Here is a 56,081-nt window from a genome sequence, read left to right as displayed (position 1 = left end):
CGCTGGATGCTGTGGCCGCACTCGGGGCAGACCCAGGAGTCGTCGTGCCAGCGCTGGCCGGCGCTGAACCAGGTGACGTGCGGCGCCCGCATGCCCCGGGCCGGGTCGGCCGGCGGGGTGGCCGCCCACACCACCATGGGGTCGTCGGCGTTGGCCACCACCCGTACGTCGGGATGGTCGACCAGCGCGGCGCGCCAGAGCTGCGCCATCATGGCGACCTCCTTGGCCCGGTCGAGCTGGTCGCGCGAGAGGTTCAGCAGCGCCACCACGTGCGGCTCGGTGGCCCGCAGGACCTGTGCCAGGTAGTGCTCGTCGACCTCCAGCACCGCGTACGGGGTACTGCCGGCCTTGGCCAGCGCCGAGGTGTGGCCGGTGGGCATGTTCGCGCCGAACGAGTTGGTGGCCACCCGGCCCAGGACGCCGACGGCGGCCGCCGCCAGCCGGGTCGTGGTGGTCTTGCCGTTGGTGCCGGAGACGAGCGCGATGGCGCGTCCGGCCGAGAGGTGGGCCAGCAGGTCGGGGTCGATCTTCAGCCCGATCCACCCGCCGATCACCGATCCGTCGCCGCGGCCCGCGGCTCGCGACAGCGCCGCAGCGGTCCGCGACACGGAGCTGGCCACCTTCGCCCGCAGGGGCATCTTCGCGTCCGTCACCCGAGCGAGGTTACCGGACCGCCGCCCCCGCCAGATCGCCGCCGACGGCGAACCGTTCGGCCGGTGGCCTCCGGCGGACGGTCGGGGGGATCCCCGCGGACGGTCGGGGGGATCCCGGCGGACGGCCGGGGGGCTCCCCGCGGACGGGCGGAGGCTCGACGCGGACGGTCAGCGGGCGCTCGGCCGGATGGTGTCGATCTATGTCGGGTAGCGGACGTGGTGGGGGGGCCGTGTCGGCCCTCCACTCCGCCCCACCCCTTCTGACGTGCGGTTTTGCGCGCGGAAAGGGCGCGCCGCGCGGGCGATTCTGGTTGCAGGTGGAGGGAAGTGGAGTAGAGTGGGGCGCGATGGTGGGGCCGGGAGGGTCCACCGGCCCGGGGGGAGGCGGCGCCGCGAACGCCGCTGAAAGGGCGAGGGGGTTGGGCCGATGTTTCTCGGCACCCACACCCCGCGCCTGGACGACAAGGGCCGGTTGATCCTGCCGGCGAAGTTCCGGGATGAGCTGGCGGGGGGTGTCGTGATCACGAAAGGGCAGGATCGCTGCCTCTACGTCTTTCCGATGCCCGAGTTCCAGCGCATCGCCGACCAGTTGCGCGCGCAGCCGATGACGCACAAGGCGGCCCGGGCCTACAGCCGGGTCTTCTTCGCCAGCGCGCACGACGAGGTCCCGGACAAGCAGGGCCGGGTCACCATCCCGGCCCACCTGCGGGGCTACGCCGGGCTCGACCGGGACCTGGTGGTGATCGGGGCGAGCACGCGGGTGGAGATCTGGGACAAGGCGGCCTGGGAGGCCTACCTCGCCGAGAGCGAAGACGACTTCGCCGACATCGAGGAGGGGGTGCTGCCCGGCGGTCTGTAGGGCGTGACGACGTCCGACGTACTGCGAGATCTCCAGCCGCTTTCGAGCTCCTGGCACCCCTTCCCCGGTGTCAGGCGCACGATCTGATCGGAGGGCCGCGGCCTCCGGCGGGCGGGAGCGGATGGGGATCTGGCGGTACGACGGAGGCGTCGTCCGGCGGCAGGCGCGGCGAGAGAACGGACGGTTCAATCCAGTGGGGGTCGACATGGGGGAGCTTCGCGGCACGCACGTGCCGGTGCTGCTCGAGCGGTGTCTCGAGTTGCTGGCCCCCGCGCTGGGTAGGGGTGACCGGACGATCCACGTCGACGCCACGCTGGGCCTGGGCGGTCACGCCGAGGCGGTGTTGGAGGCGCACCCGCACACGATCCTGATCGGCTTGGACCGGGACACCGAGGCCCTCGCCCACGCGCGGGTCCGGCTGGCCCGGTTCGCCGACCGGATCCACCTCGAGCACGCCGTCTACGACGAGCTGCCCGAGGTGCTCGCCCGGCTGGGCTACCCGGCGGTCGACGGGGTCCTGTTCGACCTGGGCGTCTCCTCGCTCCAGCTCGACGCGCCCGACCGCGGCTTCGCCTACTCACAGGACACCGCGCTGGACATGCGGATGGACCAGACCCGGGGGGTGACCGCCGAGGAGGTGGTGAACACCTACCCCCATCCGGACCTGGCCCGGGTGCTGCGGGTGTACGGCGAGGAGAAGTTCGCGATCAGGATCGCCTCGGCGATCGTCCGGGAGCGCGAGCGAGCCCGGATCACCTCGTCGGCGCGGCTCGCCGAGCTGGTCGTGGAGAACATTCCGGCACCAGCCCGTCGAACCGGGGGACACCCGGCGAAGAGAACGTTTCAGGCTTTACGGATCGAGGTAAACAGGGAGCTGGCGGCGCTGGAGACGGCGCTGCCGGCCGCTCTCGACAAGCTCACCTTGGGTGGCCGCATGGTGGTCCTGTCCTACCACTCGCTGGAGGACCGGCTCACCAAGGCGGCCCTCGCCGACCGGGTCCGCAGCAAGGGCCCGGTCGACCTCCCGGTCGAACTGCCCGGGTCGGGCCCGACGTTCCGGCTGCTCAGCCGGGGCGCCGAGCTTCCCGGGGAGGCGGAGGTCGCCGTGAACCCGCGCGCCGCCTCGGTGCGCCTGCGGGCCGCGGAACGGATCGACCCGGAGGCCGAGCGGCGGCGGACCGACCGCGAACGGTACCGCCGCCGGGTCAAGGCGATGCACCAACCGGGGACGGGGTCGGCTCGGCCGACTCCGGTGGACGGGGCAGGGACGGACGAAGAGGGGGAGGGGACATGAACGTCAACAAGCGCGGCGTCCGGGACACCGGCGTCGGGCAGCGCGCACCGCGGTCGGGGGGCCGGACCGCGGCGCAGCGGACCACGCGGGCCGGGCTTCCGGTACCCGGGACCGGCCGGCTCGACCGGCAGGCGGAGACTCGCGCCGGGGGGCCGCGCGAGTTCCCGCTCAACGGCAGCACCGCCCTGCGTCCGGCCGAGCGTTCCCGCCCGGCGGCGACCCCGTCGCCGCGCCTGCGGGTGGCGCCGCCGCCGCCGGTGTCGGTGCCGCGGGCGCCGTTCGTGGCGCTGATCCTGGTGCTCGTGGTCGGCGGGGTGCTGGGCATCCTGCTGGTCAACACCAAGATCAACGAGAACTCGTTCCGACTGGAGAAGCTCCAGCAGCAGCAGGCCAAGCTCGACGTGGACCAGCAGCAGCTGGAGAAGGACATCGCCGAGGCGGAGGCGCCGGGCAACCTCACCGCCGCCGCCAAGCGGCTGGGCATGGTCGAGGCGGAGGAGCCGGCGTACATCCGGCTGCCGGACGGGCGCGTGATCGGGGTGCCGCAGCCGGCCAACGGCAAGCCCTCGGTCACCAGCCAGCAGGGCACGGGAGGCTGACCGCAGTGCCACCGAGGTCGGAGGAACCGCGCCGGGACGCCAACACGGGCTCCCGGCGCGGTTCGTCACGCGCCGCCGGGCGGGGCGAGCCGCACTCCGGCGAGCCGGGCGTCGGGGGCATCTCCGGCGCGCGGGCGTACACCCCTCGGGGGCGCACGATCCGCGAGCAGGGCGCGGCCGGCCGGTCGGGGTCCGGCGCCGCCGAGCAGCGGCGTACCCCGCGCAGCAGCCGGTCCGGCGACCCGTTCCGGCCGGCGTTGCAGGTGCTCGACGGCGGCCGGGCCGGCACCGCGCGCGCCGGCCGCCGGGGGACCGCCCCGGGCGGCCGGTCAGGGGTGGTCCGGACGATCCAGCCCCGACCGGGCGGCGCCTGGACGGACGAGGACGACGAGCCGGCGCCGCCGCGCCGCCGGCCGGGCCCGCGCCGCGCGGACCGGCCCACCCCCGGGCGGTCCCCGCGTAAACCGCGCAAGCCGCCCCGGCTGGCCGACCCCCGCCGCCGCCTGCGCCTGGGCACCCTGGTCGTGCTGGCGCTGTTCGCCACCATCGGCATCCGGCTGGTCTTCCTCCAGGCGGTCGACACCCCCGCGTACGCCGAGGCGGGCCTGCCCGACCGGCTGACCCGGGTCGACCTGCCCGCCCCGCGCGGCGCCATCTACGACCGCACCGGCGCCCCGCTGGCCCACAGCATCGAGGCCCGGTACGTCTTCGCCGACCCCACCCTGGTCAAGGACCGCACGGCGACCGCCCGGGCGCTGTCCCCGCTGCTCGGCCTGCCGGTGTCGGAGCTGGCCGAGCGGATGAAGCCGCGCACCCTGGAGAGCGGCGTGGCCTCCCGGTTCGAGTACCTCGCCCGGGGCGTGGAGATCCCCACCGCCAAGCGGATCATGGACCTGGACCTGGACGGCATCGGCGTGCACCGCGACGAGCGGCGCGAGGTGCCCGGCGGTGACCTGGGCGCCAACCTGCTGGGCTTCACGAGCCAGGACATGATCGGCCTGGAGGGGCTGGAGGCCCGCTACGACGACCTGCTGCGCGGCGAGATCGGCCGCCGGGTGTACGAGGCCGGCCAGGGCGACCTGGGCGCTCCCATCCCCGGCGGCTACAGCCGCACCACCCCGGCCAAGCCGGGCAGCTCCCTGACGCTGACCATCGACCGGGACCTGCAGTTCCAGAGCCAGCGCATCCTGACCGCCCAGACGGAGCGGGTCCGGGGCAGCGTCGGGGCGGCCGTCGTGCTCGACGTGGCCACCGGGGAGGTGCTGGTCCAGGCGAGCCACCCCGGCTACAACGCGGCCAAGCCGGAGGAGAGCGAGCCGACGGCCCGGGAGGACGCCGCGACCAGCTTCGTCGTCGACCCCGGCTCGGTGCACAAGGCGATCACGTTCGGCGCGGCGCTGCAGGAGGGCGTGGTCACCCCGGACACGGCCCTGCCGGTGCCCAACTCGATCCGCAAGGGCGACACCGTCTTCCGGGACACCCACCCCGCCAACGGGCGGCGGATGAGCCTGGCCGGGATGCTCGCGTACTCGTCGAACGTGGGGACCATCGAGATCGCCGACAAGCTCGGCCCGGACCGGCTGATCGACTACCAGAAGCGGTTCGGGCTGGGCCAACCCACCGGGGAGGGCATGCCGGGGGAGGCCAGCGGCCGGCTGCTGCCCGCCGACCAGTGGAGCGAGTCGTCGCACGGGTCGGTGCCGATCGGGCACAGCGTCGACGCCACCCCGCTGCAGATGGCCGCCGCGTACGCCGCGATCGCCAACAACGGCACGTACGTCCAGCCGCACCTGGTCAAGGAGGTGATCAGCGGCACGGACGGCAGGCGGACGCCCGCCGAGCCGCCGGTCACCCGGCCGGTGCTCAGCCCGCAGAACGCCGCCGCGCTGCGCACCATGCTGGAGGCCGTCACCACCGTCGAGGGGGCCACCGGGCGCGCCGCCGCGGTGCCCGGCTACCGGGTGGCCGGCAAGACCGGCACGGGCCTGCGCTACGTCGACGGCAAACAGCAGCCCGGCGAGGTCGGCTCGTTCATCGGTATGGCCCCGGCGGAGAACCCCCGCTACGTGGTCGCGGTCTTCGTGTGGAGCCCCGGCGGCGGGGGCGGGGCGGTCGCCGCGCCGGCCTTCCGGCAGATCATGGGCTTCACCCTGAGCCACTACCGCGTGCCGCCGTCCACGGACGGCAAAACCCCGAAGTTCGAGGTCTTTCCGCGCTGACCAGGCACGGAGGGACATCATCGGTGAGTGGGGACGAACCACCGGGGCGGCTGTGCGGTCGGGACCGGGCGACCGGGTAGGGTCTGACGCCGTGCCAGGGAATCTCCGTCCCCGTACCGTGACAGGAATCCGGCTCGGCGACCTCGCCGGCCGGCTCGCCGTCGAGGCCCCGCCCGGGGCCGCCGACATCCCGGTGACCGGCGTGACCCACGCCAGCCAGGAGGTCCACCCCGGCGACCTGTACGCCGCCCTGCCCGGCGCCCGCCGGCACGGCGCGGAGTTCGCCGCCGCCGCGCGGGCCGCCGGCGCGGTGGCCGCGCTCACCGACCCCGCAGGCGCGCCGGCCGTGGCCGAGGCGGGCCTGCCGGCGCTGGTGGTGCCCGACCCGCGCGCCGTGCTCGGCACGCTCGCCGCCGCCGTCTACGGCGACCCGACCGACGGGCTCACGGTGATCGGGGTGACCGGCACGGCCGGCAAGACCTCCACCGCGTACCTGGTCGAATCGGGGCTGCGGGCCGCCGGCCACGTCACCGGGCTGATCGGCACGGTCGAGACCCGGCTGGGTGACCTGGTGGTCGACAGCGTGCGGACCACGCCGGAGGCCACCGACCTGCACGCCATGCTCGCCGCCGCCCGCGAGCGGGGGGTCACCGCCGTGGTCATGGAGGTCTCCAGCCACGCCCTGGCCCTGGGCCGGGTGGGCGGCGTCCGGTTCACCGTCGGCGGGTACACCAACTTCGGCTCCGACCACCTGGACTTCCACGCCGACGCGGACGACTACTTCGCGGCCAAGGCGCTGCTGTTCGACGGGCGCTGCGACGCCGAGGTGCTCAACGCCGACGACCCCGCGCTGCGTCCGCTGTTCACGCCGGCCACCATCAGCTACTCGGCCGCCGGCGACCCCACCGCCACCTGGTACGCGACCGACGTCGACGGCGAGGGGTACGCCCAGCGGTTCACCGCGCACGGCCCCGACGGGCTGACCGTGCGGGCCGGGGTGGCGCTGCCCGGGCGGCACAACGTCGCCAACGCCCTGCTGGCCATCGCCGCCCTGGTCGCCGCCGGGGTGGACGCCCGCACGGCCGCCGACGGCGTGGCCGCCTGCGGTGGGGTGCCCGGCCGGCTGGAGCTGGTCGCCGCCGGCCCGGTGCGCGGGGTGGTCGACTATGCGCACAAGACGGACGCGATCGTGGCCGCCCTGGCCGCGCTGCGGGAGCTGAGCGGCGGGCGGCTGATCTGCGTGCTCGGCGCCGGGGGCGACCGGGACCGGGGCAAGCGGCCGGCCATGGGCGCCGCCGCCGCCGAGGGGGCCGACGTCGTGATCGTCACCGACGACAACCCGCGCGCCGAGGACCCGGCCGCGATCCGGGCCGAGGTGCTGGCCGGGGCGTACCGGGCGGGCACGCCGGCCCGGATCGTCGAGGTCGGCGGCCGGCGGGCCGCGATCGACGAGGCGGTCCGGCTGGCCGCGCCGGGGGACGCCATCGCGCTGCTCGGCAAGGGGCACGAGCGCGGGCAGGAGGTGGCCGGCGAGGTGCTGCCGTTCGACGACCGGACGGAGTTGGCGGACGCGCTGCGCGCCCGCTTCGGCGGCGACCTGGTGGGCCTGCGGTGATCCCGCTGACCCTGGCCGAGGTGGCCGCCGCCGTCGAGGGCCGCCTGCTCGCCGCCGACCCGGCCGCCCGGGTCACCGGTTCCGTGGAGTACGACTCCCGCAAGGTCGGCCCGGGGTCGCTCTTCGTGGCGTTCCCCGGCGAGCGGGTGGACGGGCACGACTACGCCGCCGCCGCCGTCGAGGCCGGCGCGGTGGCCGCGCTCGGCACCCGGGAGGTGCCCGGGGTGCCGATGGTGCTGGTCGCCGACGCCCTCGACGCGATGGGCCGGCTGGCCCGGGCGGCGGTGCGGCGGCTGCCCGAGCTGACCGTGATCGGGCTGACCGGCTCCTCCGGCAAGACCACCACCAAGGACCTGATCGGCCAGCTCACCGCCCGGCTCGGCCCCACGGTCGCCCCGCCGGGGTCGCCCAACAACGAGCTGGGCCACCCCTGGACGGCGTTGCAGGCCGGCCCGGAGACCCGGTTCCTGGTGCTGGAGAAGGGCGCCCGGGGGGTGGGGCACATCCGCTACCTGTGCGAGGTGGTGCCGCCGCGGATCTCCGTGGTGCTCAACGTCGGGGTGGCGCACATCGGCGAGTTCGGCTCGGTGGAGAACATCGCGCTGGCCAAGGGGGAGCTGGTGGAGGCGCTGCCGGCCGACGGGCTGGCCGTGCTCAACGCCGACGACCCGCTGGTCGACGCCATGGCCGCCCGCACCTCCGCCCGCGTGGTCCGGTACGGCGAGGCGGCGCACGCCGACGTCCGGGCCGTGGACGTCGCGCCGGACGAGCGGGGGCGGCCGTCGTACACGCTGGTGACGCCGGAGGGCAGCGCGCCGGTGCGGCTGGGGCTCACCGGCCGGCACCAGGTGTCCAACTCCCTCGCCGCCGCGGCGGTGGGCCGGGAACTGGGCATGTCGCCGGCCGAGCTGGCCACCGCGCTGGGCGCGCTGGGGCTGGTCTCCACCCGGCGGATGGACGTCTTCGACCGTCCCGACGGGGTGACGGTCATCGACGACTCGTACAACGCCAACCCCGCCTCGACGGGCGTCGCGCTGCGGGCCCTCGCCGGGCTCGGCGCCGGGCGGCGTACCGTCGCAGTGCTCGGCTACATGGCTGAGCTGGGGTCGTACGAGAGGGAGGGGCACCTTGAGGTCGGCCGCCTCGCGGCCGACCTGGGCGTGGACCGGCTGCTCGTGGTGGGCGAGCCGGCGGCGCCGATCCACGAAGGCGCGACAGCGGTAGAGGACTGGGGAGGAGAGTCGGTGCTGCTCACCGATCAGGCGGCAGCCGTCGAGGTGCTGCGGAGCGAGTTACGACCGGGCGACGTCGTCCTGGTGAAGGGCTCCCGGTACCGGACCTGGGAGGTGGCCGACGCACTGCGTGCCGGGGCCGCCGGGAACGGGGCCGCCTCGTGAGGGCGGTGATCGTCGCCATCGGGGTCGCCTTCCTCGTCTCGCTCTTCTGCACCCCGATCGCGATCAAGGTGTTCACCCGGCTCAAGGCCGGCCAGCCGATCCGATCCCTCGGGCTCGCCAGCAACCAGGGCAAGAAGGGCACGCCGACGATGGGCGGCGTGGTCTTCATCCTGGCCACGGTCATCGCGTACGTCGCGGGGCACCTCGCCCTGACCACGCTGCCGGACGCCCAGATCGCCCAGGTCGAGCCGACCATCACCGCGCTGGTGCTGCTGGGGCTGATGGTGTTCTCCGGGGCGGTCGGCTTCATCGACGACTTCCTCAAGGTGCGCAAGCGGCACAGCGGCGGCCTCAACAAGCGGGGCAAGCTGGCCGGGCAGATCCTGGTCGGCGCGATCTTCGGCGTCGTGGCGCTGTACTTCCCGAGCAGCATGACCGACGCCAGCGGCACGGCGACCAACACCGAGACCGTGGGCGCGACGACGCTGAGCTTCATCCGGGACATCCCCGCGCTGGACGTCACCAAGATCGGTGCCGTGGTCATCTTCATCTTCGTGGTGATGGCGGCCACCAACGGCGTCAACCTCACCGACGGCCTCGACGGCCTGGCCACCGGGGCCTCGGTGATGGTGCTCGCGGCGTACGCGCTGATCGCGTTCTGGCAGTACCGGCACTGGTGCGCCGACCCGACGTACACCGCCAACCCGAACAACTACTGCTACACCGTTCGGGACCCGCTGGAGATCGCGCTGATCGCCGGGGCGGCGGCCGGGGCCTGCGTGGGCTTCCTCTGGTGGAACACCTCCCCGGCGCGGATCTTCATGGGCGACACCGGCGCGCTGGGCCTCGGCGGCCTGATCGCGGGCATGGCGATGTCCACCCGGACCATCCTGCTGCTGCCGATCATCGGCGGGCTGTTCGTGATCATCACGATGTCGGTGGTCATCCAGATCATCTCGTTCCGCACCACCGGCAAGCGCGTCTTCCGGATGTCGCCGTTGCAGCACCACTTCGAGCTGGCCGGCTGGAGCGAGGTCAACATCGTCGTCCGGTTCTGGATCATCGCCGGGATCGGGGTGGCCATCGCGCTCGGGCTGTTCTACAGCGACTTCCTCGCCGCCATGGCCTGACCCGGCGCGGCCACGGCCTGACCCGGCGCGGCCATGGCCTGACCGGCCGCTCTCGTCGGGCCGGCCGGGTTCGTCGGACCGGCCGGGTTCGTCGGACCGGCCGGGCTCGTCGGGGCGGCCCGGTGCCGTCCGGTGCCGCCTCCGCGTGTCGACAGGGCCCCCTGCTGGGCGAAATGCGCCGACAGGGGGTCCTTCCGTTCCGGCGACACGCCGAGACGGGGGCGTTCGACGCGAACAGGCCGTTCGCATTCGCCATGATGGGCGGGTGGGGGAGGATCGAGACGCGGGCACGACGACGACCGGCACGCCGCCGCGGCGGGCCGCGGGCGGCGGGGGGCGTACGGCCGACCCGCCGGCGCCCGCGCCGGCCTTCGGTTTGGACGCCGCCGGTGGCCTGGCGGCGCTGCGCGGCCTGCTGGCCCGGCCGCTGGCGTCCTACTACCTGCTGATCTCCAGCGCCGGCCTGCTGCTGGTGATCGGCCTGACCATGGTCTTCTCGGCCACCAGCGTGAAGAACTACGCCGAGGAGGGCAGCGCCTTCGTCGACCTGAGCCAGCAGGCGATCTTCGCGGTGATCGGCGTGGTGGCGTTCTGGGCGTGCCAGCGGCTGCCGGCCAGCACGTACCGCTCGGTCGCCCGGACGGCGCTCGGCGTCGCGGTGGCGCTGCTGCTCCTGCTGAATCTGCTGGTGGCCCTGAACTCGCTGTTCGGGATCGAGCGGGTCGGGCCGCTGGAAGCCGAGCTGCTCTGGCTGAAGGTCAGCGGCGTCCAACTGCAACCTTCGGAGCTGGCGAAGTTCGCGCTGGTGCTGTGGGGGGCCGACCTGCTGGCCCGCAAGGGTGCCCGACTGGGCTGGTGGAAGGAGCTGGCCACCCCGCTGTTCCCGGTGGTGGCGCTGCTGTTCGTCCTGGTCGGCTTCAACGACCTGGGCAGCATGCTCTGCATGCTCGCGCTCGTGGTCGGCCTGCTCTGGGCCGCCGGGGTGCGCACCCGGGTCTTCGCCGTGCTGTCGGTGGTCGGGCTGATCGGGATCGGCCTGCTGGTCGCCGCGGCCTCGCTCGGCGCCGGGTCGGGGGCGAAGGGCGAGGAGAACTACCGACTCGCCCGGCTGACCATCTTCTTCGATCCGCCCGAACCCGAGAAGTGCTTCGAGGGCTGGTGCTACCAGCTGGTCCAGGGCCGCAACGCGATCGAGCACGGCGGCTGGTTCGGGGTGGGGCTGGGCAAGAGCAGCTTCAAGTTCGGCTGGCTGCCGGAGGCGCACAACGACTTCATCTTCGCGGTGTTCGCCGAGGAGCTGGGCGTCGTCGGCTGCGTCGTGCTGATCACCCTGTTCGCGGTGCTCGGCTACACCGGGCTGCGGATCGCCCGGCGGGTGGAGGACCCGTTCCGCCGGCTCGCCGCGGCCGGCGCGACGACCTGGCTGGTCGGGCAGGCGATCATCAACATCGGCGGCGTCATCGGCCTGCTCCCGCTGACCGGCGTGCCGCTGCCGTTCATCTCCGACGGCGGCAGCGCCCTGGTGGTGACCCTGGCCGCCGTCGGGATGCTGGCGTCGTTCGCCCGGGCGGAGCCGGACGCGGCCCGAGCCCTGCATGCCCGTCCGCCGGCCCGGTGGGTCCGACTAGTGTGGGCCCCGTTGCCGCCGCTTCCCGGCCGGCGCCGCCGAGCCGCGGCGCCACCGGTCGACCGTGGGTCCGTACCCCGGTCTCGGTCGCGGCGCGAGGACGACCAGGCCGCATCCCGCGGCGCCAGGCCGAGTCGGGCCGGGCGCGGGGCGGCGAGCGAGAGGAGACGCTGATGGGTCCGCTGCGTTCGGTGGTGCTCTGCGGAGGGGGTACGGGTGGACACATCTACCCGCTGCTCGCCTTCGCCGACTGCCTGCGCCGACACGACCCCGGCGTCCGGATCACCTGCCTCGGCACACCACGCGGCCTGGAGAACGAGCTGATCCCGCCGGCCGGCTACGACCTGCGGCAGATCCCGGCGTACCAGCTGCCCCGATCGGTGAACATGAGCCTGGTCCGCACCCCGGACCGGATGTGGAAGGCCGCCCGCGCCGCGGGCAAGGTGATCGACGAGGTGCGGGCCGACGTCGTGGTCGGCTTCGGCGGGTACGTCTCGGTGCCCGGCTACCTCGCCGCGTGGCGGCGAGAGCTGCCGATCGTCATCCACGAGGTGAACGTGCCGCCGGGGGTGGCCAACCGGCTCGGGATGAAGTTCACCAAGCACGTCGCGGTCGGCTTCCCGCACCAGCCGGCGCAGGCCGAGTCGCTGCGCGACGCGCGGGTCGTCGGCGTGCCGCTGCGCCGGGGCATCGCCGGGCTGGACCGGGCCGCCAACGCCGCCGCCGCCCGGGCCCACTTCGGGCTGCGCCCCGACCTGCCGGTGCTCTTCGTGGCCGGCGGCTCGCAGGGCGCCCGGTCGATCAACCTCGCCGTCGCCGGCGCGGCCAAGGAACTGGCCCGCAACGGCGTGCAGGTGCTGCACGTGATGGGCGCCCGCAACGAGCCGGTGCCGATCCCCACCGACCTGCCCGTGCCGTACGTGACCCTGCCCTACCTGTCGCAGATGGAGATCGGCTACGCCGCTGCAGACCTGATGCTCGGCCGGGGCGGGGCGATGACCTGCGCCGAGGTCGCCGCGATCGGGCTGCCCACCATCTACGTGCCGTACCCGCACAGCAACCAGGAGCAGAAGCGAAACGCGCTGCCCGTGGTGGAGGCCGGCGGCGGGCTGCTCGTCGACGACGCCGAGCTGACCCCGGGCTGGCTGGAGCGGACGGTCGTCCCGCTGGTCCGCGACCGGCACCGGCTCGCCGCGATGGGCGCCGCCGCCGCCGCGTACGGGCGCCGCGACGGCGACGAGGCGCTGCTGAACTTCGTCTACGAGGCGGTCGCCCAATGATCGGGGCAGCCGTCGAGACCGGAAGGTACCCGTCATGAACACCGCGCAGTTCACCCCGGCCGGCACCCTGACCGCCGAGGACCTGGGCCGGATCCACCTGATCGGGGTCGGCGGCGTCGGCATGAGCGGGCTGGCCCGGCTCTTCCTCACCCGGGGCCTGCCGGTCTCCGGCAGCGAGCTGCGGGAGTGGCCGTCGCTGGCCGGCCTGCGCGCCCTGGGCGGCACCATCCACTCCAGCCACGAGGCGGCCAACCTGGACGGCGTGGACACGGTTGTCTACTCCTCGGCGATCCCGCAGGACCACCTGGAGATGGTGGAGGCCCGCCGGCGCGGGCTGCGGGTGCTGCACCGCTCCGAGGCGCTCGCCGCGGCGATGACCGGCCGCCGTACGGTGGCGGTCGCCGGCACCCACGGCAAGACCACCACCACCTCGATGGTCACCATGGTGCTCCAGCAGGCGGGGGTCGACCCGTCCTTCGTGATCGGCGGGGAGATCTCCGAGGTCGGCTCGGGGGCCCACCACGGCACCGGAGAGCACTTCGTGGTCGAGGCGGACGAGAGCGACCGCTCGTTCCTGATCTACCGCCCGTACGTCTCGATCGTCACCAACATCGAGGCCGACCACCTCAACACGTACGGCGACCTGGCCAACCTGGAGGCCGCCTTCGCCGACTTCGCCCGGCTCACCGACCCCGACGGGTACGTCATCACCTGCGCCGACGACCCGGGCGGGCGGCGGCTGGCCGCGACGCTGCGCGCCGAGGGCCGCCGGGTGCACACGTACGGCGAGTCGCCCGACGCGGACCTGCGGCTGACCGAGATGGTCTCCTCCGCGCAGGGCGTCCGCTACCTGGCCGAGATCGACGGCCGGTCGTTGGGTGAGATCCGGCTGCCGGTGCCGGGGCGGCACATGGGGCTCAACAGCGCCTCGGCGGTGCTGGCGGCGTACCTGCTCGGGCTGCCCGTGGAGGCGGCCGAGGCCGCGCTGGCGGTCTTCCCCGGCGTGCGCCGGCGCTTCGAGCGCAAGGGCGTCGCGGACGGGGTGCTGGTCTACGACGAGTACGCCTACCACCCCACCTCCATGACCCTGGCGCTGCAGACGCTGCGCGAGGTGGCCGGCGACGGGCGGCTGATCGTGGTGTTCCAGCCGTACCGGCTCTACCGCACGCGCGACCTGCAGGCGGAGATCGCCGCGGCGCTGGGCATCGCCGACGAGCTGGTGCTGCTGGAGGTCTTCGGCCCCGGCGAGCTGCGGGCACCGGGGGAGGGGTCGGCCGCGCTGGTCGAGGCCGTGCCGCTGCCGGCGGAGCGGAAGGTCTTCGTGGAGTCCTGGGAGGACGCCCCGGTCGAGGTGGCCCGCCGGGCGCGCCCCGGTGACGTGGTGGTGACCATGGGCGCCCCGCCGATCTCGCTGATGGGCGACCAGCTCCTCGACGCCCTGCTCGCCCGCACCGGGGACGCCGCCGGGGTCGGCGCCACCGGTGACGCGGAGGGCACGGCGGCCACCGCCGGATGAGCCCCGGCCCGGCGCGCGGCCGTACCGGCGGCGCGGATCCCGGCGGCCGGCGCGGGCCGGCGCGACGCTGGCAGCTGGTCCGGGCCGACAGGGACGCCGTGCCGCCGTCCACCCGCCGGTTCATGGCCCGGGCCCGGCAGCGCCGGGTGCGCGCCGCGCTGCCCTGGGCGGTGGCGGCCGGGGTGCTCGGCCTGGGCGCGCTGGTCGCCTGGACGCTGCTGGGCACCGGCCTGTTCGGGGTGCGCGAGGTGCGGGTGGAGGGCGCGGAGCTGGTCACCCCGGTCGACGTCCGGGAGGCCGCCGCGGTGCCGGACGACCACCCGCTGGCCCGGGTGGACCTGGCCGCCACCGCGCGGCGCATCGGCCGGCTCGCCCCCGTGGAGCGGGTCACCGTGTCCCGGGACTGGCCCGGCGCCCTGGTGGTACGGGTGGTGGAGCGCACGCCGGTGGCGGTGGTGCCGCAGGGCGACCGGTTCGCCGTGGTGGACCGGTCCGGGGTGGTCTTCCGGACGGTGCCGGAGCCGCCGGACGGCCTGCCGGTGGTGCGGGTGGCCAGGCCGGGCCCGAAGGACCCGGGCACCCGGGCGGGGCTGGAGGTGCTGGCCGCGCTCACCCCGCAGCTGCGCGACCGACTGGTCGAGGTCACCGTGGAGGGGCTGGCCCGGATCAGCCTGCGGCTGCAGGGCGGCCGGACCGTGGTCTGGGGCGACGCCACCCGGGGCGCGGACAAGGCGCGGGTGGCCACCGTCCTGCTTGGTCGGAATGCCGACACGATCGACGTCAGCGCCCCGGACGTGGTCACGTTCAAGTGATCCGCGGATCAGCGGACACTCGGGTGTGGGCGGTGCGCCGACTGGGAAATGAGGCGTGGCCCTCTCCGGCGGCGACACGCCGGGCGGGTCCTTGGCTCCGGGCGTGGGGCCGCTTACGTTGCCCCGAAGAGGACCAGTGGTTGACATAACTGTAAGCCTCTAGTAGAGGGTGAGGGTTCAGCTCTCGGCCTCATTGGAGGAACTGCGGCCGGCGCTGGTCTGGCCAAGCCGTGTGGGGTCGGCCCATGCCAATCTCGAAGGGAAAGGACCGGAGATGACACCTCCGCACAACTACCTGGCGGTCATCAAGGTCGTCGGCATCGGGGGCGGCGGCGTCAACGCCGTCAACCGGATGATCGAGGTTGGGCTCAAGGGCGTCGAGTTCATCGCGATCAACACCGACGCGCAGGCGTTGCTGATGAGCGACGCCGACGTGAAGCTCGACGTCGGCCGCGAGCTGACCCGCGGGCTCGGCGCGGGCGCCAACCCGGACGTGGGCAAGAACGCCGCCGAGGACCACCGCGACGAGATCGAGGAGGTGCTCAAGGGCGCCGACATGGTCTTCGTGACGTGCGGCGAGGGCGGCGGCACGGGCACCGGCGGCGCGCCGGTGGTGGCCAACATCGCCCGCAAGCTCGGCGCGCTGACCATCGGCGTGGTCACCCGGCCGTTCTCGTTCGAGGGCAAGCGCCGGCAGGTGCAGGCGGAGGCCGGGATAGACGAGCTGCGCAACCAGTGCGACACGCTCATTGTCATCCCGAACGACCGGCTGCTCGCCCTAGGCGACCGCAACATCAGCATGATGGACGCGTTCCGCACGGCCGACCAGGTGCTCCTCTCCGGTGTCCAGGGCATCACCGACCTGATCACCACCCCGGGTCTGATCAACCTGGACTTCGCCGACGTCAAGAGCGTGATGAGCGGCGCGGGCAGCGCCCTGATGGGCATCGGCAGCGCCCGGGGCGAGAACCGCGCGGTCGAGGCGGCCGAGGCGGCGATCTCCAGCCCGCTGCTGGAGCAGAGCATGGACGGCGCCCGCGGCGTGCTGCTGTCCATCGCCGGCGGCTCCGACCTCGGCCTGTTCGAGATCAACGACGCGGCCCAGCTGGTCACCGACGCGGCCCACCCGGACGCCAACATCATCTTCGGCGCGGTCATCGACGACGCCCTCGGCGACGAGGTGCGGGTCACCGTGATCGCCGCCGGCTTCGACGGCGGCGCGCCGGCGTACAAGGCGGTCGAGCCGGGCCGCAAGAGCAACCAGAACCAGCCGGCCCAGCCCACCCCGACCGTGACGCCACAGACCACCATGCCGACGCCGACGCAGTCGCCGCGCCGGGTGCTCTTCGACGACGTGGACGTGCCCGACTTCCTCAAGAACGGATCCTGACCGCACCGATGACGGACGCGCACCCGACGGTCCGCCCGGACCGCCGCGCCGAACTGGCGGCCGGGCTCGCCCGGGTCCGGGCCCGGATCGCCGACGCCTGCTCGGCCGCCGGCCGGGACCGCTCCGAGGTCGTCATGATCGCGGTGACCAAGACCTACCCGGCCTCCGACGTGCTCGCCCTGGCGGGACTCGGGGTCACCGACGTGGGGGAGAACCGCGACCAGGAGGCGGCGGGCAAGGCCGCCGAGGTGGCAGCCGCGGGGGCGACCCCGCGGTGGCACTTCATCGGCCAGTTGCAGCGCAACAAGTGCCGTTCGGTGGTCCGGTACGCCGACGTCGTCCAGTCGGTCGACAGCGTCCGCCTGGCCCGGGCGCTCGACGCTGCGGCGGTCGCCGGCCGGGACCGGCCGCTGGACGTGCTGGTCCAGGTGAGCATCGACGGCGACCCGGCCCGCGGCGGGGCGCTGCCGGACTCCGCCGACCCGGACGCCGGGCTGGGCCCGGTGGCCGAGGCGGTGGCCGGCGCCCAGCGGCTGCGGCTCGCCGGGCTGATGGCGGTGGCGCCGCTGGGCTGGGAGCCGGAGCGGGCGTTCAGCCGGCTGGCCGAGATCGCGGGCGGATTCCGCGCGGCCCATCCGGAAGCCGTGGCGCTTTCCGCCGGAATGAGTGGGGATCTGGAGACCGCCATCGCGTACGGCGCGACACATGTCCGCGTCGGCAGCGCGTTGCTCGGAATGCGTTCCACGCTGCGGTAGCCTGACCGCGAGAGAAGCAAATTACATCAGTGTTGTTTCAGGAACGGCGTCCCGACGTCAAGGGGGCGCGGCCCGCGACGCGAAACGCGGGCCGGGGATTGCCGTTCCGGTCCGGTGGGCACCAGATGTCCACTCGCGAGAAGCGACACGGCACGACGGGGGCGCGTGCCGCACGGCGGACGGGAAGGGCGCGGGGATGGGCGCACTGCGCAAGGCGGGGGTCTGGCTCGGTCTGGTCGAGGAGGACGACGAGCGGGCGTACGACGACGGTGGCTACGACAAGGGTGGCTACCGCGATTCGCGTTACCGGCAGGGCAGCCGGTACGCCGAGGAGTTCGCCGACGAGGAGGACGACGAGGCCGACGAGCCGCCGGCGCCGCGGCCTCGGGCTGGCGAGCGTGGCAGGCTGACCGAGCGCTCGGCCAGCCGCCCGCTGGACGCCGACCGGGCCGAGTCCGACCGGCCCGAGCGGCCCGAGCGGCCGGAGCGGTCGGAGCGGTCGGAGCGCTCCAGCGTCCGGTCGATCACCCGCGGCTCCGCCGGCGAGACCTCCGGCGCGCTGACCTACCACACCCGGGACAACCTCGCCCTGGCCCCGCAGGCCCAGCCCCGGGAGCGGGCGGTCGCGCCCGAGGAGGAGCAGCGTTACCAGATCACCACGCTGCACCCGACCACATATCGGGAGGCCCGCACGATCGGGGAGCACTTCCGCGACGGCGTTCCCGTGATCATCAACCTCACCGAGATGGACGAGGCGGACGCGCGCCGACTGGTCGACTTCGCCGCCGGGCTGGCCTTCGGCCTGCGGGGTACGATCGAGCGCGTGACCAACCGGGTGTTCCTGCTCTCACCGGCCAACGTCCAGGTCACCGCGGAGGACAAGGCCAAGATCGCCGAGGGCGGGTTCTTCAGCCTGAGTTAGACCCGCCCGACCGAGGGACGTCGCCTGCTGTGTTGTCGATCCTGCTGCAAGTGCTGTACCTGATTCTGTACGTCTTCCTGATCCTTCTCCTGGCCCGGTTTGTTCTCAGCGCGGTCCTCGCGTACGGTCGCCGCTGGCAGCCGGGACGGGCGGCGACGGCGGGACTGGAATCCGTGTGGAGCGTCACTGATCCGCCTCTGAAGGCGTTGAGGCGGGTGATCCCTCCACTGCGAATTGGTACCGTGAGCATCGACCTGGCCTCCCTTGTGCTCCTGGTTATTCTGTTCGTGCTGATGGAGTTCGTGTTGAAGCGGCTGATCCTGGGGTGAACACCCGCAGGTCCAGCCCGCTACGCGGCCGCAACTGACCCGAGGAGTTTCGATGCCGCTGACCCCGGCCGACGTCCACAACGTCGCCTTCAAAAAGCCGCCGATCGGCAAGCGGGGGTATGACGAGGAGGAGGTCGACGCCTTCCTGGACGAGGTCGAGCGTGAGCTTGCCCGTCTGATCGAGGAGAACAACGAGCTGCGCGCCCAGGTGGAGCGGGGTGGCCGTGGTGGCGCTCCCGCCGGCCCTGGTGGGGACGCGCGGCTCGCCGCGGAGCTCAACGACGTCAAGGCGCAGCTCGACCGGGTGCAGCGCGACAAGGCGGCGGCCGAGCAGGCCGCCCGCGCGATGCAGGCCGAGCTGGAGCAGGTCCGCGCCCAGGGCGGCCCAGCCGTCGGCGGCGACGGCGAGCAGCAGGCGCTGCGGGTGCTGATGATGGCCCAGCGCACCGCCGACGACCACGTCTCCGACGCCCGCCGTGAGGCCGACCAGCTGCTGTCCGAGGCCCGCGCGAAGGCCGAGGAGGTCACCCGCGAGGCCCGCGCCAAGGCCGACGCGCTCGAGCGCGACGCCCGGCAGCGGCACCAGGAGGCCATGGGCGGCCTGGACGCGAAGCGCACCGCGCTGCAGAAGCACATCGAGGAGCTCAAGCAGTTCGAGCGGGAGTACCGCACCCGGCTCAAGGCGTACCTGGAGAGCCAGCTGCGTGACCTCGACGGCCGGGGTCAGGGCCTCGAGGCCGAGATGACCCGGGGCGAGGGCAACCGTGCCGTGGGCGGCAGCAACGGCCTCGCCGCCGCCGGCCTCGCCAGCTCGTACGGCGGCGGCCGCTCCGGCGCGCTGGAGTCCGGCCGCTGATGCCGGGCCGGCGGCCGTTCGGCCGCTGATGCCGGCCGGGCCGGCGGCCGTCGCCCGACGGCCGCCGGCGGCGACCACCTGAATCCGACGCGGCGGGGGTGAGCCGTGATTGTTGCAAGCCTGCTGCTCATCCTCGTCGCGGTCGTGCTTCTGGTGCTCGGTCTCGCGGGCGGCTCCAGCCTCCTGCTGACGACCTCCATCGCGGCCAGCCTGCTGGCCGCTCTCGCGTTGGTGGCGGGCACCCGCCGCGGGGCCGCCAGCCGGGCGACCGCGGGCCGGTCCGACGCCGACGCCTCCCGGCTCCGCCGGCCTCCGCCCGGGTCCCGCGCCCCGACCGGGCCGGACATCCCGACGCAGCACGTTCCCGCGACGGACGGCACCGAGGACGCCGGGTGGCGGCAACCGCCCGGGTCGTCGGTCCCGACGGCCGAGGTGTCCGCGGCCACGGACGAGCCGCCCGACGAGCCGCCGGCGCTGCGGGTGTCCCCGGCCGACGCGACGCTCGTCGCCCGGCTCGACGCCGAGGTCCTGGTGGTGGACGGTCGGCCCCGCTACCACCTCGCCGACTGCCCGCACCTGTTCGGGCGGGACGCCGAGCCGCTGCCGGTGTCCGAGGCCGTGGCGCTGGGCTTCACCCCGTGCGCCCGCTGCGCCCCGGACACGGTCCTCCTGGCCGACCCCCGGCCCCACTGACCCATGGACGACACGCTCACGATCGCCGTACGGGTGAAGCCCGGCGCCGCCCGGGCCCGGGTCGGCGGCCGGCACGACGGCCCGCACGGGCCGGCCCTGGTGGTCGCCGTGACCGCACCGCCGGTCGACGGCCGGGCCACCGAGGCGGCCCGCCGGGCGCTCGCCGACGCCCTCGGCGTCCGGGCGGCGGCGGTCTCCCTGCGGGCCGGCGCGGCCAGCCGCGACAAGCTCTTCCTCGTGGAACGCCCGACGCCGGAGCTGGCCGAGGCGCTGCGCCGGCTGCGCGACGGGTCCGGCCGGTGACGGCTGCCCGCCCCGGTGCGGCGTGACCCCCGGGCTCGACGTCGCGCTACTGCTCGGCGCGGCGGTGGTGCTGGTCGCGGTCGGCGCCGTCCGGTTCTCCACCCGGCTCGGCCTGCCGAGCCTGTTGGTCTACCTCGCGCTCGGGGTGGCGCTCGGCGAGTCCGGGCTGGGCATCCGGTTCGACGACGTCGAGCTGACCCGGGCGCTGGGCTTCTGCGCGCTCATCGTGATCATCGCCGAGGGCGGGCTGACCGCCCGGTGGAGCACCCTGCGGCCGGTGCTCGGCCTGGCGGCGACGCTGTCCACGGCCGGCGTCCTGGTCAGCATCGTGGTGGTCGGCCTCGCGGTGCACCTGCTGCTCGGGCTGGACTGGCGGCTGGCCATGCTCTACGGCGCGGTGCTGTCCAGCACCGACGCCGCCGCCGTCTTCGCCACGCTGCGCCGGCTGCGGCTGCCGCCCCGGCTGGTCGCCACCCTGGAGGCCGAGTCGGGGATGAACGACGCCCCGGTGGTGCTGCTGGTGGTGCTGCTGTCCCGGTCGGGCGCGGAGGCCGCCCACCCGTGGTGGTACGAGGCGCTGGTGCTCGGCTACGAGCTGGGCGTGGGCGCCGCGGTCGGGGCGGGCGCGGGGATCGCTGGCCGGTGGGCGCTGCGCCGGGCCGCGCTACCCTCGGCGGGGCTCTACCCGATCGCGGCGGTGGGGCTGACGGTGCTCGCGTACGCCGGCGGGGCGGTGCTGCACGCCTCCGGCTTCCTGGCCGTGTACGTGGCCGGGGTGCTGCTGGGCAACGCCCGGCTGCCGCACCGGCAGGCAATCCTGGGCTTCGCCGACGGGCTGGCCTGGCTGGCCCAGATCGGGTTGTTCGTGCTGCTCGGGCTCCTGGTCTCGCCCGGCCGGCTGGACGCGGCGGTGCTGCCCGCGGTGGTGGCCGGCCTGGCCCTGGTGCTCGTCGCCCGCCCGCTGTCGGTGGCGGTGTCCGCCTGGCCGTTCCGGGTCGGGCCGCGCGAGCAGGCGTTCCTGTCCTGGGCCGGGCTGCGCGGGGCGGTGCCGATCGTGCTGGCCACGATCCCGCTCTCCGAGCGGGTGCCGGGGGCGGGCCGCCTCTTCGACGTGGTGTTCGTGCTGGTGGTGATCTTCACGCTGCTCCAGGCGGGCACGCTCGCCCCGGTCGCCCGCCGGCTCGGCGTGACCGCGCCGGCCGAGGCGGCGGAGATCCGCGTGGAGACCGCGCCGCTGGAGCGGATGCGGGCAGACCTGCTGCAGCTGGAGGTGCCCCCGGGCTCGCGGCTGGGCGGGGTGCACGTGGACGAGCTGCGGCTGCCGGTCGGCGCGTCGGTGACGCTGGTGCTGCGGGACGGGGCGGGCTTCGTGCCCGGCCCGGGCACCCGGCTCAAGGCCGGCGACAGCCTGCTCATCGTGGCCACGGCCGGGGTGCGGGACGAGGCCGAGCGCCGGCTGCGCGCGGTCAGCCGGCGGGGACGCCTGGCCAGGTGGTTTGGCGAGTACGGCGAGGATCGCGGCGACTGATCTGCTAGCGTTCCTTTTGCCCATTTGAGGGCTTTTCGGGGCTGAATAGCGGTGCGGCGGTGCGGCACGTTGTCGGACGCCTGTACGTTCCGTATTCTTGCCAATCTCCGGAGTGCGCGGCGCGTTGCCGCGCGCCCGTTTTGTTACCTGGGGGCGCCAGGCCGGTGCCCCCTGGTCCAGGGGCCGCGGCGTGCCGCGGTGCCCGCGGCGCGAGGGAGCGACGATGGCGAAGCCAGCCGAGACGAAGACCGCCGGCCGCAAGCCCGTGGTCCGGGCCACCCGCAGCGCCGCGGAGACCGAGAAGATCCGGGCCGCCCTGGCGGCCCGGCGCGACGAGTTGCGTGCCGAGTACGATCAGACGCTGAGCGAGATCACCGAGCTGCAGCGCGACCGGCTGACCGACTCGGCCGGGGACGACCAGGCCGACACCGGCACCAAGACGTTCGAGCGGGAGCAGGAGATCTCTCTCGCCAACAGCATCCGGGAACGGATCACGCAGGTCGAGCGGGCACTGGAGCGGCTCGACGAGGGCGCCTACGGCTGGTGCGAGCGGTGCGGCGACCCGATTCCGGTGGAGCGGCTCGCCGCCTTCCCGTCGGCGACCCTCTGCGTGAAGTGCAAGCAGCTGGAGGAGCGGCGCTGATCCCCGCTCCCCGGCCGGTCCGGGCGGTGAGCCATCACCGCCGAGAGCGTCGATGGGGAGCAGATGACGGCAACACCGCCCGCCGAAACCGCCACCGCTGAGCCGGGCGGCGGCAAGCCCCGGCGTCGGGCGATCGTGATCCTCGCCGGCACGGCCCTGGTCGCGTTCCTGGCCGATCTGCTCACCAAGCACCTCGCCCTGCAGACCCTCACCGACCGGGGGCCGGTGTCGCTGCTCGACGGCACGGTCTTCCTCAGCCTCACCCGCAACAGCGGCGCGGCGTGGAGCATCGGCTCGGGGCACACCTGGGTCTTTCCCCTGATCACCATCGCGGTGATCGGCTGGATCGGCTGGATGGCGCTGCGGCTGCGCTCGGTGCCGTGGGCGATCTCGCTCGGGCTGGTGCTCGGCGGGGCGCTCGGCAACCTCGCCGACCGGATCTTCCGCGCCCCGGGCCACTTCGTCGGCCACGTCGTCGACATGATCAGCCTGTTCGACCCGTACGGGCGGGTGTGGCCGGTGTTCAACCTGGCCGACAGCGCCCTGGTCTGCGGCGTGGTCCTGGCCGTGCTGCTGGAGCTCACCGGCCGCCAGCGCGACGGCTCCCGGGCCGGGGCGAGGAAGACCGCCGACGAGACGCCGGTCGAGCAGCGGGAGCGGGCGTGACCTCCGCCTTCGCCGCGGGTGGCGACCACCGCTCCCTGCCGGTGCCCGACGGCCTGGACGGCATGCGGCTGGACCAGGCCGTGGCCCGGCTGTTCGGGCTCTCCCGCACCGCCGCCGCGGCCCTGGTCGACGCGGGCGACGCGCTGGTCGACGGCGCCGCCCGGGCGAACTCGCACAAGGTGAAGGCCGGCTCCTGGCTGGAGGTGACGCTGCCGGCCCCGGCCGCCCCGCCGACCGTGGTGCCGCAGGCGGTCCCCGGGCTGCGGGTGGTCCACGCCGACGACGACATCGTGGTGGTGGACAAGCCCGTCGGCGTCGCCGCCCACCCCAGCCCCGGCTGGACCGGCCCGACCGTGATCGGCGCGCTCGCCGCGATCGGCCACCGCATCTCGACCAGCGGCGCCGCCGAGCGTCAGGGCGTGGTGCACCGGCTCGACGTGGGCACCACCGGGATCATGGTGGTGGCCAAGAGCGAGCAGGCGTACACCGTGCTGAAGCGGGCCTTCAAGTACCGCGAGGTGGAGAAGCGCTACCACGCCGTCGTGCAGGGGCACCCGGACCCGCTGCGCGGCACGATCGACGCGCCGATCGACCGGCACCCGCACCACGACTACCGCTGGGCGGTCGTCTCGGGCGGCAAGCCCAGCATCACCCACTACGACACGCTGGAGGCGTTCCCGGCGGCGAGCCTGCTCGACGTGCGGCTGGAGACCGGTCGCACCCACCAGATCCGGGTGCACTTCTCCACGCTGCGCCACCCCTGCGTGGGCGACCTCACCTACGGCGCGGATCCGACCCTCGCGGCCCGGCTCGGGCTGACCCGGCAGTGGCTGCACGCCCGGTCGCTGAGCTTCCTGCACCCGCGTACGGGCGACGAGGTGACGTTCGTCAGCGACTACCCTGACGACCTGGACCGGGCGCTGCGGAACCTCCGCGACTGACCCGGCGACCGGCCGAGACGATCTGACGAGGGGGGTCCGCCCCGGTGCGCGCTGCCGAACCGCCGTACTCCGCCGACCCGGAGCCGGGCCGGCCGCCGTCCGGCCAGCCGCGGGTCGGGGAGGCGCGTTCCGGGCGACCGGGGCCGGCGGGTGCCGGCGACCGGCCCCGACTGCGGCCCCGCTGGCTGACCTCGGCCGCGCTGCTGGCGGTGGCGGCCGTGCTGCTCACCGCGGGCTGGGCGAGCCGCCACGACCGGCCGGTGGGCGACCGTACGGTGGGCGAGGTGACCCGGGTGGGCATCGCGGCCGGCGATCCGGTCCCCGGCTACCTGGCGGACGCGCGGGCGGAGCTGGCCGGCCTGCGGGCGAGCGCGTCGGCGGCCGGGACGTACGCGCTGGTGTCGTTCTCGGCGTACCTGCCGCCGGACCGGCTGTCGGGCCTGCTCGCCGGGGTGACGGTGACGGAGGTGGTCGTCCGGGCGCCCCTGCCCGACCGGCAGACCGAGATCGTCCGCCTGCCGGCGCAGCGGCTGCCGCAGGACGTCGTCGCCGGCATGGCCGGGCTGGCCGAGCGCAAGGACCGGGAGGCCGCCGACTACGCCACCCGGGCCGCCGGGGCCGCGGGCCCCGAACTGCGTCGGCTGTACGACACCGGGGCGCAGGTCGCGGCGGGGGAGGCGGCGGCGTACCGGACGGGCTGCGCCTGCGCGTACGCGGCGCTGGTGCGGGCCGCGCCGGACGCGCTGCGGGCGCTGGCCGCCCGGCCGCAGGTCCGGGCCGTCGACCCGGCCCCCGAGCTGCTCCGGCTGGATCGTGCGGTCCTCACCCCGCCGCTGCCCGAGCAGGACGACGTGGCCCGCCCGCCGGCCGACAGCGGGCCCACCGGTGCGCCGGCCTCCCGTGGTGAAACGTCGGAAGCGGCACCGAACGTGACGCTGCGTACACCCGCGGCGGGGTCAGCGGCGCCTGGCGCGGACCCGCCCGGGGCCGCCACCTCGTCCGACGCCGTCGGAGGCTGACCGGGCGGCCATCCCGGAGTGGCGAAGACGGGCCAGGATGTGCGCGGACCGGTGTGGTCCGCATAGGGTTTCGTTCGTAGCCTGTCAGGGCGAGATCGATGGCGCTGGGGAGGGCGAGCCTTGGACGGCACGGAGACCGGCTGGGGTCGGCCGGCCGAACCAGCACCGCGGTGGCGGGCGCTGCTCGACCGGGCCCGGCACGGCGGTCGCGCGGAGCAGGCCGAGGCCGACCACCGCGGCGAGGAGCTGCCCCCGGGGCCGGCGCCGGAGCCACTGCCGCGCCGGACGCCCGGCAACGGCTACGCGGGTCGGGCGTCGGCGCTCGGGCGCTCCGCCGAGCCACCCCCGTACGGCGGGGAGTTCGGTTACCCGGGCGAGCCGGTCCAGGGCGGGTACCGCGCGGAGCCCGGCTATCCGGGTGAGCCGGCGCAGGGCGGGTACGGCGCGGCCGCGGGCCATCCGGCCGAGCCGGCCCAGCCGACCCAGGGCGGCTACCGGGCCGGGGCGAGCTACCGGGTGGACCCCGCCCATCGGGCGGACCCGGGGTACCCGGCCGAACCGGCCCACCAGCAGCCGCAGTATCCGGTCGCGCCGTCGTGGCGGGCCGCCCCGGGCCGCCCCGGGCCGGAGGCGCCGCCGCGCCGCGCCGAGCCCGGGCCGCCCATCCCGTCCCGGTACGCCCTGCTGGACAACGGCTACCGGGGGGCCGAACCGCCCCCGCCGGCCGAGTCCCGGTACGCCCTGCTCGACGGCGGCGGCTACCGCCCCCAGCCGACGTACGAGCAGCCGGAGCCCGCGTACCAGCCGTCGGCGGAGCCTGCGTACCAGCCGTCGGCGGAGCCTGCGTACCAGCCGTCGGCGGAGCCTGCGTACCAGCCGTCGGCGGAGCCCGCGTACCAGCCGCCGGCGGTGGTCGACCGGGGCTACCCGGCCCGGATCGAGTGGCGGCCGCAGAGCCCCGACACGGAGGCGGAGCGGGCCGCCGGGGTGCTCCGGCGCGAGCTGGGCAGCCCCCGGGTCATCGCCTTCGCCAACCCGAAGGGCGGCGTGCACAAGACCACCGCGACCGTGCTCGCCGCCGCCACGATCGGCGGCGTGCGGGGGCGGGGCGTACTCGCGTGGGACGACAACGAGCTGCGCGGCACCCTGGGGCTGCGGGCCGGCAGCGCCCGGCACGCCCGGACGATCCGGCACCTGATCGCCGACCTCGCCCACATCGAGATCCGCGAGGGCGAGGAGCTGCTGGCGAGCCTCGACGACTACCTGCGGCACGCCTCCGACGGCTCGTACGACGTGCTGGCCGGGGAGGAGAGCCCCCGCTTCGCCCAGCGACTGGACCAGTTCACCGTCAAGCGGGTGCTGGAGCTGCTGCGGCGCACCCACGACGTGATCTGCGTGGACACCGGCAACAACGTGGAGAGCCCGAACTGGCGTACGGTGATGCAGGCCGCCGACCAGCTCGTGGTCACCACCGTGCCCCGGGAGGACGCCGCGTTCAGCGCGGACTGGATGCTCGACCTGTTGCACGAGGTCGGCATGGGCGAGCTGGCCGACAACGCGGTCACCCTGATCTCCTGCCCGACGGCGGGCCGGTCCCCCCTCCAGGACGACCTCGAGCGGCACTTCGCCACCCGGACCCGGGCCGTCGCCGTCGTCCCGTACGACCCGGCGCTGGAGACCGGCTCCTCGATCGAGCACCACCAGCTCCAGCCGGAGACGCGGCAGGCCTGGCTGCGCGCCGCCTCGGTCATGCTCGAACCCTTCGCCCGCTGAGGGCGACCGGGCGGCACCGACGCCCCGGCCGGCCGGGGAGCCTGAGAGGATCACCGGGTGAGCCCGGACACCTCCGACCCCGACCGGCCCGAGCACCGCGCCGCCCCGGCCGACCGGCCCGACCCCGGCCGACCCGGCGCCGACGAGCCCGCCGCCCCCGCGTCCCACGGACCGGCGCCGGGGACGGAGCCCGCGCCCCGGGACTCCGGCCCGGTCCCGGAGGCGGAGTCGCCGGGGCGGCCGGGCCTGGTCCCCGTCCCGGTCCCGGAGGCGGAGTCGCCGGGGCAGCCCGGCCTGGTCCCCGTCCCCGCCCCCGGCGCGTCGGCCGGGCTGCCGGTGCCCGCCGGCACTCCCGCGCCCGCCCCCGGCGCCGATCCGTTCGCCTGGCCCGCCCCCGGCGCCCCGCCCGCCCCCGGGTCGCTCCCGCCGGCCGTGGCCGGCCCGCCCCGCCGACCCGGTCGGGCCGCCGCCGTGGCGCTCGGCGCGGCGGCGGTGCTGACCGGGCTGGGCGTGCCGCTGGGGCTGCTCTGGGCGGCGGTCGCCCCCGGCACGCCGCTGGTCAAGGCCGCCGAGGGCGCCGTCTACGCCCAGCCGCAGCCGGAGCAGCCGATCGCCGCCGACGGCTGGTTCAGCATCCTCGGGCTCGGCTTCGGCGTGCTGGCCGCAGTCACGCTGTGGCTGGTGCTGCGGCACCACCGGGGGCCGGTCGGGCTGCTCGCCGGGGCGGTCGGCGGGCTCGGCGCGGCGCTGGTGGCCTGGCAGCTCGGCCGCCGCATCGGCCTGTCGACGTACGAGCACCTGCTGGCCACCGCCCCCGAGGGGCGGGCGTTCAGCAAGCCCGCCGACCTGCGCGGTGGGGGCGTGGAACTGCTGCTCGGCGTGTTCCCCGTGCCGTACGGCAACCTGCTGCTGCCGGCGTTCGGCGCGGCGGTGACGTACACCCTGCTGGCCGGCTGGTCCCGGTGGCCGTCGCTGCGCCCGGAGCCGGAGCCCGACGCTGCCTGGCCCCCGGTCGGCGGCCCCGGCGCCGGGCCGGAGCAGGGGCCCGCCGGGGACGCCGCCCCTGGGAGCGCCGGTACGGCCGACGGGCTGGCGGTCAGTTCGGGGCCGGCGGACCCGCCAACTCCGACAGCGGCACCGGAACCGCCCGCACCTGGCGCAGCAGAGCCGCCTCGCGGTTGAGCAGCCGCAGCTCGGCGCGGAGCCGGGCGGCCGTGTCGTCGATCGCGAGCAGCCGCTGCCGGTCGTCGACGGTCAGCACGGCCGTCGCGGCGACCAGGTGGGACAGCACGGTCGGATCCTCCGGCAGCTGCTCGGAGATCTCCTGCGGGTCGGGTCGGATCAGCCCCAGGTACTGCCGGAACACCGAGATCACCCGGGCGGCGAGCAGGCCGGCGGTCTCGTCCGGCCCGCCCGGCTCGGGCAGCCACTCCACCTCGGCGGTCAGGTACGGGGCGGCCTCCTCGTCGACCCCGGTGACCCGGAACCGCCGCCGCCCCACCGTGACGATGTCGAACCCACCGTCGGGCAGTTCGGTCACCTGGCGCACCTCGGCGGTGCAGCCCACCTCGTGCAGCGTGACCGGCCCGACCCCGGGCACGGGGCGCTCGGGCGACCCGGGGGCCACCTCCCAGCCGGCCCGGATCGCCACCACCCCGAACTCGCGGGGGGTGCCCTCCGGCAGGGTCACCAGGTGGCGCACCAGCGCCCGGTAGCGCTCCTCGAATATGTGCAGCGGCAGCACCAGGCCGGGGAAGAGCACCGTTCCGAGGGGGAAAACCGGCAACCGCGCAGTCACGTCGTCGAGCCTAGTCCGCCCGCGCCGACCCGGCGTGGCTCGGCTCACCGTCCCGGCCTGCGGGCGTCGTGGGCCGGCCCGCGCCGGGCGGCCTACACTCGCAGGGGTGTTGAACCGGATCGACCTGCGCGGCGTCTCCCGTGACCCGCGCCGCCTGCTGCCCCGTGCCCAGCTCGACGTCTCCGTGGCCGTCGAGCGGATCCGTCCCCTCGTCGAGGCGGTGCGCGAGCATGGGTACGCGGCGATCCGCGACGCGAGCGAGCGGTTCGACGGTGTCTCGCCGGAGCGGCTGCGGGTCCCCGCCGAGGCGATCGCGGCGGCCGAGCGGGCGCTCGACCCGGCGGTCCGGGCGGCCCTGCTGGAGTCGATCGGCCGGGCCCGCCGGGTGCACGCCGACCAGCGCCGCGTCGACCACACCACGCAGGTGGTGCCGGGCGGCACGGTCACCGAGCGCTGGGTGCCGGTCGACCGGGTCGGGCTGTATGTCCCCGGCGGCCTGGCGATGTACCCGTCGACCGTGGTGATGAACGTCGTCCCGGCCCAGGCGGCCGGGGTCCGCTCGCTGGTCGTGGTCAGCCCGCCGCAGAAGGACAACGGCGGCCTGCCCGACGCCCGGGTCCTCGCCGCGTGCGGGCTGCTCGGCGTCGACGAGGTCTACGCCGTCGGCGGCGCGCAGGCGGTGGCCATGCTCGCGTACGGGTCGACGGTCGACCCGGCCGGCACGGAGCACTGCGAGCCCGTCGACATGATCACCGGGCCGGGCAACATCTGGGTGACCGCCGCGAAGCGGTTGCTGCGCGGGGTGGTCGGCATCGACGCCGAGGCCGGCCCGACCGAGATCGCCATCCTCGCCGACGACACGGCCGACCCGGCGCACGTCGCCGCCGACCTGATCAGCCAGGCCGAGCACGACCCCCTCGCGGCGAGCGTCCTGGTCACCCCGTCGGTCGCGCTGGCCGACGCGGTCGAGGCCGAGCTGGCCCGGCAGGTGCCCGCGACCAAGCACGCCGAGCGGGTCGCCACCGCGCTCGGCGGCGAGCAGAGCGGCGTGGTGCTGGTCGACGACCTGGCGGCCGGCCTGCGGGTGGTCGACGCGTACGCGGCCGAGCACCTGGAGATCCAGACCGAGAACGCCCGCGAGTGGGCGCTGCGGGTCCGGAACGCCGGGGCGATCTTCGTCGGCGCGTACTCGCCGGTGTCGCTCGGCGACTACTGCGCCGGCTCCAACCACGTCCTGCCCACCGGCGGCTGCGCCCGGCACTCCTCCGGGCTGTCGGTGCAGTCCTTCCTGCGCGGCATCCACCTCGTGGAGTACACCGAGGACGCGCTGCGCGAGGTCGCCCCGCACGTGGTGACCCTGGCCGGGGTGGAGGACCTGCCCGCGCACGGGCAGGCGGTCAGCGTCCGCTTCGCGGTGGGTGCCTCGTGAGCGCGAGGAGTGAGCCGGGTTTGCGAGCCCCGCAGTCGCGAACGGAAGGTGGGACCGCGTGAGCGCGAGGAGTGAGCCGGGTTTGCGAGCCCCGCAGTCGCGAACGGAAAGTGGGACCGCGTGACCACCCTCGACGACCTGCCGATCCGCGACGACCTGCGCGGGCTGTCCCCGTACGGGGCGCCGCAGCTCGACGTGCCGGTGCGGCTGAACACCAACGAGAACTCCTACCCGGTGCCGGAGCCGGTGGCGGACGCGATCGCCAAGGCCCTCACGGCCGAGCTGCGCGACCTGAATCGCTACCCGGACCGGGACGCCGTGGCGCTGCGCGCCGACCTGGCCGCGTACCTGGGCCACGGGCTCGCCGGCGAGCAGGTGTGGGCGGCCAACGGCTCCAACGAGATCCAGCAGCAGCTGCTCCAGGCGTTCGGTGGTCCGGGTCGTACGGCGCTGGGGTTCACCCCGGCGTACTCGATGCACCCGCTGCTGGCGCTGGGCACCGGCACCGGCTGGGTGCCGGCGCGGCGCGGCGCCGACTTCGGGCTGACCGCCGACGAGGCGGTGGCCCAGGTCCGCGAGCACAACCCCGACGTGGTGTTCCTCTGCTCGCCGAACAACCCGACCGGCACGGCGCTCGACCCGGCGGTGGTCGCCGCCGTGCTCGACGCAGCCCCCGGCATGGTGGTGGTCGACGAGGCGTACGCGGAGTTCGCCCGGCCCGGCACGGTCAGCGCCCTCGCGGTGCTGCCCGGCCACCCCCGGCTCGTGGTGACAAGGACGATGAGCAAGGCGTTCGGCTTCGCCGGCGGCCGGCTCGGGTACCTCGCCGCCGACCCGGCCGTGGTGGCGGCGGTGCAGCTCGTCCGGCTGCCGTACCATCTCTCGGCGCTCACCCAGGCCGCCGCCCGGGCGGCGCTGGCCCACCGTGACGCCCTGCTCGGCACCGTCGACGCGATCAAGACCCAGCGGGACCGGATCGTCGCCGAACTGCGCGCCCGGGGTCACCGGGTCGCCGACAGCGACGCCAACTTCGTGCTGTTCGCCGTCGAGGGGGACCAGGCGGCGGCCTGGCGGGCCCTGCTGGAGCGGGGCGTGCTGGTCCGCGACGTCGGCCTGCCCGGCTGGCTGCGGGTCACCGCCGGCACCCCCGCCGAGACCGACGCCTTCCTCACGGCAATGGAGAATGTCCGTGAGCGCGAGGAGTGAGCCGCTTCTGCGAGCCCCGCAGTCGCGAACGAAAGGTTGCGCAGCATGAGTCGCACCGCCCGGGTGGAGCGGATCACCAAGGAGACCAAGGTCCTCGTCGAGATCGACCTCGACGGCACCGGCCAGGCCGAGATCAGCACGGGGGTCGGCTTCTACGACCACATGCTCCACCAGATCGCCCGGCACGGCGGCTTCGACCTGACCGTGCGGACGGCCGGTGACCTGGAGATCGACGCGCACCACACCATGGAGGACACCGCGCTCGCGCTGGGCGCCGCGTTCGACCAGGCGCTGGGGGACAAGGCCGGCATCCGGCGGTACGGCTCGGCCACCGTCCCCATGGACGAGGTGCTGGTCCGGGCCGCCGTCGACCTGTCCGGCCGGCCGTACGTGGTGCACGACGAGCCGCCGCTGGCCCCGTACATCGGGCCGGTCTACCCGACCAGCATGACCCGGCACATCTGGGAGTCCTTCGGCCAGGCGGCCCGGATCACGCTGCACGTGGACGTGCTGCGGGCCGCCCGCCCCGGCGGCCACCCGGACGCCCACCACGTGGTCGAGGCGCAGTTCAAGGCGGTCTCCCGCGCGCTGCGCGAGGCCACCGCGGTCGACCCGCGCGCGGCGGGCGCGATCCCCAGCACCAAGGGCGCCCTGTGACCGGGGCGGCGAAGGAGGGAAGACGCTGATGGGCGCGGTGCTGCCGACCCTGCTGTTGATCCTGGCCGGCGTGCTCGTGGGCGGGACGTGGTCGTTGTACCGGCAGGGCGCGCCGCGGGGCGCCGTGGTGATCACGGCGCTGCTCGCGGTGCTCGCCACCGCCGGCGGGGTGCTCTGGCTGCTGCCCGGGGAGGGCTCATGAGCGAGGTGGCGGCGTGCGCGAGCGTGATGGCGTGAGCAGGCGGATCGTGGTCCTCGACTACGGCTCGGGCAACCTCCGCTCGGCCGAGCGGGCCCTGGAGCGGGCCGGCGGGGACGTCACGGTGACCGACGACCTGGCCGCCGCCGCCGAGGCCGACGGCCTGGTCGTGCCGGGCGTCGGGGCGTTCGCCGCCTGCATGGCGGGCATCGAGGCGCTGGGCGCCGGCCCGGTGATCGCCGAGCGGGTCGCCGCCGGCCGCCCGGTGCTGGGCATCTGCGTGGGCATGCAGGTGCTGTTCGAGCACGGGGACGAGCACGGCCTGGTGACCAAGGGGCTCGGGCTGCTGCCGGGCGGGGTGACGAGGCTGCCCGCCACCCGGCTGCCCCACATGGGCTGGAACACCGTGCACGCCCCCGCCTCGTCGGCGCTGTTCGCCGGCCTGCCGGCGGACAGCCGGTTCTACTTCGTCCACTCGTACGGCGCGAGCGAGCCGGCGGCGCTGGCCGCGGCGGGGGTCACGGTGACCACCGCCCACCACGAGGCGGACTTCGTCGCCGCAGTCGAGCGGGGCGCGCTGTCGGCCGTGCAGTTCCACCCGGAGAAGTCGGCCGACACCGGCGCGGCGCTGCTGCGCAACTGGCTGGCCGCGCTGTGACCGAACGGCTGACCGCGCACGGAAGACTGGGCTGGGTGAGCGCGAGGAGTGAGCTTGCGAGCCCCGCAGTCGCGAACGGAAGACTGGCCCGGTGAGCGCGAGGAGTGAGCTTGCGAGCCCCGCAGTCGCGAACGGAAGACTGGCCCGGTGAGCAAGGAACGGGCCCGCCGGCGGGCCGCCCGCGAGGCGCAGCTGGAGCGGGAGCGGGCCGTGCGCCGACGCCGGGTGGCCCGCCGGGAGCGCCGCCGCGCGGTGGTGCGCCGACTCATGCCCCGCTGGCCCCGCCGCCGCACCGGCCGGCTGGCCCGGCACACGCGGGGCGAGCGGGCCGCGATCGTCGGGCTGACCGGCGTCGCGCTGCTCGGGATCTGGGTGTTCGTCGACAGCCTCGCGCTGCGGCTGGCCCTGGTCGCGCTGTTGCTGCTGGGCCTGCCGGCGATCGTGGTGCTCGCCCTGGACCGGCGTTCCTGACGCGTCGTACGGACGGAACCGACGCGTCGTCACCGACAGTAAGGAGTCGAACTGTGAGCCTGACCCTGTTGCCCGCCGTGGACGTCGCAGACGGCCAGGCCGTCCGGCTCGTGCAGGGCGCCGCCGGCAGCGAGACCGCGTACGGGGATCCCCTCGACGCGGCGCTGGCCTGGCAGCGCGACGGCGCCGAGTGGATCCACCTGGTGGACCTGGACGCCGCGTTCGGCCGGGGCTCCAACGCCGCCCTGCTGGCCGACGTGGTGCGCCGGCTCGACGTCAGGGTGGAGCTCTCCGGCGGGATCCGGGACGACGCGTCGCTGCGCGCCGCCCTGGCCACCGGCGCGGCCCGGGTCAACATCGGCACGGCCGCGCTGGAGGACCCGCAGTGGTGCGACCGGATCTGCGGCGAGTACGGCGACCGCGTCGCCATCGGGCTGGACGTGCGGGGCCGTACCCTCGCGGCGCGGGGCTGGACCCGGGAGGGCGGTGACCTGTTCGAGGTGCTGGAGCGCCTCGACAAGGCCGGGGCCTCCCGGTACGTGGTCACCGACATCACCAAGGACGGCACCATGCGCGGGCCGAACCTGGACCTGCTGCGGGAGGTCTGCGCCCGTACCGCGGCCCCGGTGATCGCCTCCGGGGGCGTCTCGACCCTGGACGACCTGCGCGCCCTGGCGGCCCTGGAGCCGGTCGGGGTGGAGGGTGTGATCGCCGGCAAGGCGCTCTACGCGGGCGCGTTCACCGTCGCCGAGGCCCTCGCGGCACTGCGCGAGGCGGCGTGACGGCGATCGCGGGCGAGGGCCCCGTCGTCACCCGGCTCGGCTCCGGCGGCCCGTGGGAGGCCCGGTACGGCTACTGCCGGGTGGTCCGGGCCGGAAGCCTGGCGATCACCGCCGGCTGCACCTCGACGGTCGACGGCCGGGTGGTGCACGTCGGGGACCCCGCCGCGCAGACCGTTCAGGCGCTGCGGATCGGCCTGGACGCGCTCGCGGAGGTGGGCGCGGGGCCGGGCGACGTGGTCCGGACCCGGATGTACGTGACCGACCGGAGCCACGCCGACGAGGTCGGCCGGGCGCACAACGCGGTGTTCGGGGCGGTCCGCCCGGTGGCGACCATGGTGGTGGTGGCCGGGCTGATCGACCCGGAGCACCTGGTGGAGGTCGAGCTTGAGGCATGGCTGGGTTGACGGCGGCGAGAACCTGGGCAGGGCGCTCGGCCGACTGTGACGCCGGACTCGTTCCCGGCGGTCGGCCCGACCGGGTCCGCCGCCCCGCCCGCCCGGTTGGATAGGCTCGCGGCATGACGGTGGCGGTACGGGTGATCCCGTGTCTGGACGTGGACGCGGGTCGGGTGGTCAAGGGGGTCAACTTCCTCGACCTGCGCGACGCCGGCGACCCGGTGGAACTGGCCGCCGCGTACGACCGGGCGGGCGCGGACGAGCTGACGTTCCTGGACGTGACCGCCTCGTCCAGTGACCGCGGCACCATGCTCGACGTGGTGCGCCGCACCGCCGAGTCGGTCTTCATCCCGCTCACGGTGGGCGGGGGCGTCCGGCGGGTCGCCGACGTCGACACGCTGCTGCGGGCCGGGGCCGACAAGGTCGGGGTGAACACCGCCGCGATCGCCCGGCCGGAGCTGATCGCCGAGATCGCCGACCGGTTCGGCCGGCAGGTGCTGGTGCTCTCCCTCGACGTGCGCCGCGCCCCGGCCGGCACCACGGCGAGCGGCTTCGAGGTGACCACCCACGGCGGGCGCCGGGGCACCGGGATCGACGCGGTGGAGTGGGCGCGGCGCGGCGCCGAGCTGGGCGCGGGGGAGCTCCTGCTCAACTCGATGGATGCCGACGGCACCAAGGCCGGCTTCGACCTCGAGCTGATCGGCGCGGTGCGTCGGGTCGTCGACGTGCCCGTCGTGGCCAGCGGCGGCGCGGGCGAGGTCGGCCACTTCCCGCCGGCGATCGCGGCGGGGGCGGACGCGGTGTTGGCCGCGAGCGTCTTCCACTTCGGGGAGCTGACCGTCGGCGAGGTCAAGGAGAGCCTGCGCGGCTCGGGCCACCCCGTCCGCTGACCTCCACCGCTGACGGGCGAGGGCCGGGCGGCGCGGGCGAGGCCGGGACCAGCCGCCCCGGGCGAGGGCCGGGAGCCGCGCCGGGCGAGGGCCGGGACCAGCCGCGCCGGGCGGCGCGGCCGGTGCGGGCGAGGGCCGGGTCAGCCGCGTCCGGACTGCCCCTCGGGGGAGCGGCGCGGGGCCGGGATCGAGCGGACGACGTACTCCTGCACGGCGGCGGCGTGCTCCTCCTCGGCCAGGGTCCAGTCGGCGCTGGCCGGGGTGTGCCGGCGGCGTAGCACGCCCTGGACGGTGTCGACCATGGTCGCCAGGCCCGCGCTGGGCCGGGTGCGCCAGAGGCGTTCGCCTTCGCTGGTGATCCGGAACCAGCCGTCCGAGACGGTCACCAGGCCGGCGCCGAGCAGCCGCCGGACGGCGTGCTCCACCTCGTGCCGTTCCGGGATGGCCTGGTTGAGGTGGTCGGCGGTGGAGAGCACGTCAGCCAGCCGTACGCCCTCGGGCCGCCGGGTGGATGCCGAGCGGCGATGTCGTCCCGCGCCGCTCGCGATGACCAGTGCGACGAAGATCCAGGCGTCCGTCCAGTGCCATCCGTTCTCCCCCATGCAGGAATGATGCCGTGCCCGGGCCCCGGAGGAAACTGCCACTTCGGCTACCCTCTTGTCGTCCCACGTTCAGCCAGGTCGCCCGCTGTCCACTGCGGCCGGCGTGACGCGGTCGGCGACCGGCCGGGCCGGCAGGTCAACCGTGCAGGGTGGCAGGAACAGTTGGACGAGTGGCCCGATGGCGAGCGCGTACGCGACCGTGCCGACGCCGACCGTGCCGCCGAGCAGCCAGCCCAGCGCCAGCACGGTGACCTCGATGACGGTGCGGACCAGTCGGATCGACCGACCCGGGCGGCGGGCCACGTATCCGGTCATCAGGCCGTCCCGGGGGCCCGGGCCGAGCCGCGCGCCGAGGTACAGCGCGGTGGCGGCGCCGTTGGCCACGACCCCGGTGACGAGCAGTGCCGCCCGCGCCGGCAGCGGGGCGCCGCCCGGCAGCAGGGCGAGGGTGGCGTCGACCACCAGCCCGATGACCAGCACGTTGCTGACCGTGCCCAGGCCGGGGCGCTGCCGCAGCGGGATCCACAGCAGCAGGACCAGCGCGCCGACGGCGATGGTGACGGTGCCGAATGACAGCCCGGTAAGGCGGGACAGCCCCTGGTGGAACACGTCCCACGGGTCGAGACCGAGTTCTGAGCGGATCATCAGCGCCATGCTCACGCCGTACAGGACGAGCCCGGCGTAGAGCTGCGTCAGGCGCCGGACCGGCCGGTGCCGAAGATTGCCAATCTCTGCCATGCGTGCCACCCTAGGGGCCAATTCCGAAGGTAGAAGAGCCAATATCGGAGAGGTGGCCATGACGAGTCAGGTGCGCGGTGCCCAATTGGCTCGGCTTCTGGGGCAGTGGCATGCTCTGCCGGGCCGCCGGCGCAGCCCCGACTACGCCGCGCTCGCCGCCGCCGTCCGCGGCCTGCTCGCCGACGGACGCCTGCCGCTGGGGGTACGCCTGCCGGCCGAGCGCGAGCTGGCCGAGGCGCTGCGGATCAGCCGGACCACGGTGACGGCGGCGTACCGGCAGTTGCGGGAGAGCGGCCACCTGGCCAGCCGGCGGGGGGCGGGGAGCTGGACGATGCTCCCGGGCACCCACCGCGTCGCCAGCACCGGCCTGTGGACCCCGCAGGACGACCGGGACATGATCGACCTCGGGGTGGCGGCGCTGGCCGCCCCGCCGGAGCTGATGGCCGCCGCCCGCGCCGCCGCGGAGGACCTGCCCCGCTACCTGGGCGGGGCGGGATACCACCCCACGGGCATCATCGAGCTGCGCGAGGCGGTCGCCGCCGGGTACACCGCGCGCGGCCTGCCCACCTCGCCCGACCAGATCATGGTCACCAGCGGCACCCAGCACGCGCTGGACCTGGTGCTGCGGCTCGCCCTCGCCCCCGGCGGCAGCGTCCTGGTCGAGTCCCCGACGTACCCGAACGCCCTGGCCGCGCTGGCCGCCCGCCGGGCCCGGATCACCACGCACGGGCTGGCCGTCGACGGCGCCGGCTGGGACGCCGACCTGCTGCTGGGCAGCCTGCGCCAGGGCCGGCCGAAGCTGGCGTACCTGATCCCCGACTTCCAGAACCCGACCGGGCACCTGATGCCCGCCGACCTGCGCGAGCGGGTGGTCGCGGCGGCGCACGCCGCCGGCACCGACCTGGTGGTCGACGAGTCGTTCGTGGACCTGCCGCTGGACGGCACCCTGCTGCCGCCGCCCACCGCCACCTTCGACCGGCACTCGCGGGTGATCTCCATCGGCGGGATGAGCAAGCCGTACTGGGGCGGTCTGCGGATCGGCTGGGTCCGCGCGTCCGCCCCGCAGGTGCAGCGGCTGGCCGCCGCCCGGGTCGGGGTGGACATGGCCAGCCCAGTGCTGGACCAGCTCGTCGCGGTGCACCTGCTGGCCGCCGGGCCGGCCATCGTCGCCGCGCGCCGGGCGCAGCTCGCCGCCCAGCGGGACGCGCTCACGGACGCGCTGGCCGAGCGGCTGCCGGACTGGCGGGTCACCGTGCCGCGCGGCGGCGTGACGCTCTGGGTCGAACTGGACGGGCCGATCTCCAGCGCCCTCGCCCGGGAGGCCGAGGAGGTCGGCGTACGGCTGGCACCCGGCCCCCGGTTCGGCCTGGACGGGACGCTGGAGCGCTTCCTGCGGCTGCCGTTCACCCTGCCCGCCGCGGACCTCGTCGAGGCCGTCGGCCGGCTCGCCGCCGTCCGGTACGACCTGGACCGCGGCGGCCGGCCGCAGTGGCGGGAGCCGGCGGTCATCGCCTGACTCCCGCCCCGCCGGTCGGCTCAGAGCTCGGCGAGCGTGCCCTCGTACATCCGGTCGATCTCGGCGGCGAAGTTGCTCTCCACGCCGCGCCGCTTGATCTTCAGCGACGGGGTCATCTCGCCGTGCTCGATGGTCAGGTCCCGGGGCAGGACGGTGACCTTCTTGATCGTTTCCCAGCGGTTGAGCTTCGCGTTGAGCTGGGCCACGTACTCCTCGACCATGGCCCGGGCCTCGTCCGAGGTGACGATCTCGGCGTAGTCGCGACCGTCGAGGGGGCCGCCGGCGGCCCAGCCCCGGATCGCGTCGGGGTCGAGGGTGACCAGCATCGTGCAGTAGTTGCGGGCCTGCCCGACGACCACGGCCTGCGACGTGTACGGGCACAGCGCCTTGAACATGCCCTCGATGTGCGACGGGGCGATGTACTTGCCGCCCGAGGTCTTGACCAGCTCCTTCTTGCGGTCCGTGATGCGCAGGTACCCGTCGTCGTCCAGGCTGCCGATGTCGCCGGTGCGGAAGAATCCGTCGGAGGTGAACGCGGCGGCCGTCTCCTCGGGCAGGTTGTGGTAGCCGCGCATCACCGGCCGGCCGCGGAGCAGGATCTCCCCGTCGGTGTCGATCCGGCACTCCAGGTCGCCCAACGCCCTGCCGACGGTGCCGATGCGCAGCCCGTCCGGCGGGTTGACGAAGTTGCCGGCGCTGGTCTCGGTCAGGCCGTACCCCTCGGAGATCGGCAGGTTGGCGGCGGCGAAGAAGGTGCCGATCTCGGGGCTCAGCGGCGCGGAGCCGGAGACCAGCACCCGGATCCGCCCGCCGAGGCGGGCCTGGAGCTTGCTGAACACCAGCTTCTCGGCCAGCGCGTAGCGCAGCCGCAGCCCGCGGGGGAGCGGCTTGCCGGCCTGCTCGAGCGCGACCTTCTCCTTGCCGGTCCGCACCCCCCACGCGAAGATCTTCGCCTTCGCGCCGCCGGCGTCCTGCGCGGTGGTGACCGCCTTGTTGTAGACCTTCTCGAAGATCCGGGGCGCCCCGCACAGCAGCGTCGGCCGGACGACGGCCAGCAGCTCGACCAGCTTGTCCACCCGGCCGTCGACGTAGGTGGGCAGGCCGACGTGGGTCACCCCGCAGAGCAGGGTCTTGCCGAACGAGTGGGACAGCGGGAGCCACAGGTACTGCAGGTCGTCGTCGCGCAGCAGCCCCACCTCGGCCTGCGCCACCCCCTCCCAGCACCAGCCGCCGTGCAGCAGCTCGACGCCCTTGGGGCGGCCGGTGGTGCCCGAGGTGTAGATCAGCGTGGCCAGGTGCTCCGGCCCGATCCCCTCCACCAGCCGCTCCACCAGCCCCGGCTCGGCCTCCAGCGCCCGGGCGCCGCGCTCCTCCAGCTCGGCGAGGGTGAGCTGCGGTACGCCGGCGGCGGGGTCGGCCGCGCCGTCGAAGAGCACCACGTGGGTCAGCGCCGGCAGCTCCGCCCCGGCGACCTTCGCGGCCTGGGCCGGGTTCTCGGCGAACAGCACCCGGGACCCGGAGTCCGCGACGATGTACGTGGCGTCCTCGGACTCGGTGGTCGGGTACACCGTCGTGGTGGCGCCGCCGGCCAGCATGATGCCGAAGTCGGCGAGCACCCAGTCGAGCCGGGTGCTCGACAGGATGGCCACCGGGTCCTCCTGGCCGATGCCGAGCCCGTGCAGCCCGGCCGCGATCGCCTTGGCGCGCTGCCCGACCTGCGCCCAGGTCAGCCAGGCCGGGCCGGAGCCGTCGGGGGCGGGGTGGCCGAAGGCGCGGCGATCGGGGGTCGCCGCCACGCGCTTGAGGAACATGTCCGGGATGGAGCGGTACGGTACATCGAGAGCCATCGCTGTAGCCGCCTTCAGGGGTGGAGGCGTGACGGGGGTCACGTCGGTTCTGCGGTTACCGAAGGGTATTGCCTGCACCCGCGCGTCGGCTAGTGGACCTGGTGCGCCGCGGTCAGGCGTACCGGGCGGCGCGGGCCGACCAGTCGTAGGTGGCCCTGATCCAGTTGCGCCGCGCGGCGAGAAAGGCGCCCACCGCGGGAACGCCGGCCCCGAGCAGCTCCGCCTCCCGCTCGGCGTACGTGGCCAACGCCCGGTTGAACCGGTCGGCGGCGGTGCGCAGCGCCGCCGGCTCGTCCTGCCCGGTCTCGGCCGCGATCGCGCTGACCAGGTTGTGCGCGTCCGGGCCCGAGCGGTGCTCCTTGCCGTACGAGAACAGGTCGTTGCACCAGCAGACCAGGTCCCCGGCGAGGGTCTCGACGCCGACCAGCGCGGGGGAGACCCGGTGGGCCGCCCCCGGCGGCGCGTCGTACGCCAGGTCGGTGAGGGTGAAGGCCGGATGCACGGCGCCGGTGTGCCGGCGCAGCTGGACGTACTCGGCCACCCCGGGCACCCGCCGGTGCTGCCGGTTGGCCGCCTCCCACAGCAGCGCCAGCAGGTAGTCGCGCACCTGGCTGACGAAGCGCAGCAGCAGCGCCGGCCGCCCGTGGGCGCCGGTGCGCCGGCAGAGGTCGTCCAGCGCGGCGGCGAGCGGACCGCCGGGCGGGGCGCCCGGGCCGCCGTGCCGGTCCAGCACGTCCAGCAGGCCGGCGACCACCGGGGCCAGCCGGGTGGGGTCGTCGCCGAGGCCGTCCTCGTCGCACGCGTCGTCGACGACGAACAGCCAGGTGACCAGGTCGGTCAGCAGCCGCAGCCGGTCGCCCGCCGCGTCCGGGCAGGTGCGCCCGGCCAGTTCGGCGGCGGCGGCCCGGCGCAGCCGGCGCAGGCGCCGCTCGTCGGCGACCAGCCCCAGCGCCCGGGCCCAGTCCAGGCTCTCCTCCGCGGTGCGGTCGGTGTCCGCGTGCCGTTGTGCGTGGTACGGCGGTTCGTGCAGTGCCGAGAGCGCGAAGCTCCGCATGTGCGCCCCTCCGTCCGGGCGCCCCGGGCCGGGCGCCCGGACGAGGGTACGACAGTGTGAATCGGCGTCCATGTTTGGGCCGTGTGCTGGCCGCCGCGCCGGCGTCAGATGCCCAGCCTGGCGGCGCGCAGCCGCTCGGCCACCGCCGCCGGTCCGTCCACCTGCACCCGGGCCACCCGCTGCCGTCCGGTGAGGAACAGCGCGAGCTCGCCGGGCGCGGCGACCAGCCGGACCCGCTGCCCGCCCCGCCCCGCCGACAGCTCGCCGTACCCGGGCGCCTGCACCAGCACGTCGGCGGGGAAGCGGCGCAGCCCCAGCCGGCCCAGCACCGCCGCCTGGCGCCAGAGCCGGGCGTGCAGCCCGGCCGGCAGCTCGCGCGGCTGCCACCCGGCCGTCGCCCGGCGTACGTCCTCGTGGTGGACGAAGAACTCCAGGGTGTTGAACAGCTCGTGGGCGACCGGGTTGCTCACCGGGCTCCACGCCGGCGGGCGGCGCAGCTGGGCGACCAGCTCGGCGAACGGCCGGGCCGCGAACTGCGTCCGCACCCGCTCGGCGCGCCGGCGCAGCGGCGCCAGCACGATCCCGCCGGCCGCGTCCGGCCGCCGTTCCCGCACCAGGATGTGGGCGGCGAGGTCCCGGACCGTCCAGCCCTCGTTGACGGTCGGCGCGTCCGGACCCACGCTCAGCATCAGGTCGGCCAGCGCCTCGCGCTCCGACCGGGCGTACCGCGGCATGGCCCCGATCGTAGGCCCGCACCGTGCCCGGCGCGCGCCCCCCGAACCCGGCAGGACGCGCATCCGGTTCCGCCCCACCGGGGGACCGCGGAACGTGATCGGCGACATACCCGGTGCGGGGCGGCGCGGTGGAACCGGAGCGGTAAGGATGAGGGAGATAATGGCGGCTTACGGCGGGGGAGAGTGTGACCAACAGAACAAGTCGGGACGTGCTCCGCAGAGGGCTGTGGGTGCTCGGCCGGGCCATCCGGGAGCAGCCGCGGATCTTCGCGGTCGCGGTGGCGGGCAGCGTGCTCTTCGGCCTGCTGGTCGTGGCCAGCGCGTACGTGGTCGGCGCGGTGGTCGGCGACGTGGTGGTGCCCGCGATCGAGCGCGGGTCGGTCGGCGTCGCGGCGCTCGCGCTGGCGGCCGGCACCCTGCTCGGCATCAGCGTGCTGCGGGTGGTCGGCATCTTCGGCCGCCGGCTCGGCGCCGGTTACATGCAGTTCCGGCTCCAGGCCGCGTACCGGCGTCGGGTCACCCGCCGCTACCTGGACCTGCCGTTGTCCTGGCACCAGCGCAACGCCACCGGCACGCTGCTGTCCAACGCCAACTCCGACGTCGAGGCGGCCTGGTACCCGATCGCCCCGCTGCCGTTCGCGGTCGGCACGCTCGTGATGCTGGTCGGCGCGGTCGCCTCGCTCTTCGTCACCGACTGGGCGCTCGCCCTGGTCGGCCTCGCCGTCTTCCCCGCGCTGTTCGCCCTCAACGTGGTCTACTCGCGCCGGATGGCCCCCCGCCAGGCCCGGGCGCAGCGGCTGCGCGCCGAGGTCAGCGGGATCGCCCACGAGAGCTTCGACGGCGCCCTGGTCGTCAAGACCATGGGCCGCGAGGCCCAGGAGACGGCCCGGTTCGCCGCCCGGGCCGGCGAGCTGCGCGACGCGCTGATCTCCGTCGGCCGGCTGCGCGGCGTGTTCGACCCGATGCTGGAGGCGCTGCCCAGCCTCGGCACCCTCGCCGTGCTGGTGGTCGGCACGTTCCGGCTCCGGCAGGGCGCGATCACGGTCACCGAGCTGGTCAGCGTCGCGTTCCTGTTCACCGTGCTGGCCTTCCCGGTGCGGGCCATCGGCTGGGTGCTGGCCGAGCTGCCGCGCAGCGTCGCCGGCTGGGACCGCGTCCGCCGGGTCCTCGACGCCACCGGCGAGATGCCGTACGGCGACCGCGCGCTCGACCCGGACGAGGCCGGCCCGGCCACCCTCACCTTCACCGACGTGAGCTTCGCGTACGAGCCGGCCGAGGCGCACCTGCCCGGCACCGAGGTGCTCGGCGAGGTCTCGTTCGACGTCCCCGCCGGCCGGACCGTGGCCCTGGTCGGCCCCACCGGCTCGGGCAAGTCCACGATCGCGGCGCTCGCGGCGCGACTGGTCGACCCGCTCGCCGGCACGGTCGCCCTCGACGGGGTGGACGTGCGTGAGCTGACCGCCGCGTCGCTGGCCGGCACGGTGGCGCTGGTCGCCCAGGTCCCGTTCGTCTTCGACGACACCGTCCGGGCCAACATCACCCTCGACCGGCCGGGCGTCACCGACGACGACGTGTGGGCCGCGCTGCGGCTGGCCGAGGCGGACGGCTTCGTCGCGGCGCTGCCCGACGGGCTCGACACGACGGTCGGCGAACGGGGCACGTCGCTCTCCGGCGGGCAGCGGCAGCGGCTCACCCTCGCCCGGGCGCTGGCCGGCCGGCCCCGGCTGCTGGTCCTCGACGACGCCACCAGCGCGGTCGACCCCCGGGTCGAGGCGGCCATCCTGGCCGGGCTGCGCGCCCCGGCCGCCGGCGGCCCGGCCGCGTCGATCCTCGTCGTGGCGTACCGGCGGGCCACCATCGCGCTGGCCGACGAGGTCGTCTACCTGGAGCAGGGGCGGGTGGTGGCCCGGGGCACCCACGCGGAGCTGCTCGCCACCGTCCCCGGCTACGCCGACCTGGTCACCGCCTACGAGCAGGCCGAGACCGACCGTGCGCAGCAGCGCACGTACGACGAGGTCAGCCCGCTGGCCTCCGGCCTGGAAGAAGTCGAGGTGGACCGGTGAGCGCGAGGAGTGCAGCGGAGCGGAGCCCCGCAGTCGCGAACGAAAGGCTGGCTCCGGTGAGCGCGAGGAGTGCGGCGGAGCGGCCGGCGGAGGATGCCGAGTCGACCTGGCGGACGCTGCGGCGGGGGCTGGCGCTCTCCCCGGAGCTGCGCGTCGGCCTGGCCGGCACGCTCGCCCTGGCGCTGGTCTACATGGTCGGCCGGGTCGCCGTCCCGGTGGCGGTGCAGAAGGGCATCGACGACGGCATCGTCGGCGGGCTCGACCTGGGCGTGGTGTGGTCCGTCGTCGTCGTGACCGCCGCCGTCCTGGCGGTGACCACCGCCTGCGGGTACCTGATGACGCGCCGGCTGTTCACGGTCAGCGAGACGGCGCTGGCCAACGTGCGCACCCGGGCGTTCCGCCACGTGCACGACCTGTCGATGCTGCACCAGCAGTCCGAGCGGCGCGGCTCGCTCGTGTCGCGGGTGACCAGCGACGTCGACCAGATCACCCAGTTCCTCCAGTGGGGCGGGGTGATCCTGATCGTGAACCTCGGCCAGCTGCTGGTGACCACGGCCGTCATGCTGGCGTACTCGTGGCAGCTGACGCTGGTGGTGCTCGCCGCGTTCGCGCCGGCGGTGCTGGTGATCCGGCTGCTGCAACGCCGCCTCGCCGGGGCGTACGGGGTGGTCCGGCAGCGGACGGGCAGCCTGCTCGGCGTCATCGCCGAGAGCGTGGTCGGCGCGCCGGTGATCCGGGCGTACGGGATCGCGGGGCGGACCGCCCGGCGGCTCGACGCCGCGATCGACGGGCAGCGGCTGGCCCAGCAGCGGGCGATCCGGATCAGCATCATGGGCAGCTCGGTCGGCGAGCTGGCCGCCGGTCTGGCGCTGGCCGGCGTGGTGGCCCTCGGCGTCGTCCTCGGGGCGGGCGGCGGCCTGTCCATCGGCCAGCTCACCGCGTTCCTGTTCCTGGTGACGCTGTTCATCCAGCCGGTGCAGATCGCGACCGAGGTGCTCAACGAGGCGCAGAACGCCATCGCCGGCTGGCGGCGGGTGCTCGACGTGCTGGACGTCGCCCCGGACGTGGCCGACCCGGGGGAGCAGGGGCGGGAGCTGCCGGCCGGGCCGCTGGACGTCCGGTTCGCCGGGGTGGGCTTCGCGTACCCGGGCGGTCCGCCGGTGCTGCACGACGTGACCCTGGAGATTTCGGCGAAGAGCCGGGTGGCGGTGGTCGGCGAGACCGGCAGCGGCAAGACGACGTTCGCCAAGCTGCTCACCCGGCTGATGGACCCGACCTCGGGCGAGGTGCTGCTGTCCGGGGTGCCGCTGTGGCAGGTCCGGTTCGACTCGCTGCGCTCCCGGGTGGTGATGGTCCCGCAGGACGGCTTCCTCTTCGACGCCACGGTGGGGCACAATGTCCGTTTCGCCCGCCCGGAGCTGACCGATGCGCAGCTCACCGCCGCCTTCACCGAGCTGGGGTTGGCCGACTGGCTGGACGGGCTGCCGTCCGGGCTGGACACCCCGGTGGGGGAGCGCGGCGAGGCGCTGAGCGTGGGCGAGCGGCAGCTCGTCGCCCTGGCCCGGGCGTACGTGGCCGACCCGGACCTGCTGGTGCTGGACGAGGCGACCAGCGCGGTCGACCCGGCCACCGAGGTACGCCTGCAGCGCACCCTGGACGCGGTGACCCGGGGCCGCACGACGCTCGCCATCGCGCACCGGCTCTCCACCGCGCAGGCGGCCGACGAGGTGATCGTTGTGGACCGGGGCCGCGTCGTGCAGCGCGGCCCGCACGACGAGCTGATCCGCGAACCGGACTCGGTCTACGGCCTGCTGTACGCCTCCTGGCTGGAGCAGACCCGCTGATCCCGGCAAGGGCCGGAAGATCCGCTGAGCCCCGGCAGGGCCGGCAGGCTCCCTCTGGCCGGCCGACGCGCCACGCGCGGGGGGCTCTCACGCGGGGTGGCCGGGGACCTTCGTGAGGTCGCCGAAGATGTAGCGCTGGACGGTCGGGGCGAGCGCGGCGACCAGGGTCTCCGGCGGGGCGGAGGCGACCGGCTCGAGCCGGATGACGTACCGCATCATGGCCAACCCGATCATCTGGGTGGCCACCAGCGAGCCGCGCAGCGGCAGCTCGGCCGGGTCGACGGCGAGGTGGACGAGCACCCGGCGCAGCACCTGGGTGACGACGAACTCGCGCAGCAGCCGGGCCGTCCACTCGTTGCTCACCCCGGAGCGCAACAGGGCCACCCCGGCCGCGCCGGCCGGGGAGTCCCAGACCCGCAGGAAGGCGGTGACCAGCCGTTCGCCGAGGCCGGCCGGGTCCCCGGCCAGTACGGCCGGCAGCAGCTCCCCCGGGTCGACCGGGCTGTTCATCGCGGCCAGGAAGAGCTGGTCCTTGCTGCCGAAGTAGTGGTGGACCAGCGCGGGGTCCACCTCCGCCGCCTGGGCGATCGACCGGATCGACGCCGCGTCGAAGCCGCGCTCGGCGAACGCGGTGCGCGCTGCGCCGAGGATCGCCTCCCTGGTGTCCGGGTTGCCGGGCCGCCGCCCCGTCCGCCGCGCCATCGCCGCCCTTCGCTCGTCCATCCCGGTACGTCCCCCGACCGCCCCGTCGCGGCCCGCCGGCGCGGTCGCGGAGCCCGGCCGGCGTTGCCTCAGCCGCTGCGCCGGCGCAGGGTGGCCGCCGCGAGCACCAGGGCCAGCACCACGGAGCCAGCCACTACCCCCAGGTCGCGCCACATCGTGGCGGTGGGCTCGGCGTGGACGCCGACCTCCTGCAACGCCTCCACCGCGTACGACAGCGGCAGGGCGTCGCTGACCGCCTGCAACCAGCCGGCCATCCGGTCCCGGGCGACGAACAGCCCGCACAGCAGCAGCTGGGGTAGCACCACCACCGGCATGAACTGTACGGCCTGGAACTCGGTGCGCGCGAAGGCGCTGCACAGCAGCCCGAGGGCCACCCCGAGCACCGCGTTGACCACCGCGATCATGATCACGAGGGCGCTGCTGCCCGCGGTGGAGAGGCCGAACACCCAGTACGCCACGGCGGCGGCGATGCCGGCCTGCCCGGCGGCGGCCAGCCCGAACGCGATGCCGTAGCCGAAGAGCAGGTCGAGCCGGCCCAGCGGGGTGGTGAGCAGGCGTTCCAGGGTGCCGGAGGTGCGCTCGCGCAGCATGGCGATGCTGGTCACCAGGAACATGATCACGAATGGGAAGACGCCGAGCATCACCAGTGCCACCCGGTCGAACATGCTCGGCTGGCCGGGCGGGGTGGGCTGGTCGGCGTACATGTAGTAGACGAGCGTCAGCAGCAGCGCCGGCACCAGCACCAGCAGGGCGACGGTGCGCCGGTCGTGCCGAAGCTGGCGCAGGATGCGCCCGGTGGTGGCGGCCAGGATGCGGAGGTTCATGACTGCTCCCGTCCGGTGCTGCCGGTCGGACGCGTGGCGCCGTCCCGTGCCGGCCCGCCGTCGCCGCCCGTGGCCACCTCGCCGGCGCGGATCAGGCGCAGGAACGCCTCGTCGAGGTCGTCGACGCCGGCGGCGACACGGATCGCGTCCGGGGTGTCGTCGGCGACCAGTCGGCCCTGGCGGATCAGCAGCAGCCGGTCGCAGCGCGCCGCCTCGTCCATGACGTGGCTGGACACCAGCAGGGTCGTGCCGGCGGCGGCGAGGGCGTGGAACCGGGCCCAGAGGTCGGCCCGCAGCACCGGGTCCTGCCCGACCGTCGGCTCGTCGAGGACGACCAGCTCCGGCTGCCCGACCAGCGCGCAGGCCAGGGAGGCACGGCTGCGCTGCCCACCGGAGAGGGTGCCGACGAGCTGGGTGGCGGCGTCGGCGAGCCCGACGTCGGCCACGGCCCGGTCGGCGTCGGCCCGGCCCCGCCCCTGGAGGGTGGCGAAGTACCGGGCGTTCTCCCGGACGGTGAGGTCGGCGTACACGCTGGGGGCCTGGGTGAGGTAACCCACCCGGCGGCGCAGCTCCGGGGTGCCCGCCGGCCGGCCGAGCACGGTCACCGAGCCGGACCGGACCACCTGCACCCCGACGATCGCCCGCATCAGGGTGGTCTTGCCGCTGCCGCTCGGGCCGAGCAGGCCGGTCACCGCGCCGCGCGGCACCGCGCAGCTGATGCCGTGCAGCACCCGCCGCCGGCCCCGGTCCACGACCAGGTCGCGGACCGCGATAGCAGGATCCATCGCCCACCTCCCGAAGGAATTCAACAGCCGATGAACTCAACGCTAGATGAGATGGACGGCGGACCGCAACGGGCCGGTGGCGTCGAGCGGGTGGCGCGCCGGAAAGGTATCCCCCGGCAGGAATGAGAACGGTCGGGCACTAGGCTTCGGACCGGACAGCGGGTCCGCCAACGGGCATTGCGCCCCGGATCGGGCGTACGGCACGATGGCGCGGTGGGTTACGCTGCGTCACCTGGCGACGGATTCCTCGACGAGTGGGCGGCCCGGCTGCGGCAGTCGGCCGACCGGCCCGTCGTCGGCATCCTGCTGCGGGGCAGCCACGCCCGGAGCGCGGCCACCGAGCACAGTGACATCGACCTCGACGTGCTGGTCGACGCCGACTCCACGGCGGGCGCGGCGGGCGCGGCGAGCGTCCCGCCCCACCTCGCCCCGTACGCGGCCCGCCGTGCCTACCTGGCCGAATCCGGCGGACGGCTGGCCCACGTCTCGGTGTCCGTCCGGGACGTCCGCTCCTGGCTGACCCATCTCGGCGAACCGGCCGACTGGGCGTTCGGGCTGCCGGTCACCGCGCCCGCCCGGCTGCTCTGGGCCGACCCGCGCTGGCGGGCCCGGCTCGACCTGCCCGTGCTCTGCCAGCCCGCCGACGAGCCACGCCTGGAGGAACTGATCGCCACGTTCGGTAAGGTCGCCGGGGCCCGCAGCCGGGACGACCACCTCGGCGTCCGGCTGGCCGCGGCCGACCTGGCCCGGCTCTGCCCGTCCGTGCTCCGGCTGGCCAATCCGTCGGTGCGGGTGGTGTCCCGGCGGTCCGCGTTCACCGCCGCCCTCGAACTGCCCGTCGCCCCACCCGGATACCGCGACGACATGCTGCTCTGCCTCGGCGCGCGCCCCTGCTCCACCGAGCAGCTCTGGGCGGCGGCGGCGCGCCTGGTCACCGGCACCGTGCCGCTGGTACGCCCGTACGCCGACGAGATCGCCGCGGTGGCCGGGCTGGACCTGGCCGACGCACTGCTCGACGGCCGGCTGGACCGCTACCTCGGCCAGTTGGCCGGCGGCGTCGTGTCGCCGCCTGCGCGGAACCGGGTGCCGGGGCCGCCCCGGTGGGACTCGTTGGCGGTGCCCGGGCCGCGTACGGGACAATGGGTCACTGTGCCCGTACCTGACGCGCCGGTGACCGGCGCCCACGCCGAGCAGACCCCGCCCGCGGCCGGCGGGCCGACCCGCGCGTCCCGGCTCGACCCGGCCATCGCGGCCCGGCTGCGCCGCACCCCCGACGGCCTGGTGGCGGCCGTGGTCCGCCAGCACGACACGGGCGAGGTGCTGATGGTCGCCTGGATGGACGACGAGGCGCTGCACCGCACCCTGACCACGGGCCGGGCCACGTACTGGTCGCGCAGCCGGCAGGAGTACTGGGTCAAGGGCGCCACGTCCGGCCACCACCAGTACGTCCGCTCCGTCGCCCTGGACTGCGACGGCGACGCGCTGCTGGTCAGCGTCGACCAGGTCGGCCCGGCCTGCCACACCGGCCAGCGCACCTGCTTCTTCACCGAGCTGCCGGTGACCGTCGCGGAGGAGTCGGCATGACCGACGGCGCCGTGAGCCCCGATCAGGGCACCTTCACCGAGCTGGCGGCCCGCTGGCGGGTCGTCCCGGTCACCCGCCGGCTGCTCGCCGACGGCGAGACCCCGGTGGGGGTCTACCGCAAGCTGGCCGGCGGACCGGGCACCTTCCTGCTGGAATCCGCCGAGCAGGTCGCCGGCTCGGCCTGTTCGGCCTGGTCGCGGTACTCGTTCGTCGGGGTGCGCAGCAGCGCCACCCTCACCGAGTCCGACGGCGTCGCGTACTGGACGGGCCAGCCGCCGGCCGGGCTGCCAGCCGGCGGCGACCCGGTCCGGGTGCTGCGCGAGACCGTGGCGGCCCTCGCCGGCCCGGCCTGGGACCCGGCCAGCGGCATGCCGCCGCTGACCGGGGGCATGGTCGGCTACCTGGGGTACGACCTGGTGCGCCGCTTCGAGCGGCTGCCCGAGCTGACCGAGGACGACCTCGGCGTGCCCGAGCTGGGCATGATGCTCGCCACCGACCTGGTGGTCCTCGACCACTACGACGGCTCGGCGCTCCTGATCGCCAACGCCGTGCTGCCGCCGGCGGACGCGCCGGAGCGCGCCGCCCTGGTCGACGCCGCGTACCACCACGCGGTCGGGCGGCTGGACGCGATGACGACCGCGCTGTCCCGGCCCATCCCACCGATGATCTCGACGGTCGACCGGCCGGCGGCCCGCGACGTGGTGAGTCGCACCGACGAGGGGGGCTACCCGAAGGCCGTCGAGGCGGCCAAGGAGGCGATCCGGGCCGGCGAGTGCTTCCAGATCGTGCTGGCCCAGCGCTTCGAGCGGGCCACCCACGCCGACCCGCTGGACGTCTACCGGGTGCTGCGCACCACCAACCCCAGCCCGTACATGTACCTGCTGCGGTTCGACGGCTTCGACATCGTCGGCTCGTCTCCCGAGGCCCACCTGAAGGTGAGCACCGGGACGGACGGCCGACGCCGGGCGCTGCTGCACCCGATCGCCGGCACCAGGCCGCGCGGCGCCGCCCCCGAGGCCGACGCCCGGCTCGCCGCCGAGCTGCTCGCCGACCCGAAGGAGCGCGCCGAGCACGTGATGCTGGTCGACCTGGGCCGCAACGACCTGGGCCGGGTCTGCCGGCCGGGCACCGTCGAGGTGCCCGAGTTCGCCACCATCGAACGGTACAGCCACGTCATGCACATCGTCTCGACGGTGGTCGGCGAGCTGCGCCCGGAATGCACGGCGTTCGACGCCCTCGCCGCGACGTTCCCGGCCGGCACCCTCTCCGGGGCGCCGAAGGTCCGGGCGATGGAGATCATCGAGGAGCTGGAGCCGGTGCGCCGGGGCCTGTACGGCGGCACCGTCGGGTACTTCGGCTTCGGCGGGGACCTGGACATGGCGATCGCCATCCGTACCGCGCTGATGCGCGACGGGCGGGCGTACGTGCAGGCCGGCGCCGGCGTGGTGGCCGACTCCGACCCGGCCGCCGAGGACCAGGAGACCCGCAACAAGGCCGCCGCGGTGCTGGCCGCGATCGCCGCCGCCGAGACCCTCCGGCCGGCCCGGTGAGCGCGAGGAGCGCAGCGCAGCGGAGCCCCGCAGTCGCGAACGGAAGGCGGGCACCGGTGAGCGCGAGGAGCGCAGCGCAGCGGAGCCCCGCAGTCGCGAACGGAAGGCGGGCACCGGTGAGCGCGAGGAGCGTAGCGCAGCGGAGCCCCGCAGTCGCGAACGGAAGGCCAGCACCGTGAGCGCGAGGAGCGCAGCGCAGCGGAGCCCCGCAGTCGCGAACGGAAGACCGGCCCGATGACGCCGGCTCCCGCTGACGCGCCGGCGCCGGTCGCGCGGGGGCGGCGCGAGCTGACGTACGCCGTGCTGCTCTGCCTGGCCGGGGCCGGCCTGGCGCTGTGGGCCTCGACCCGGACCTGGGCGGTCGAGCTGACCGCCCGGCCGGCGCCGCTGCCGCCGGTGCGCGCGGCGCGCACCGGGGCCGGGCTGCTGCCGTGGCTGCCCGCGCTGGCGGTGGTCGCGCTGGCCGGCGGCGGCGCGGTGCTGGCCACCCGGGCGGTCGTACGCCGTCTGCTGGGCGCGCTGTTGCTGGCGCTCGGCGTGGCCGCGGCCGCCGGCGGGGGCTACGGCCTGGTGGCGGCGTTTGGCGGCGAGGTGAGCCGGCGCTGGCCGGCGCTCTGCCTGGTGGGCGGCCTGCTCGCGGCCGCCGGGGGCGCGCTGACCGCGCTGCGCGGTGGGGGCTGGCCGGCGATGGGGGCCCGGTACGAGCGGCGGGCGCGGCCGGCGGTCGACGCCCCGACCGGCGCCGCGGCGGGGCCGGTGACCGGTCGGCGCACCACCGAGGCGTGGGACGCCCTCGACCGGGGCGAGGACCCGACGGCCGGCTCTTGATTCGCCCCGATGCCGGCGACATGGGGGTGTCCGAGCCCGCTGGACGCCCCCATGTCGGCGACATGGGGGCGTCCGAGCCCGCTGGACGCCACCATGTCGGCGACACGGGGTGGATTTACCGGCCGGGCGGCACCCCGTTCGCGCCGAATGCCCGGCCTGCGGAGGCGGTTGGGTGTGCTGGTCGGCGCCGCCGGGCTGGGCGGCTGTCGGCGGTCCCGAACTCAGGCGACCGGCTGGCGGTCGCGCGCGGCGGCTCGGGTGGCGGCTCGGGTGGCGGCCAGCTCGGCCACCAGGCGGTCCAGTTCGGCGCGCTGGTCGGCGCGGGCCCGGTCGGCGCAGACCGCCTCCCAGGCGTTGCCCCGGGCGGTGCGGCCCCGGCCGTCGCCGGCCACAGCCCGCTCCAGGGTGTGCACCACCCCGACGGCGAGCGACGCGACGGTACGGGAGATGGTGGTCAGCCCGATGGTCGGCTTGGGCCCGGCAGTGCTCATGGTCACCCCGCACGAATATCGTTCCGGCGCCTCAGGCAGGCGCGTCATCGAGTCTGCCCGAGGACGACGATGCCCGGCCCACGTTTCGCCGTGATGACGGGCACGTCAACGCTCCGTGGTGTCGGCTGACCTGGCCGAACCGGCCCTCTTGAGCTTCGTCACAACATCGACCGGCGTGCGGGTGGCGTTCCGCGCGGCCGACAACGGCGCCATGGAGACGGGTTTGCGTCGACGGGGCGGCGGCTGTGGCCGCTTCACCGTGATCGGCGTGGCGCGTGGCTCTGCGTGATCCACTGTTCACCCGAAGTCGGCCATTATGCCGTAGCCCATCTCGTGAGGAGCGCCATACCCCCGGCACCTGGCGTCGGGCGGCGCCACCTAGCATCGGCCCATGACACCCGGAGAGGGGAGTCCGTTGGTGACTGCTCAGCATCCGCACGCCGAGGGGGACGGAGCCGCGTCCGGCAGCGTGCTCGACGAGATCCTGGCCGGCGTGCGTGAGGACGTCGCCCGGCGGCAGGAGCAGATTCCGCTGGAGCGGATCCGGGAGCTGGCCGCCGCCGCGCCGCCGCCACTGGACGCGTACGCGGCCCTGCGCCGACCCGGTGTGGCGGTGATCGCCGAGGTGAAGCGCTCGTCGCCGTCCAAGGGGCGGCTGGCCGAGATCGCCGACCCGGCCGACCTGGCCGGCCAGTACGCCGCCGGCGGCGCCCGGGCGATCAGCGTGCTCACCGAGGGTCGCTGGTTCGGTGGCTCGCTGGACGACCTGGCCGCCGTCCGGGCCGCGGTGCAGATTCCCGTGCTGCGCAAGGACTTCGTGGTCTCCAGCTACCAGGTGCACGAGGCCCGCGCGCACGGGGCGGACCTGGTCCTGCTCATCGTCGCCGCGCTGGAGCAGAACGCGCTGGTCGGGCTGCTGGAGCGGATCGAGTCTCTCGGCATGACCGCGCTCGTCGAGGTGCACGACGAGGAGGAGGCCGACCGGGCCCTGGAGGCCGGCGCGCAGGTGATCGGGGTGAACGCCCGCAACCTGCGTACCCTGGAGGTCGACCGCTCGGTCTTCGAGCGGATCGCACCCGGCCTGCCCAGCAGCGTCGTCAAGATCGCCGAGTCCGGCGTGCGGGGGCCGCACGACCTGATCCGGTACGCCTCGGCCGGCGCCGACGCGGTTCTCGTCGGCGAGGGCCTGGTGACCCAGAAGAGCCCCCGCGAGGCGGTCGCCGAGCTGGTCAACGCCGGCAACCACCCGGCCACGCCCCGCCCGGCGCGCTGAGCCGCGCCGGGGTGCCAGTCAGCAGCGAGAGGACACCCGCGATGAGCGCCAACGCCCCGACCCCGGCCGGGCAGCTGCCCGACGCCGCCGGTCACTTCGGCCGGTTCGGCGGCCGGTTCGTCCCGGAGGCGCTGGTCGCGGCGCTCGACGAGCTGGACGCCGCGTACCGCAAGGCGATGGGCGACGAGGCGTTCCTCGCCGAGTTCGACGCGCTGCTGCGCACGTACGCCGGCACCCCCTCGCTGCTCTACGAGGCCAGGCGGTTCTCCGCCCGGGCCGGCGCCCGGGTGCTGCTCAAGCGGGAGGACCTGAACCACACGGGGGCGCACAAGGTGCGCAACGTGCTCGGCCAGGCGCTGCTGACGAAGCGGATGGGCAAGCGGCGGGTGATCGCCGAGACCGGTGCCGGCCAGCACGGCGTCGCCACCGCGACCGCCGCCGCCCTGTTCGACCTCGAGTGCGTGGTCTACATGGGCGAGGTGGACACCCGGCGGCAGGCGCTCAACGTGGCCCGGATGCGGATGCTGGGCGCCACCGTCGTCCCGGTCACCACCGGCTCGCGCACCCTCAAGGACGCGATGAACGAGGCGATGCGCGACTGGGTCGCCAACGTCGACGACACCCACTACCTGATCGGCACCGCCGCCGGCCCGCACCCGTTCCCGGAGCTGGTCCGGGACTTCGTCCGGGGCATCGGCGACGAGGCCCGCCGGCAGTGCCTGGACCTCACCGGCGCGCTGCCCGACGCGGTCGCGGCCTGCGTCGGCGGCGGCTCCAACGCGCTGGGCGTCTTCCACGCCTTCGTGGGCGACCCGGGCGTGCGGCTGTACGGCTTCGAGGCCGGCGGCGACGGGGTGGAGACCGGCCGGCACGCGGCCAGCATCACCGGCGGCTCGTCGGGCGTGCTGCACGGCAGCCGCACGTACGTGCTGCAGGACGCCGACGGTCAGACGATCGAGTCGCACTCGATCTCCGCCGGCCTGGACTACCCGGGCATCGGCCCGGAGCACGCCTGGCTGCACGACAGCGGCCGGGCGGTCTACCGGCCGGTGACCGACGCCGAGGCGATGGCCGCGTTCGAGCTGCTCTGCCGTACCGAGGGGATCATCCCCGCCATCGAGAGCTCGCACGCGCTCGCCGGCGCGCTGAAGATCGCCCCGGAGCTCGCCACCGAGCTGGGCCGGGAGCCGGTCATCGTGGTCAACCTCTCCGGCCGGGGCGACAAGGACGTGCACACGGCCGGCGAGTACTTCGGCATCCTGGACGGGGAGGTGACGGCATGAGCCGCATCGGGGTGGCCTTCGACAAGGCCCGCGCCGACGGGCGGGCCCTGCTGGTCGGCTGCATGCCGGCCGGTTTCCCGACCGTCGAGGGCAGCATCGCCGCGATGACCGCCATGGTCGAGGCGGGCGTGGACGTCATCGAGGTGGAGATCCCGTACTCGGACCCGGTGATGGACGGCCCGGTGATCCAGAAGGCCAGCGACATCGCGCTGTCCGGCGGCGTCCGCACCGCCGACACGCTGCGCATCGTCGAGGCCGTCGCGGCCACGGGCGCGCCGGTGGTCACGATGACGTACTGGAACCCGATCGAGCAGTACGGCGTCGACGCGTTCGCCCGGGACCTCGCGGCGGCCGGCGGCACCGGCCTGATCACCCCCGACCTGATCCCCGACGAGGCCGACGAGTGGCTGGCCGCCTCGGAGGCGTACGGGCTGGACCGCACCTTCCTGGTCGCCCCGTCCTCCACGGACGCCCGGCTGCGGATGACCGTGGAGCACTGCCGCGGCTTCGTCTACGCGACCGCGATCATGGGCGTGACCGGGGCCCGGGCGCAGACCTCGGAGGCCGCGCCGGTGCTGGTCTCCCGGGTGCGCGAGGTCACCGACCTGCCGGTCGGCGTCGGGCTCGGCGTGGGCACCGGCGCCCAGGCCGGCACGGTCGCCGGGTACGCCGACGGGGTCATCGTCGGCAGCGCGCTGATCCGCTGCCTGCTCGACGCGCCGGACCAGGCCGCCGGCCTGGCCGCCCTGCGGGCGTTGAGCGCCGAACTGGCCGAGGGCGTCCGCAACCCGCGCCGCTGACCCCTACCGCGAACGGGGGCCGCGCCCCTCGGCGTCGACCCGATCGCCGAACGGGGGCCGCGACCCCTCCCGGCGTCGACCCGATCGCCGAACGGGCCGAGGCCGCCCGCGACCCCCGGCGCTGACCGCGCCGGGCGGTGCCGCGCGCCGGGCGGTGCCGCGCGCCGGGCGGTGCCGCGCGCCGGGCGGTGCCGCGCGCCGGGCGGTGCCGCGCGCCGGGCGGTGCCGCGCGCCGGGC

At 75.2% G+C, this 56,081-nt stretch carries 55 protein-coding genes and 1 pseudogene (1 of these 56 running past the window's edge); 45 read left to right on the top strand and 11 right to left on the bottom strand.

The genetic code is table 11. The features are described 5' to 3' along the window. A protein-coding gene (locus ACGFIZ_RS07465) for a MurT ligase domain-containing protein (protein WP_393416870.1) crosses the window boundary here: on the bottom strand, positions 1-638 show its 5' portion. 610 nt of this gene lie to the left of the window's left edge; the window shows 638 of its 1,248 coding nt (coding positions 1-638); it begins with the start codon at positions 636-638; its stop codon lies off the left edge, out of view. 442 nt (positions 639-1,080) lie between these two features. On the opposite strand from ACGFIZ_RS07465, the gene mraZ reads away from it, so the two are divergent. The 25 genes from mraZ (at position 1,081) to ACGFIZ_RS07340 (ending at position 28,001) form a co-directional block, all read left to right on the top strand. After that, on the top strand, positions 1,081-1,512 hold the full coding sequence (gene mraZ, locus ACGFIZ_RS07460; protein ID WP_347670430.1) for a division/cell wall cluster transcriptional repressor MraZ: 432 nt from the start codon (positions 1,081-1,083) through the stop codon (positions 1,510-1,512). Between the two features lie 205 nt (positions 1,513-1,717). Beyond that, positions 1,718-2,806, top strand: coding sequence for a 16S rRNA (cytosine(1402)-N(4))-methyltransferase RsmH (gene rsmH, locus ACGFIZ_RS07455; protein ID WP_393416768.1), 1,089 nt, complete (start codon positions 1,718-1,720; stop codon positions 2,804-2,806). Next, on the top strand, positions 2,803-3,405 hold the full coding sequence (locus tag ACGFIZ_RS07450; RefSeq protein WP_393416766.1) for a hypothetical protein: 603 nt from the start codon (positions 2,803-2,805) through the stop codon (positions 3,403-3,405). The genes rsmH and ACGFIZ_RS07450 overlap by 4 nt, the downstream gene beginning before the upstream one ends. A 5-nt stretch (positions 3,406-3,410) precedes the next feature. After that, positions 3,411-5,624: a peptidoglycan D,D-transpeptidase FtsI family protein gene (locus ACGFIZ_RS07445; RefSeq protein WP_393416764.1), complete on the top strand. Its 2,214-nt coding sequence runs from the start codon at positions 3,411-3,413 to the stop codon at positions 5,622-5,624. 52 nt (positions 5,625-5,676) lie between these two features. Further along, positions 5,677-7,239: a UDP-N-acetylmuramoyl-L-alanyl-D-glutamate--2,6-diaminopimelate ligase gene (locus ACGFIZ_RS07440; RefSeq protein WP_393416762.1), complete on the top strand. Its 1,563-nt coding sequence runs from the start codon at positions 5,677-5,679 to the stop codon at positions 7,237-7,239. After that, the gene (murF, locus tag ACGFIZ_RS07435) at positions 7,236-8,636 is read left to right on the top strand and encodes a UDP-N-acetylmuramoyl-tripeptide--D-alanyl-D-alanine ligase (protein WP_393416760.1); all 1,401 of its coding nucleotides are present in this window, start codon (positions 7,236-7,238) and stop codon (positions 8,634-8,636) included. Before ACGFIZ_RS07440 ends, murF begins: the two co-directional genes overlap by 4 nt. Then, positions 8,633-9,766, top strand: a complete 1,134-nt coding sequence (gene mraY, locus ACGFIZ_RS07430) for a phospho-N-acetylmuramoyl-pentapeptide-transferase (protein ID WP_347670425.1) — start codon at positions 8,633-8,635, stop codon at positions 9,764-9,766. Before murF ends, mraY begins: the two co-directional genes overlap by 4 nt. Before the next feature lie 394 nt (positions 9,767-10,160). Beyond that, positions 10,161-11,567: an FtsW/RodA/SpoVE family cell cycle protein gene (locus ACGFIZ_RS07425; RefSeq protein WP_393416868.1), complete on the top strand. Its 1,407-nt coding sequence runs from the start codon at positions 10,161-10,163 to the stop codon at positions 11,565-11,567. Next, entirely contained in the window at positions 11,567-12,673 is a 1,107-nt protein-coding gene (murG, locus tag ACGFIZ_RS07420; RefSeq protein WP_393416758.1) for an undecaprenyldiphospho-muramoylpentapeptide beta-N-acetylglucosaminyltransferase, read from the top strand. The genes ACGFIZ_RS07425 and murG overlap by 1 nt, the downstream gene beginning before the upstream one ends. 34 nt (positions 12,674-12,707) lie before the next feature. Further along, entirely contained in the window at positions 12,708-14,189 is a 1,482-nt protein-coding gene (gene murC, locus ACGFIZ_RS07415; RefSeq protein WP_393416756.1) for a UDP-N-acetylmuramate--L-alanine ligase, read from the top strand. Then, positions 14,186-15,001 carry a cell division protein FtsQ/DivIB gene (locus ACGFIZ_RS07410; protein ID WP_393416754.1) on the top strand — a complete coding sequence of 272 codons (816 nt, stop codon included), beginning with the start codon at positions 14,186-14,188 and terminating at the stop codon, positions 14,999-15,001. Before murC ends, ACGFIZ_RS07410 begins: the two co-directional genes overlap by 4 nt. Positions 15,002-15,275: 274 nt before the next feature. Next, complete coding sequence (gene ftsZ / locus ACGFIZ_RS07405; protein WP_347670421.1) at positions 15,276-16,391, top strand: cell division protein FtsZ; 1,116 nt, start codon at positions 15,276-15,278, stop codon at positions 16,389-16,391. 8 nt (positions 16,392-16,399) lie between these two features. Next, positions 16,400-17,146 (top strand): YggS family pyridoxal phosphate-dependent enzyme, encoded by a 747-nt coding sequence (locus ACGFIZ_RS07400; protein WP_393416752.1) that lies wholly within the window; start codon positions 16,400-16,402, stop codon positions 17,144-17,146. Positions 17,147-17,342: 196 nt separating this feature from the next. Beyond that, a complete protein-coding gene (locus ACGFIZ_RS07395; RefSeq protein WP_393416750.1) occupies positions 17,343-18,068 on the top strand; it encodes a cell division protein SepF in 726 nt (241 codons plus the stop codon). A gap of 29 nt (positions 18,069-18,097) precedes the next feature. Further along, positions 18,098-18,397, top strand: a complete 300-nt coding sequence (locus ACGFIZ_RS07390; protein WP_347670418.1) for a YggT family protein — start codon at positions 18,098-18,100, stop codon at positions 18,395-18,397. A gap of 52 nt (positions 18,398-18,449) precedes the next feature. Beyond that, entirely contained in the window at positions 18,450-19,253 is an 804-nt protein-coding gene (locus tag ACGFIZ_RS07385) for a DivIVA domain-containing protein (protein WP_347670417.1), read from the top strand. A gap of 105 nt (positions 19,254-19,358) precedes the next feature. After that, entirely contained in the window at positions 19,359-19,946 is a 588-nt protein-coding gene (locus tag ACGFIZ_RS07380) for a hypothetical protein (RefSeq protein ID WP_393416747.1), read from the top strand. A gap of 3 nt (positions 19,947-19,949) precedes the next feature. Beyond that, positions 19,950-20,249, top strand: coding sequence for a DUF167 domain-containing protein (locus ACGFIZ_RS07375; protein ID WP_347670413.1), 300 nt, complete (start codon positions 19,950-19,952; stop codon positions 20,247-20,249). Between the two features lie 22 nt (positions 20,250-20,271). After that, on the top strand, positions 20,272-21,777 hold the full coding sequence (locus tag ACGFIZ_RS07370) for a potassium/proton antiporter (RefSeq protein ID WP_393416745.1): 1,506 nt from the start codon (positions 20,272-20,274) through the stop codon (positions 21,775-21,777). Between the two features lie 223 nt (positions 21,778-22,000). Beyond that, the gene (locus ACGFIZ_RS07365) at positions 22,001-22,420 is read left to right on the top strand and encodes a TraR/DksA C4-type zinc finger protein (RefSeq protein WP_347670411.1); all 420 of its coding nucleotides are present in this window, start codon (positions 22,001-22,003) and stop codon (positions 22,418-22,420) included. 63 nt (positions 22,421-22,483) lie between these two features. Then, the gene (gene lspA / locus ACGFIZ_RS07360) at positions 22,484-23,086 is read left to right on the top strand and encodes a signal peptidase II (RefSeq protein WP_393416743.1); all 603 of its coding nucleotides are present in this window, start codon (positions 22,484-22,486) and stop codon (positions 23,084-23,086) included. After that, a complete protein-coding gene (locus ACGFIZ_RS07355; protein WP_393416741.1) occupies positions 23,083-24,027 on the top strand; it encodes an RluA family pseudouridine synthase in 945 nt (314 codons plus the stop codon). The genes lspA and ACGFIZ_RS07355 overlap by 4 nt, the downstream gene beginning before the upstream one ends. Positions 24,028-24,071: 44 nt before the next feature. Beyond that, on the top strand, positions 24,072-25,046 hold the full coding sequence (locus ACGFIZ_RS07350; protein ID WP_393416739.1) for a hypothetical protein: 975 nt from the start codon (positions 24,072-24,074) through the stop codon (positions 25,044-25,046). Between the two features lie 120 nt (positions 25,047-25,166). Beyond that, complete coding sequence (locus tag ACGFIZ_RS07345; protein ID WP_393416737.1) at positions 25,167-26,819, top strand: AAA family ATPase; 1,653 nt, start codon at positions 25,167-25,169, stop codon at positions 26,817-26,819. Positions 26,820-27,065: 246 nt separating this feature from the next. Beyond that, positions 27,066-28,001, top strand: a complete 936-nt coding sequence (locus ACGFIZ_RS07340) for a DUF2567 domain-containing protein (RefSeq protein ID WP_393416866.1) — start codon at positions 27,066-27,068, stop codon at positions 27,999-28,001. Here ACGFIZ_RS07340 and ACGFIZ_RS07335 read toward each other — a convergent pair. Then, complete coding sequence (locus tag ACGFIZ_RS07335) at positions 27,916-28,617, bottom strand: LON peptidase substrate-binding domain-containing protein (RefSeq protein WP_393416735.1); 702 nt, start codon at positions 28,615-28,617, stop codon at positions 27,916-27,918. The genes ACGFIZ_RS07340 and ACGFIZ_RS07335 overlap by 86 nt on opposite strands. A gap of 106 nt (positions 28,618-28,723) precedes the next feature. Between ACGFIZ_RS07335 and hisD the strand changes: the two genes are divergently transcribed. The 9 genes from hisD to hisF all read left to right on the top strand — a co-directional run bounded on the left by hisD (position 28,724) and on the right by hisF (position 35,304). Continuing rightward, positions 28,724-30,046 (top strand): histidinol dehydrogenase, encoded by a 1,323-nt coding sequence (gene hisD / locus ACGFIZ_RS07330; RefSeq protein ID WP_393416733.1) that lies wholly within the window; start codon positions 28,724-28,726, stop codon positions 30,044-30,046. 120 nt (positions 30,047-30,166) lie between these two features. Beyond that, positions 30,167-31,252 carry a histidinol-phosphate transaminase gene (locus ACGFIZ_RS07325; RefSeq protein WP_393416731.1) on the top strand — a complete coding sequence of 362 codons (1,086 nt, stop codon included), beginning with the start codon at positions 30,167-30,169 and terminating at the stop codon, positions 31,250-31,252. Positions 31,253-31,297: 45 nt separating this feature from the next. Beyond that, entirely contained in the window at positions 31,298-31,909 is a 612-nt protein-coding gene (hisB, locus tag ACGFIZ_RS07320; RefSeq protein ID WP_347670402.1) for an imidazoleglycerol-phosphate dehydratase HisB, read from the top strand. Positions 31,910-31,937: 28 nt separating this feature from the next. Next, positions 31,938-32,111 carry a hypothetical protein gene (locus tag ACGFIZ_RS07315; RefSeq protein WP_347670401.1) on the top strand — a complete coding sequence of 58 codons (174 nt, stop codon included), beginning with the start codon at positions 31,938-31,940 and terminating at the stop codon, positions 32,109-32,111. 31 nt (positions 32,112-32,142) lie between these two features. Further along, positions 32,143-32,766, top strand: a complete 624-nt coding sequence (gene hisH, locus ACGFIZ_RS07310) for an imidazole glycerol phosphate synthase subunit HisH (RefSeq protein WP_393416864.1) — start codon at positions 32,143-32,145, stop codon at positions 32,764-32,766. 147 nt (positions 32,767-32,913) lie between these two features. Further along, positions 32,914-33,237, top strand: a complete 324-nt coding sequence (locus ACGFIZ_RS07305; RefSeq protein WP_393416729.1) for a hypothetical protein — start codon at positions 32,914-32,916, stop codon at positions 33,235-33,237. 53 nt (positions 33,238-33,290) lie between these two features. Then, the gene (priA, locus tag ACGFIZ_RS07300) at positions 33,291-34,019 is read left to right on the top strand and encodes a bifunctional 1-(5-phosphoribosyl)-5-((5-phosphoribosylamino)methylideneamino)imidazole-4-carboxamide isomerase/phosphoribosylanthranilate isomerase PriA (protein WP_393416727.1); all 729 of its coding nucleotides are present in this window, start codon (positions 33,291-33,293) and stop codon (positions 34,017-34,019) included. Then, the gene (locus ACGFIZ_RS07295) at positions 34,016-34,423 is read left to right on the top strand and encodes a RidA family protein (RefSeq protein WP_393416725.1); all 408 of its coding nucleotides are present in this window, start codon (positions 34,016-34,018) and stop codon (positions 34,421-34,423) included. The genes priA and ACGFIZ_RS07295 overlap by 4 nt, the downstream gene beginning before the upstream one ends. 113 nt (positions 34,424-34,536) lie before the next feature. After that, on the top strand, positions 34,537-35,304 hold the full coding sequence (gene hisF, locus ACGFIZ_RS07290; RefSeq protein ID WP_347670396.1) for an imidazole glycerol phosphate synthase subunit HisF: 768 nt from the start codon (positions 34,537-34,539) through the stop codon (positions 35,302-35,304). Between the two features lie 140 nt (positions 35,305-35,444). Here the strand turns inward: hisF and ACGFIZ_RS07285 are convergent, their stop codons facing one another. Both ACGFIZ_RS07285 and ACGFIZ_RS07280 read right to left on the bottom strand, forming a co-directional pair. After that, positions 35,445-35,906 (bottom strand): hypothetical protein, encoded by a 462-nt coding sequence (locus ACGFIZ_RS07285; RefSeq protein WP_393416723.1) that lies wholly within the window; start codon positions 35,904-35,906, stop codon positions 35,445-35,447. 69 nt (positions 35,907-35,975) lie between these two features. Beyond that, entirely contained in the window at positions 35,976-36,644 is a 669-nt protein-coding gene (locus ACGFIZ_RS07280) for a YitT family protein (RefSeq protein WP_393416721.1), read from the bottom strand. 58 nt (positions 36,645-36,702) lie between these two features. On the opposite strand from ACGFIZ_RS07280, the gene ACGFIZ_RS07275 reads away from it, so the two are divergent. Beyond that, on the top strand, positions 36,703-38,160 hold the full coding sequence (locus ACGFIZ_RS07275) for a PLP-dependent aminotransferase family protein (RefSeq protein WP_393416719.1): 1,458 nt from the start codon (positions 36,703-36,705) through the stop codon (positions 38,158-38,160). Positions 38,161-38,180: 20 nt separating this feature from the next. Here ACGFIZ_RS07275 and ACGFIZ_RS07270 read toward each other — a convergent pair whose 3' ends face one another. The 3 genes from ACGFIZ_RS07270 to ACGFIZ_RS07260 all read right to left on the bottom strand — a co-directional run bounded on the left by ACGFIZ_RS07270 (position 38,181) and on the right by ACGFIZ_RS07260 (position 41,795). Next, complete coding sequence (locus ACGFIZ_RS07270; RefSeq protein WP_393416717.1) at positions 38,181-40,007, bottom strand: AMP-dependent synthetase/ligase; 1,827 nt, start codon at positions 40,005-40,007, stop codon at positions 38,181-38,183. A gap of 112 nt (positions 40,008-40,119) precedes the next feature. Continuing rightward, entirely contained in the window at positions 40,120-41,061 is a 942-nt protein-coding gene (locus tag ACGFIZ_RS07265; RefSeq protein ID WP_393416715.1) for a terpene synthase, read from the bottom strand. Between the two features lie 104 nt (positions 41,062-41,165). Further along, the gene (locus tag ACGFIZ_RS07260) at positions 41,166-41,795 is read right to left on the bottom strand and encodes a TIGR03085 family metal-binding protein (RefSeq protein WP_393416713.1); all 630 of its coding nucleotides are present in this window, start codon (positions 41,793-41,795) and stop codon (positions 41,166-41,168) included. A 185-nt stretch (positions 41,796-41,980) separates the two neighbouring features. On the opposite strand from ACGFIZ_RS07260, the gene ACGFIZ_RS07255 reads away from it, so the two are divergent. Further along, on the top strand, positions 41,981-43,858 hold the full coding sequence (locus ACGFIZ_RS07255) for an ABC transporter ATP-binding protein (protein WP_393416711.1): 1,878 nt from the start codon (positions 41,981-41,983) through the stop codon (positions 43,856-43,858). A 56-nt stretch (positions 43,859-43,914) separates the two neighbouring features. Beyond that, on the top strand, positions 43,915-45,702 hold the full coding sequence (locus ACGFIZ_RS07250) for an ABC transporter ATP-binding protein (RefSeq protein WP_393416709.1): 1,788 nt from the start codon (positions 43,915-43,917) through the stop codon (positions 45,700-45,702). Between the two features lie 87 nt (positions 45,703-45,789). On the opposite strand, the gene ACGFIZ_RS07245 is transcribed toward ACGFIZ_RS07250, so the two are convergent. From ACGFIZ_RS07245 to ACGFIZ_RS07235, 3 genes are all read right to left on the bottom strand, one after another. After that, on the bottom strand, positions 45,790-46,404 hold the full coding sequence (locus ACGFIZ_RS07245; RefSeq protein ID WP_393416862.1) for a TetR family transcriptional regulator: 615 nt from the start codon (positions 46,402-46,404) through the stop codon (positions 45,790-45,792). An 89-nt stretch (positions 46,405-46,493) separates the two neighbouring features. After that, complete coding sequence (locus ACGFIZ_RS07240; protein ID WP_347669504.1) at positions 46,494-47,249, bottom strand: ABC transporter permease; 756 nt, start codon at positions 47,247-47,249, stop codon at positions 46,494-46,496. Further along, on the bottom strand, positions 47,246-48,034 hold the full coding sequence (locus ACGFIZ_RS07235) for an ABC transporter ATP-binding protein (protein ID WP_393416707.1): 789 nt from the start codon (positions 48,032-48,034) through the stop codon (positions 47,246-47,248). The genes ACGFIZ_RS07240 and ACGFIZ_RS07235 overlap by 4 nt, the downstream gene beginning before the upstream one ends. 213 nt (positions 48,035-48,247) lie before the next feature. Here ACGFIZ_RS07235 and ACGFIZ_RS07230 point away from each other — a divergent pair. From ACGFIZ_RS07230 to ACGFIZ_RS07215, 4 genes and pseudogenes are all read left to right on the top strand, one after another. After that, positions 48,248-48,982, top strand: a pseudogene (locus ACGFIZ_RS07230) (phosphoribosyl-AMP cyclohydrolase); the annotation flags it as partial. A gap of 201 nt (positions 48,983-49,183) precedes the next feature. Then, on the top strand, positions 49,184-49,618 hold the full coding sequence (hisI, locus tag ACGFIZ_RS07225) for a phosphoribosyl-AMP cyclohydrolase (RefSeq protein ID WP_393416860.1): 435 nt from the start codon (positions 49,184-49,186) through the stop codon (positions 49,616-49,618). Beyond that, a complete protein-coding gene (locus ACGFIZ_RS07220; protein WP_393416705.1) occupies positions 49,615-51,168 on the top strand; it encodes an anthranilate synthase component I in 1,554 nt (517 codons plus the stop codon). The genes hisI and ACGFIZ_RS07220 overlap by 4 nt, the downstream gene beginning before the upstream one ends. A gap of 234 nt (positions 51,169-51,402) precedes the next feature. Then, positions 51,403-51,996: a Trp biosynthesis-associated membrane protein gene (locus tag ACGFIZ_RS07215; RefSeq protein WP_393416703.1), complete on the top strand. Its 594-nt coding sequence runs from the start codon at positions 51,403-51,405 to the stop codon at positions 51,994-51,996. Positions 51,997-52,217: 221 nt separating this feature from the next. Here ACGFIZ_RS07215 and ACGFIZ_RS07210 read toward each other — a convergent pair whose 3' ends face one another. After that, the gene (locus ACGFIZ_RS07210; RefSeq protein ID WP_347669508.1) at positions 52,218-52,487 is read right to left on the bottom strand and encodes a hypothetical protein; all 270 of its coding nucleotides are present in this window, start codon (positions 52,485-52,487) and stop codon (positions 52,218-52,220) included. Between the two features lie 118 nt (positions 52,488-52,605). Here ACGFIZ_RS07210 and ACGFIZ_RS07205 point away from each other — a divergent pair, with 118 nt between their 5' ends. The 4 genes from ACGFIZ_RS07205 (at position 52,606) to trpA (ending at position 55,843) form a co-directional block, all read left to right on the top strand. Then, on the top strand, positions 52,606-52,776 hold the full coding sequence (locus ACGFIZ_RS07205) for a hypothetical protein (protein ID WP_393416701.1): 171 nt from the start codon (positions 52,606-52,608) through the stop codon (positions 52,774-52,776). 180 nt (positions 52,777-52,956) lie between these two features. After that, positions 52,957-53,760: an indole-3-glycerol phosphate synthase TrpC gene (trpC, locus tag ACGFIZ_RS07200; protein ID WP_347669550.1), complete on the top strand. Its 804-nt coding sequence runs from the start codon at positions 52,957-52,959 to the stop codon at positions 53,758-53,760. A 41-nt stretch (positions 53,761-53,801) separates the two neighbouring features. Beyond that, the gene (gene trpB, locus ACGFIZ_RS07195) at positions 53,802-55,043 is read left to right on the top strand and encodes a tryptophan synthase subunit beta (RefSeq protein WP_393416699.1); all 1,242 of its coding nucleotides are present in this window, start codon (positions 53,802-53,804) and stop codon (positions 55,041-55,043) included. Continuing rightward, positions 55,040-55,843 (top strand): tryptophan synthase subunit alpha, encoded by an 804-nt coding sequence (gene trpA, locus ACGFIZ_RS07190; RefSeq protein ID WP_393416697.1) that lies wholly within the window; start codon positions 55,040-55,042, stop codon positions 55,841-55,843. The genes trpB and trpA overlap by 4 nt, the downstream gene beginning before the upstream one ends. The last annotated feature ends 238 nt before the right edge of the window (positions 55,844-56,081 follow it).

This window comes from Micromonospora sp. NPDC048830 (assembly GCF_043198215.1).
In the GTDB taxonomy this organism is placed as follows: Bacteria; Actinomycetota; Actinomycetes; order Mycobacteriales; family Micromonosporaceae; genus Micromonospora.
The sequence above is the reverse complement of the archived record's forward strand: the minus strand, read 5'-3'. Positions and strand labels throughout refer to the sequence as shown.

Excerpts from the sequence above, each read along its gene's own strand:
- mraZ (WP_347670430.1), top strand. The coding sequence starts at position 1,081 with ATGTTTCTCGGCACCCACACCCCGCGCCTGGACGACAAGGGCCGGTTG.
- rsmH (WP_393416768.1), top strand. The coding sequence starts at position 1,718 with ATGGGGGAGCTTCGCGGCACGCACGTGCCGGTGCTGCTCGAGCGGTGT.
- ACGFIZ_RS07450 (WP_393416766.1), top strand. The coding sequence starts at position 2,803 with ATGAACGTCAACAAGCGCGGCGTCCGGGACACCGGCGTCGGGCAGCGC.
- murG (WP_393416758.1), top strand. The coding sequence starts at position 11,567 with ATGGGTCCGCTGCGTTCGGTGGTGCTCTGCGGAGGGGGTACGGGTGGA.
- murC (WP_393416756.1), top strand. The coding sequence starts at position 12,708 with ATGAACACCGCGCAGTTCACCCCGGCCGGCACCCTGACCGCCGAGGAC.
- ACGFIZ_RS07410 (WP_393416754.1), top strand. The coding sequence starts at position 14,186 with ATGAGCCCCGGCCCGGCGCGCGGCCGTACCGGCGGCGCGGATCCCGGC.
- ftsZ (WP_347670421.1), top strand. The coding sequence starts at position 15,276 with ATGACACCTCCGCACAACTACCTGGCGGTCATCAAGGTCGTCGGCATC.
- ACGFIZ_RS07400 (WP_393416752.1), top strand. The coding sequence starts at position 16,400 with ATGACGGACGCGCACCCGACGGTCCGCCCGGACCGCCGCGCCGAACTG.
- ACGFIZ_RS07395 (WP_393416750.1), top strand. The coding sequence starts at position 17,343 with ATGGGCGCACTGCGCAAGGCGGGGGTCTGGCTCGGTCTGGTCGAGGAG.
- ACGFIZ_RS07385 (WP_347670417.1), top strand. The coding sequence starts at position 18,450 with ATGCCGCTGACCCCGGCCGACGTCCACAACGTCGCCTTCAAAAAGCCG.
- ACGFIZ_RS07375 (WP_347670413.1), top strand. The coding sequence starts at position 19,950 with ATGGACGACACGCTCACGATCGCCGTACGGGTGAAGCCCGGCGCCGCC.
- ACGFIZ_RS07365 (WP_347670411.1), top strand. The coding sequence starts at position 22,001 with ATGGCGAAGCCAGCCGAGACGAAGACCGCCGGCCGCAAGCCCGTGGTC.
- lspA (WP_393416743.1), top strand. The coding sequence starts at position 22,484 with ATGACGGCAACACCGCCCGCCGAAACCGCCACCGCTGAGCCGGGCGGC.
- hisB (WP_347670402.1), top strand. The coding sequence starts at position 31,298 with ATGAGTCGCACCGCCCGGGTGGAGCGGATCACCAAGGAGACCAAGGTC.
- ACGFIZ_RS07315 (WP_347670401.1), top strand. The coding sequence starts at position 31,938 with ATGGGCGCGGTGCTGCCGACCCTGCTGTTGATCCTGGCCGGCGTGCTC.
- hisF (WP_347670396.1), top strand. The coding sequence starts at position 34,537 with ATGACGGTGGCGGTACGGGTGATCCCGTGTCTGGACGTGGACGCGGGT.
- ACGFIZ_RS07285 (WP_393416723.1), bottom strand. The coding sequence starts at position 35,906 with ATGGGGGAGAACGGATGGCACTGGACGGACGCCTGGATCTTCGTCGCA.
- ACGFIZ_RS07280 (WP_393416721.1), bottom strand. The coding sequence starts at position 36,644 with ATGGCAGAGATTGGCAATCTTCGGCACCGGCCGGTCCGGCGCCTGACG.
- ACGFIZ_RS07275 (WP_393416719.1), top strand. The coding sequence starts at position 36,703 with ATGACGAGTCAGGTGCGCGGTGCCCAATTGGCTCGGCTTCTGGGGCAG.
- ACGFIZ_RS07270 (WP_393416717.1), bottom strand. The coding sequence starts at position 40,007 with ATGGCTCTCGATGTACCGTACCGCTCCATCCCGGACATGTTCCTCAAG.
- ACGFIZ_RS07265 (WP_393416715.1), bottom strand. The coding sequence starts at position 41,061 with ATGCGGAGCTTCGCGCTCTCGGCACTGCACGAACCGCCGTACCACGCA.
- ACGFIZ_RS07260 (WP_393416713.1), bottom strand. The coding sequence starts at position 41,795 with ATGCCGCGGTACGCCCGGTCGGAGCGCGAGGCGCTGGCCGACCTGATG.
- ACGFIZ_RS07245 (WP_393416862.1), bottom strand. The coding sequence starts at position 46,404 with ATGGCGCGGCGGACGGGGCGGCGGCCCGGCAACCCGGACACCAGGGAG.
- ACGFIZ_RS07240 (WP_347669504.1), bottom strand. The coding sequence starts at position 47,249 with ATGAACCTCCGCATCCTGGCCGCCACCACCGGGCGCATCCTGCGCCAG.
- ACGFIZ_RS07235 (WP_393416707.1), bottom strand. The coding sequence starts at position 48,034 with ATGGATCCTGCTATCGCGGTCCGCGACCTGGTCGTGGACCGGGGCCGG.
- ACGFIZ_RS07220 (WP_393416705.1), top strand. The coding sequence starts at position 49,615 with ATGACCGACGGCGCCGTGAGCCCCGATCAGGGCACCTTCACCGAGCTG.
- ACGFIZ_RS07215 (WP_393416703.1), top strand. The coding sequence starts at position 51,403 with ATGACGCCGGCTCCCGCTGACGCGCCGGCGCCGGTCGCGCGGGGGCGG.
- ACGFIZ_RS07210 (WP_347669508.1), bottom strand. The coding sequence starts at position 52,487 with ATGAGCACTGCCGGGCCCAAGCCGACCATCGGGCTGACCACCATCTCC.
- trpB (WP_393416699.1), top strand. The coding sequence starts at position 53,802 with ATGAGCGCCAACGCCCCGACCCCGGCCGGGCAGCTGCCCGACGCCGCC.
- trpA (WP_393416697.1), top strand. The coding sequence starts at position 55,040 with ATGAGCCGCATCGGGGTGGCCTTCGACAAGGCCCGCGCCGACGGGCGG.